Source organism: Rhizobium sp. L9 (assembly GCF_002531885.1).
Taxonomy (GTDB): domain Bacteria; phylum Pseudomonadota; class Alphaproteobacteria; order Rhizobiales; family Rhizobiaceae; genus Rhizobium.
Genome location: NZ_NWSZ01000031.1, coordinates 1 through 57,671 on the forward strand (window position 1 = coordinate 1; position 57,671 = coordinate 57,671).

The 57,671-nt window shown below is 60.6% G+C and carries 51 protein-coding genes and 1 pseudogene (1 of these 52 running past the window's edge); 25 read left to right on the plus strand and 27 right to left on the minus strand.

Translation table 11 applies throughout. From position 1 onward, the window contains the following. Positions 1-1,337, minus strand: a 1,337-nt coding sequence (locus CO660_RS26745; protein ID WP_097601296.1) for an acetate--CoA ligase, incomplete at its 3' end; no start/stop codon positions are given. A 229-nt stretch (positions 1,338-1,566) separates the two neighbouring features. Here CO660_RS26745 and CO660_RS26750 point away from each other — a divergent pair. Continuing rightward, positions 1,567-2,268, plus strand: a complete 702-nt coding sequence (locus CO660_RS26750) for a DUF1013 domain-containing protein (RefSeq protein WP_097601297.1) — start codon at positions 1,567-1,569, stop codon at positions 2,266-2,268. A 122-nt stretch (positions 2,269-2,390) separates the two neighbouring features. On the opposite strand, the gene CO660_RS26755 is transcribed toward CO660_RS26750, so the two are convergent. Together CO660_RS26755 and CO660_RS26760 are read right to left on the minus strand one after the other, a co-directional pair. After that, positions 2,391-4,301, minus strand: coding sequence for a propionyl-CoA synthetase (locus tag CO660_RS26755; RefSeq protein ID WP_097601298.1), 1,911 nt, complete (start codon positions 4,299-4,301; stop codon positions 2,391-2,393). Between the two features lie 81 nt (positions 4,302-4,382). Next, positions 4,383-5,042, minus strand: a complete 660-nt coding sequence (locus CO660_RS26760) for a YggS family pyridoxal phosphate-dependent enzyme (RefSeq protein WP_097601299.1) — start codon at positions 5,040-5,042, stop codon at positions 4,383-4,385. A gap of 200 nt (positions 5,043-5,242) precedes the next feature. Here CO660_RS26760 and leuS point away from each other — a divergent pair, with 200 nt between their 5' ends. From leuS to holA, 3 genes are read left to right on the plus strand one after another with little or no spacing between them, the layout of a single operon-like run. Then, complete coding sequence (leuS, locus tag CO660_RS26765; protein ID WP_097601300.1) at positions 5,243-7,873, plus strand: leucine--tRNA ligase; 2,631 nt, start codon at positions 5,243-5,245, stop codon at positions 7,871-7,873. Beyond that, positions 7,863-8,372 carry an LPS assembly lipoprotein LptE gene (gene lptE / locus CO660_RS26770; protein ID WP_176536394.1) on the plus strand — a complete coding sequence of 170 codons (510 nt, stop codon included), beginning with the start codon at positions 7,863-7,865 and terminating at the stop codon, positions 8,370-8,372. Before leuS ends, lptE begins: the two co-directional genes overlap by 11 nt. 11 nt (positions 8,373-8,383) lie before the next feature. After that, on the plus strand, positions 8,384-9,424 hold the full coding sequence (gene holA / locus CO660_RS26775; protein WP_097601301.1) for a DNA polymerase III subunit delta: 1,041 nt from the start codon (positions 8,384-8,386) through the stop codon (positions 9,422-9,424). Here the strand turns inward: holA and CO660_RS26780 are convergent, their stop codons facing one another. The 8 genes from CO660_RS26780 to hemE all read right to left on the minus strand — a co-directional run bounded on the left by CO660_RS26780 (position 9,425) and on the right by hemE (position 18,213). Next, on the minus strand, positions 9,425-10,306 hold the full coding sequence (locus tag CO660_RS26780; protein ID WP_097601302.1) for a ParB/RepB/Spo0J family partition protein: 882 nt from the start codon (positions 10,304-10,306) through the stop codon (positions 9,425-9,427). Positions 10,307-10,338: 32 nt separating this feature from the next. Continuing rightward, positions 10,339-11,133, minus strand: a complete 795-nt coding sequence (locus tag CO660_RS26785) for a ParA family protein (RefSeq protein WP_097601303.1) — start codon at positions 11,131-11,133, stop codon at positions 10,339-10,341. Between the two features lie 19 nt (positions 11,134-11,152). Beyond that, positions 11,153-11,770, minus strand: a complete 618-nt coding sequence (gene rsmG / locus CO660_RS26790; protein WP_097601304.1) for a 16S rRNA (guanine(527)-N(7))-methyltransferase RsmG — start codon at positions 11,768-11,770, stop codon at positions 11,153-11,155. Between the two features lie 24 nt (positions 11,771-11,794). After that, positions 11,795-13,672 carry a tRNA uridine-5-carboxymethylaminomethyl(34) synthesis enzyme MnmG gene (gene mnmG / locus CO660_RS26795; protein WP_097601305.1) on the minus strand — a complete coding sequence of 626 codons (1,878 nt, stop codon included), beginning with the start codon at positions 13,670-13,672 and terminating at the stop codon, positions 11,795-11,797. Between the two features lie 70 nt (positions 13,673-13,742). Then, a complete protein-coding gene (mnmE, locus tag CO660_RS26800) occupies positions 13,743-15,062 on the minus strand; it encodes a tRNA uridine-5-carboxymethylaminomethyl(34) synthesis GTPase MnmE (RefSeq protein WP_097601306.1) in 1,320 nt (439 codons plus the stop codon). 102 nt (positions 15,063-15,164) lie between these two features. After that, positions 15,165-16,430 carry a transcription termination factor Rho gene (gene rho, locus CO660_RS26805; RefSeq protein WP_003589536.1) on the minus strand — a complete coding sequence of 422 codons (1,266 nt, stop codon included), beginning with the start codon at positions 16,428-16,430 and terminating at the stop codon, positions 15,165-15,167. Between the two features lie 200 nt (positions 16,431-16,630). Beyond that, positions 16,631-17,167 carry a protoporphyrinogen oxidase HemJ gene (hemJ, locus tag CO660_RS26810; RefSeq protein WP_097601307.1) on the minus strand — a complete coding sequence of 179 codons (537 nt, stop codon included), beginning with the start codon at positions 17,165-17,167 and terminating at the stop codon, positions 16,631-16,633. Between the two features lie 2 nt (positions 17,168-17,169). Continuing rightward, the gene (gene hemE, locus CO660_RS26815; protein WP_097601308.1) at positions 17,170-18,213 is read right to left on the minus strand and encodes a uroporphyrinogen decarboxylase; all 1,044 of its coding nucleotides are present in this window, start codon (positions 18,211-18,213) and stop codon (positions 17,170-17,172) included. A 399-nt stretch (positions 18,214-18,612) separates the two neighbouring features. Between hemE and CO660_RS26820 the strand changes: the two genes are divergently transcribed. Genes CO660_RS26820 through dnaQ form a run of 5 tightly spaced genes read left to right on the plus strand, consistent with a single transcriptional unit; the run spans position 18,613 to position 22,242 of the window. Next, on the plus strand, positions 18,613-19,434 hold the full coding sequence (locus tag CO660_RS26820) for a pyruvate, water dikinase regulatory protein (protein WP_085776422.1): 822 nt from the start codon (positions 18,613-18,615) through the stop codon (positions 19,432-19,434). A 32-nt stretch (positions 19,435-19,466) separates the two neighbouring features. Continuing rightward, a complete protein-coding gene (locus tag CO660_RS26825) occupies positions 19,467-20,066 on the plus strand; it encodes a Maf-like protein (protein WP_097601309.1) in 600 nt (199 codons plus the stop codon). After that, positions 20,059-20,916 (plus strand): shikimate dehydrogenase, encoded by an 858-nt coding sequence (locus CO660_RS26830; RefSeq protein WP_097601310.1) that lies wholly within the window; start codon positions 20,059-20,061, stop codon positions 20,914-20,916. The genes CO660_RS26825 and CO660_RS26830 overlap by 8 nt, the downstream gene beginning before the upstream one ends. Continuing rightward, positions 20,916-21,527, plus strand: coding sequence for a dephospho-CoA kinase (gene coaE, locus CO660_RS26835; RefSeq protein ID WP_097601311.1), 612 nt, complete (start codon positions 20,916-20,918; stop codon positions 21,525-21,527). Before CO660_RS26830 ends, coaE begins: the two co-directional genes overlap by 1 nt. Beyond that, positions 21,520-22,242 (plus strand): DNA polymerase III subunit epsilon, encoded by a 723-nt coding sequence (gene dnaQ, locus CO660_RS26840; protein ID WP_097601312.1) that lies wholly within the window; start codon positions 21,520-21,522, stop codon positions 22,240-22,242. Before coaE ends, dnaQ begins: the two co-directional genes overlap by 8 nt. Positions 22,243-22,293: 51 nt before the next feature. Here the strand turns inward: dnaQ and secB are convergent, their stop codons facing one another. Further along, positions 22,294-22,776, minus strand: a complete 483-nt coding sequence (gene secB / locus CO660_RS26845; protein ID WP_011423412.1) for a protein-export chaperone SecB — start codon at positions 22,774-22,776, stop codon at positions 22,294-22,296. Between the two features lie 100 nt (positions 22,777-22,876). Beyond that, on the minus strand, positions 22,877-23,383 hold the full coding sequence (locus CO660_RS26850; RefSeq protein ID WP_097601346.1) for an FxsA family protein: 507 nt from the start codon (positions 23,381-23,383) through the stop codon (positions 22,877-22,879). 132 nt (positions 23,384-23,515) lie between these two features. Between CO660_RS26850 and CO660_RS26855 the strand changes: the two genes are divergently transcribed. From CO660_RS26855 to gyrB, 5 genes are all read left to right on the plus strand, one after another. Continuing rightward, positions 23,516-24,220: a Tim44/TimA family putative adaptor protein gene (locus CO660_RS26855; RefSeq protein WP_097601313.1), complete on the plus strand. Its 705-nt coding sequence runs from the start codon at positions 23,516-23,518 to the stop codon at positions 24,218-24,220. Beyond that, positions 24,213-25,334, plus strand: coding sequence for a murein transglycosylase A (locus CO660_RS26860; protein WP_097601314.1), 1,122 nt, complete (start codon positions 24,213-24,215; stop codon positions 25,332-25,334). The genes CO660_RS26855 and CO660_RS26860 overlap by 8 nt, the downstream gene beginning before the upstream one ends. Beyond that, a complete protein-coding gene (locus CO660_RS26865) occupies positions 25,334-25,903 on the plus strand; it encodes a Smr/MutS family protein (protein WP_097601315.1) in 570 nt (189 codons plus the stop codon). Before CO660_RS26860 ends, CO660_RS26865 begins: the two co-directional genes overlap by 1 nt. Further along, on the plus strand, positions 25,900-26,277 hold the full coding sequence (locus CO660_RS26870) for a helix-turn-helix domain-containing protein (RefSeq protein ID WP_085776430.1): 378 nt from the start codon (positions 25,900-25,902) through the stop codon (positions 26,275-26,277). The genes CO660_RS26865 and CO660_RS26870 overlap by 4 nt, the downstream gene beginning before the upstream one ends. A gap of 135 nt (positions 26,278-26,412) precedes the next feature. Then, positions 26,413-28,848 (plus strand): DNA topoisomerase (ATP-hydrolyzing) subunit B, encoded by a 2,436-nt coding sequence (gene gyrB / locus CO660_RS26875; RefSeq protein WP_097601347.1) that lies wholly within the window; start codon positions 26,413-26,415, stop codon positions 28,846-28,848. A gap of 63 nt (positions 28,849-28,911) precedes the next feature. Here gyrB and CO660_RS26880 read toward each other — a convergent pair whose 3' ends face one another. Together CO660_RS26880 and CO660_RS26885 are read right to left on the minus strand one after the other, a co-directional pair. Further along, complete coding sequence (locus CO660_RS26880) at positions 28,912-29,511, minus strand: nitroreductase family protein (protein ID WP_097601316.1); 600 nt, start codon at positions 29,509-29,511, stop codon at positions 28,912-28,914. A 36-nt stretch (positions 29,512-29,547) separates the two neighbouring features. Further along, entirely contained in the window at positions 29,548-29,832 is a 285-nt protein-coding gene (locus CO660_RS26885; protein WP_097601348.1) for a DUF2218 domain-containing protein, read from the minus strand. A gap of 131 nt (positions 29,833-29,963) precedes the next feature. Between CO660_RS26885 and CO660_RS26890 the strand changes: the two are divergent. The 10 genes and pseudogenes from CO660_RS26890 to CO660_RS26935 all read left to right on the plus strand — a co-directional run. After that, positions 29,964-30,337 (plus strand): annotated as a pseudogene (locus CO660_RS26890) (glutathione S-transferase family protein); the annotation flags it as partial. 95 nt (positions 30,338-30,432) lie between these two features. Next, positions 30,433-31,275, plus strand: a complete 843-nt coding sequence (locus CO660_RS26895) for a fumarylacetoacetate hydrolase family protein (protein ID WP_097601317.1) — start codon at positions 30,433-30,435, stop codon at positions 31,273-31,275. 204 nt (positions 31,276-31,479) lie between these two features. After that, on the plus strand, positions 31,480-32,757 hold the full coding sequence (gene phaZ, locus CO660_RS26900; protein WP_097601318.1) for a polyhydroxyalkanoate depolymerase: 1,278 nt from the start codon (positions 31,480-31,482) through the stop codon (positions 32,755-32,757). A gap of 144 nt (positions 32,758-32,901) precedes the next feature. Next, complete coding sequence (locus tag CO660_RS26905; protein ID WP_064800136.1) at positions 32,902-33,336, plus strand: DUF2852 domain-containing protein; 435 nt, start codon at positions 32,902-32,904, stop codon at positions 33,334-33,336. A 212-nt stretch (positions 33,337-33,548) separates the two neighbouring features. Then, a complete protein-coding gene (locus CO660_RS26910; protein ID WP_085776434.1) occupies positions 33,549-34,307 on the plus strand; it encodes a SprT family zinc-dependent metalloprotease in 759 nt (252 codons plus the stop codon). A gap of 75 nt (positions 34,308-34,382) precedes the next feature. Then, entirely contained in the window at positions 34,383-35,051 is a 669-nt protein-coding gene (locus tag CO660_RS26915; RefSeq protein ID WP_097601319.1) for a phosphoribosylanthranilate isomerase, read from the plus strand. A gap of 2 nt (positions 35,052-35,053) precedes the next feature. Further along, positions 35,054-36,274 carry a tryptophan synthase subunit beta gene (trpB, locus tag CO660_RS26920; protein ID WP_097601320.1) on the plus strand — a complete coding sequence of 407 codons (1,221 nt, stop codon included), beginning with the start codon at positions 35,054-35,056 and terminating at the stop codon, positions 36,272-36,274. Between the two features lie 3 nt (positions 36,275-36,277). Then, the gene (gene trpA, locus CO660_RS26925; RefSeq protein ID WP_085776437.1) at positions 36,278-37,117 is read left to right on the plus strand and encodes a tryptophan synthase subunit alpha; all 840 of its coding nucleotides are present in this window, start codon (positions 36,278-36,280) and stop codon (positions 37,115-37,117) included. A 39-nt stretch (positions 37,118-37,156) separates the two neighbouring features. Then, a complete protein-coding gene (gene accD, locus CO660_RS26930) occupies positions 37,157-38,062 on the plus strand; it encodes an acetyl-CoA carboxylase, carboxyltransferase subunit beta (protein WP_097601321.1) in 906 nt (301 codons plus the stop codon). 85 nt (positions 38,063-38,147) lie between these two features. After that, a complete protein-coding gene (locus CO660_RS26935) occupies positions 38,148-39,443 on the plus strand; it encodes a folylpolyglutamate synthase/dihydrofolate synthase family protein (RefSeq protein WP_097601322.1) in 1,296 nt (431 codons plus the stop codon). Positions 39,444-39,505: 62 nt separating this feature from the next. Here CO660_RS26935 and trxA read toward each other — a convergent pair whose 3' ends face one another. The 12 genes from trxA to CO660_RS26995 form a co-directional block, all read right to left on the minus strand. Continuing rightward, positions 39,506-39,826: a thioredoxin gene (gene trxA / locus CO660_RS26940; RefSeq protein WP_004672616.1), complete on the minus strand. Its 321-nt coding sequence runs from the start codon at positions 39,824-39,826 to the stop codon at positions 39,506-39,508. 75 nt (positions 39,827-39,901) lie between these two features. After that, entirely contained in the window at positions 39,902-43,453 is a 3,552-nt protein-coding gene (addA, locus tag CO660_RS26945; protein WP_097601323.1) for a double-strand break repair helicase AddA, read from the minus strand. Continuing rightward, positions 43,446-46,640, minus strand: coding sequence for a double-strand break repair protein AddB (addB, locus tag CO660_RS26950; RefSeq protein ID WP_097601324.1), 3,195 nt, complete (start codon positions 46,638-46,640; stop codon positions 43,446-43,448). The genes addA and addB overlap by 8 nt, the downstream gene beginning before the upstream one ends. A 4-nt stretch (positions 46,641-46,644) precedes the next feature. Beyond that, positions 46,645-47,376 (minus strand): nucleotidyltransferase family protein, encoded by a 732-nt coding sequence (locus tag CO660_RS26955; RefSeq protein ID WP_097601325.1) that lies wholly within the window; start codon positions 47,374-47,376, stop codon positions 46,645-46,647. Between the two features lie 13 nt (positions 47,377-47,389). Continuing rightward, the gene (gene tsaE / locus CO660_RS26960) at positions 47,390-48,904 is read right to left on the minus strand and encodes a tRNA (adenosine(37)-N6)-threonylcarbamoyltransferase complex ATPase subunit type 1 TsaE (RefSeq protein WP_097601326.1); all 1,515 of its coding nucleotides are present in this window, start codon (positions 48,902-48,904) and stop codon (positions 47,390-47,392) included. Continuing rightward, positions 48,901-51,486, minus strand: coding sequence for a PAS domain-containing sensor histidine kinase (locus CO660_RS26965; protein WP_097601327.1), 2,586 nt, complete (start codon positions 51,484-51,486; stop codon positions 48,901-48,903). The genes tsaE and CO660_RS26965 overlap by 4 nt, the downstream gene beginning before the upstream one ends. Positions 51,487-51,689: 203 nt before the next feature. Next, complete coding sequence (ahcY, locus tag CO660_RS26970) at positions 51,690-53,090, minus strand: adenosylhomocysteinase (RefSeq protein WP_011423435.1); 1,401 nt, start codon at positions 53,088-53,090, stop codon at positions 51,690-51,692. A gap of 144 nt (positions 53,091-53,234) precedes the next feature. Next, a complete protein-coding gene (locus CO660_RS26975; RefSeq protein WP_011423436.1) occupies positions 53,235-53,510 on the minus strand; it encodes an HPr family phosphocarrier protein in 276 nt (91 codons plus the stop codon). Positions 53,511-53,519: 9 nt separating this feature from the next. After that, on the minus strand, positions 53,520-53,921 hold the full coding sequence (locus CO660_RS26980; protein ID WP_011423437.1) for a PTS sugar transporter subunit IIA: 402 nt from the start codon (positions 53,919-53,921) through the stop codon (positions 53,520-53,522). A 150-nt stretch (positions 53,922-54,071) separates the two neighbouring features. Next, a complete protein-coding gene (locus CO660_RS26985) occupies positions 54,072-54,521 on the minus strand; it encodes a serine/threonine protein kinase (protein WP_097601328.1) in 450 nt (149 codons plus the stop codon). Continuing rightward, complete coding sequence (locus CO660_RS26990; protein WP_097601329.1) at positions 54,518-56,308, minus strand: sensor histidine kinase; 1,791 nt, start codon at positions 56,306-56,308, stop codon at positions 54,518-54,520. The genes CO660_RS26985 and CO660_RS26990 overlap by 4 nt, the downstream gene beginning before the upstream one ends. A 76-nt stretch (positions 56,309-56,384) precedes the next feature. Then, positions 56,385-57,122 carry a response regulator transcription factor gene (locus CO660_RS26995; RefSeq protein WP_210421955.1) on the minus strand — a complete coding sequence of 246 codons (738 nt, stop codon included), beginning with the start codon at positions 57,120-57,122 and terminating at the stop codon, positions 56,385-56,387. Positions 57,123-57,461: 339 nt separating this feature from the next. On the opposite strand from CO660_RS26995, the gene CO660_RS27000 reads away from it, so the two are divergent. Then, positions 57,462-57,671, plus strand: the start of a protein-coding gene (locus CO660_RS27000; RefSeq protein WP_097601331.1) for a phosphoenolpyruvate carboxykinase. Its footprint extends 1,401 nt past the window's final position; the window shows 210 of its 1,611 coding nt (coding positions 1-210); its start codon is at positions 57,462-57,464; its stop codon lies off the right edge, out of view.

Below are 57,671 nucleotides of genomic sequence, written 5' to 3' on the forward strand. Positions count from 1 at the left end.
GGCTTGACGCCGAAGAACGGCGTCGTCGCCGAACCCGGCTTCAGGTCGGTCGCGCCCGGCAGCGGCGTGATCATGTGACCGCCGGTTTCCGTCTGCCACCACGTATCGATGACAGGGCAGCGCTTGTCGCCGACGACATTGTAATACCATTCCCAGGCTTCCGGATTGATCGGTTCGCCGACCGTGCCGAGCAGGCGCAGCGAAGAACGGGAGGAGCGCGTGACGAATTCGTCGCCGGCGCCCATCAGCGAGCGGATCGCCGTCGGCGCCGTGTAGAAGATGTTGACCTTGTGCTTGTCGATCACTTCCCAGAAACGGCCCTGATCCGGGAAATTCGGCACGCCCTCGAACATCAGCGTCGTCGCGCAGTTGGCGAGCGGCCCATAGACGATATAGGAGTGACCGGTGACCCAGCCGACATCGGCCGTGCACCAGTAGACATCGCCGTGATGATAGTCGAAGACATATTCATGCGTCATCGATGCATAGACGAGGTAACCGCCGGTCGTGTGCAGCACGCCCTTCGGCTTGCCGGTCGAACCTGAGGTGTAGAGGATGAACAGCGGATCTTCCGCCTTCATCTTCACCGGCGGGCATTCCGGCTTCACCGTAGCGATCTCCTGGTGATACCAGAGGTCGCGGCCGGGCGCCCAGCCGGTCTTGCCGCCGGTGCGGCGCACGACCAGCACCTTGCTGACGGTGACGTGCTGGCGGGCGGCGATATGGATCGCCGTATCGGTATTGTCCTTCAACGGTACCGGCTTGCCGCCGCGCACGCCTTCGTCGCAGGTGATGACGAAGGTGGATTCGCAATCGACGATGCGCCCTGCCAGCGCCTCTGGCGAGAAGCCGCCGAAGACGACGGAATGCACCGCGCCGATGCGGGCGCAGGCGAGCATCGCATAGGCTGCTTCGGGGATCATCGGCATGTAGATGGTGACGCGATCGCCCTTCTTGACACCATGCTTCTTCAACACATTCGCTGTCCGGCAAACATGCTCGTAGAGTTCGTTATAGGTGACCTTCTTGTCGATATAGGGATTGTCCCCTTCCCAGATGATCGCCACCTGGTCGCCATTCGTCTTCAAATGGCGGTCGATACAATTGTAGGAGACGTTCGTCTGGCCGTCTTCGAACCATTTGATCGAGACCTTGCCGGTGAAGGAGGTGTTCTTGACCTTGGTATAAGGTTTGAACCAGTCGATCCGCTTGCCGTGCTTGCCCCAGAACTTATCTGGATTTTCGATGCTTTCCTCGTACCATTTCAGGTACTTATCCTTATCGATCAGGGCGCGCGCCTTCACCGGCTTCGTGACCGGATAGATCTTCTCCGACATGGTACTCCTCCTCATGGGACATGCGACGGACCGCGAGCTATCTGGGCCCGAACTTCAAATCACGGCGATTCATAGCAGTTCGCATCGCCACGGCAATTAGACAAAGGTCATTTGATTTCGGAAGAATTGCAATTCTGCGACAGTCCGGTTATATAGCGCCATATTTCCCGGACATTGTGGTGACAATCCACGGACCGCGACCGGCGCGGACGATAGAAGGACTATATCCATGGCTCAAACATTGCTCATGCCGAAGGCGACTGCCATCTGGCTTGTCGACAACACGGCGCTGTCTTTCGATCAGATCGCGCAGTTCTGCAAACTGCACCCGCTCGAAGTCAAAGCCATTGCCGACGGCGAAGCCGCGCAGGGCATCAAGGGTCTCGACCCGATCTCGACGGGACAGCTTTCCCGCGATGAGATTGCTCGTGCCGAAGCCAACCCGAACCACAAGCTGAAGCTTTCCGAACCGAAGGTGCGCGTGCCGGAATCCAAGCGCCGCGGCCCGCGTTACACGCCGGTCTCCAAGCGTCAAGACCGCCCGAACGCCATTCTCTGGCTCGTCCGCAACCATCCGGAGCTGAAGGACGCGCAGATTTCGCGCCTCGTCGGCACGACGAAATCGACGATCGAGCAGATCCGCGAGCGCACCCACTGGAACTCCGCCAACCTGGCGCCGATGGATCCGGTCACGCTCGGCCTCTGCAGCCAGATCGACCTCGACATGGAAGTGGAAAAGGCCGCCAAGGGTCGTCCCCTGCCGACCGCCGCCGAGCTGGGCGCAACGCTGCAATCGGCGCAGGAGACCGAGCGCCTGACCCCGAGCTACGAGCGCGAAGAGGAAAAGGAAATCGACGCCGACGCCGTTTTCCGCAAGCTGAGCTCGCTGCGCTCGGCCCCGAAGGACGAAGACGAGGACGAGCAGTACTGAGATATCAGCCTTCTCATGCAAAAACCCCGCCGAAAAGGCGGGGTTTTTCATTGGCGTTGCTGTAGAGCATCTCACACAAGGCCGAGCAATATGCTGACCTTCCGGCAGCCTTCCCTCTGATTTCACATCGGCAGGGAGCCAAAACCACGCTTTCGCAGTGCCTCTGCGATCTCTTCCAATATCGCCGGATCATCGATGGTTGCCGGCATTTTCCAGGGTATGCCGTCAGCGATCTTCTGCATGGTTCCGCGCAGGATTTTGCCGGAGCGCGTTTTCGGCAATCGGTTAACGGTGATGGCCGTTTTGAAGGCCGCGACTGGGCCGATCGACTGGCGGATCATCGCCACGACCTCCGATTCGATCGCCGGCGTTTCACGGGAAACATCGCGTTTCAGCACCAGGAAACCACAGGGAACCTGACCCTTCACCGCATCGGTCATACCGATGACCGCGCACTCGGCGACATCGGGATGGCGCGCGCAGACCTCCTCCATCGCCCCGGTGGAAAGCCGGTGACCAGCGCAATTGATGATGTCATCAGTGCGCGACATGACGAAAAGATAACCGTCCTCGTCGACACAGCCGGCATCGGCGGTCTTGTAGTAGCCAGGAAATTCATCGAGGTAAGCCGACCGGAAGCGATCGTCGGCCTTCCAGAGGGTCGGCAGGCAACCCGGCGGCAAGGGCAGCTTTATGACGATATTGCCGAGCGTTCCCGCCTTGACCGGGTGACCGGCATCGTCGAGCACCGCGATGTCATAACCGGGCATCGGCAATGTCGGTGAGCCATGCTTGACGGGGAGGGCGCCAAGACCAAGCGGATTGGCGGCGATCGGCCAGCCGGTCTCCGTCTGCCACCAGTGATCGATGACCGGCACGCCGAACATGCGCTCCGCCCATTTCAGCGTTTCAGGGTCCGCCCTCTCGCCGGCCAGAAACAGCGCCCGGAAATCCGGCATCGGATATTTGCGCAGCAGTTCGCCCTCGCCATCCTCCCGCCGGATGGCGCGGAATGCGGTCGGCGCCGTAAAAAGCACACGCACCCTGTATTCCGAGACGATCCGCCAGAAGACGCCGGCATCCGGGGTGCCGACCGGCTTTCCCTCGTAGATCAGCGTGGTCACGCCCGCGATCAGCGGTGCATAGACGATATAGGAATGGCCGACGACCCAGCCGATATCGGACGCCGTCCAAAACACCTCGCCCGGCTTCAGGCCGTAGACATTCCGCATCGACCAGTTAAGCGCGACCATATGGCCGCCATTGTCGCGGACTACGCCCTTCGGTTGGCCGGTGGTGCCCGAGGTGTAGAGGATGTAGAGCGGATCGGTCGACTTGACGGGAACACAGGCCACCGCCGCGCCGCGATGGCGCGCCACCGCCACCTCGAAATCCTGGTCGCGGCCACCGGCGAGTTCTGCCTGAAGCTGCGGCCGCTGCAGCACCAGGCAGCGCTCCGGCTTCATCCGCGCAAGCTCGATCGCCTGATCGACCAGCGGCTTATAGGCGACGGTGCGGCCGGGCTCGAGGCCGCAGCTCGCGGTGATCACCAGCTTGGCGCCGCTGTCGTCGATGCGCGCGGCAAGTTCGCTGGCGGCAAAGCCGCCGAAAACGACGGAATGAACCGCACCGATGCGAGCGCAGGCGAGCATGGAAAACACCGCCTCCGGCACCATCGGCATATAAAGGATCACCCGGTCGCCTTTCCCGATGCCGATCTCGAGCAGTGTTGCTGCGATCGCCTTCACCTCGCCGAGCGCCTCGTCATAGGTGAAACGGCGCTTCTCGCCGGTCATGGCGCTGTCGAAGAGGATCGCCGTCTCGCCGCCGCGTCCGGCCGCGGCATGCCGATCCAGGCAATTGTAGCAAGTATTGGTCTCTGCCTCTGAAAACCAGCGGCCATAGACGCCTTCATCGGGTGAAAAGATCCGCTCCGGAGGTTTGAACCAGTCGATATCGGCGGCGGCTTCGCGCCAGAAGCCTTCGGGATCCTTTTTCCAGGCCGCATAGACCTGATGATAGCCGTTTTGCATCTGCTCCTCCCCAGGACATGCAAGCCTCGATATCAATTTAGGCTGGGCCGAGGATGACGGAAAGCCCGACGAAAGCAGGTATCAGCGCGCGCCGAAAATCGCCGATCCGACGCGCACACTGGTGGCGCCGAAAGCAATCGCGGTCTCGTAATCACCCGACATGCCCATGGAAAGTTTTTCGACGCTGCATTTGGCGGCGAGCTTTGCCAGCAGGGCGAAATGCGGCCCGGGATTTTCCTCAGCCGGCGGGATGCACATCAACCCCTCGATGGACAGGCCGAGTTGATCGCGGCAGAGGGCGACGAAATCAGGCGTATCCTGGGGAGGGATGCCGGCCTTCTGCGGTTCCAGCCCGGTATTGACCTGGACGTAGAGCCGCGGCGTCCTGCCCTGCCGCTTCATCTCCTCGGCGAGGGCGCGGGCGATCTTTTCGCGGTCCACCGTCTCGATGACATCGAAGAGCGCCACCGCATCCGCCGTCTTATTCGATTGCAGCGGCCCGATCAGATGCAGTTCGATCTCAGGATAATCGGCCTTCAGATCGGGCCATTTGCCTTGGCTTTCCTGTACCCGGTTCTCGCCGAACACCCGCTGCCCGGCGTCGATAGCCGGACGGATCGCATCCGCCTCGAACGTCTTCGATACGGCGATGAGCTGAACGGAACCGGCCGGACGACCTGCCTGGCGTTCCGCCGCCGCGATCCGCGAGCGCACGTCGTTCAACCGCTCTTGAAGTTCCATCGTTCTGCCTCGACATATCAACGTGAAAAGAATTGGCATGAACTAGCCAGCCATTCCGTGCTTGCCAAGACCCGCACCGGCGAAATCGCTTCGGCGGCATGAAGATCGGACGCTTGCAGCGCCCGCAAAACTTGACGCTATCGTGGTTTCATGGTGAAGGTCTCGGCCAACTCCCCTGATTTTCCGGAATTTTGAATACCATGGCCACCGAACGTTATAATCCGCGCGACGCCGAGCCCCGCTGGCAGCAGAAATGGAACGAAGACAAGGTCTTCGAGACAGACAATTCGGATCCGCGCGAAAAATATTATGTCCTCGAAATGTTTCCCTATCCCTCGGGACGCATTCATATGGGCCATGTCCGCAATTACGCCATGGGCGACGTGGTTGCCCGTTACAAGCGCGCCCGCGGTTATAACGTTCTGCATCCGATGGGCTGGGACGCCTTCGGCATGCCGGCGGAAAACGCCGCCATGGAGCGCGGTGTCCACCCCGCATCCTGGACCTACCAGAACATCGCTTCGATGAAATCGCAGCTGAAGGCGATGGGGCTGTCGCTGGATTGGAGCCGCGAATTCGCCACCTGCGACGTCGACTATTACCAGCACCAGCAGCACCTGTTCCTGGACTTCCTGGAAAAGGGCCTGGTCTACCGCAAGCAGTCGAAGGTAAACTGGGACCCGGTGGATAATACCGTTCTTGCCAACGAACAGGTGATCGACGGCCGCGGCTGGCGCTCCGGTGCGCTGGTCGAGCAGCGCGAACTGACGCAATGGTTCTTCAAGATCACCGATTTCAGCCAGGATCTGCTGGACGCGCTGGATACGCTCGACCAGTGGCCGGAAAAAGTGCGCCTGATGCAAAAGAACTGGATCGGCCGTTCCGAGGGCCTGACGGTCCGCTGGGAGATCGTGCCGGAAACGGCGCCTGCCGGCGAGACCGAAATCACGGTCTATACGACACGCCCAGACACGTTGTTCGGCGCCTCCTTCCTGGCGATCTCAGCCGATCATCCGCTGGCCAAGGATGCGGCCGCGAAGAATGTTGAGATCGAAGCCTTCTGTGAGGAGTGCCGCCGCGCCGGCACCTCACTTGCCGCGCTCGAGACCGCCGAAAAGAAGGGCATGGATACCGGCATCCGCGTCAGGCATCCGCTCGATCCCTCCTGGGAACTGCCTGTCTACATCGCCAATTTCGTTTTGATGGATTACGGCACGGGTGCGATCTTCGGCTGCCCGTCGGGGGACCAGCGCGACCTCGACTTTGCCCGGAAATATGGCTTGCCGGTTGTGCCGGTCGTCATGCCGAGGGATGGTGACGCCGCAAGCTTTTCCGTCGGCGACACCGCCTATGACGGCGACGGAGTGATGATCAATTCGCGTTTCCTCGACGGCAAGACGACGGAGGAAGCCTTCAATATCGTTGCCGACCGGCTGTCGGCGGCTTCCCTCGGCAATGCGCCGCAGGGCGAACGGAAGATCAATTTTCGCCTGCGCGACTGGGGCATTTCGCGCCAGCGCTATTGGGGCTGCCCGATCCCGGTCATCCATTGCGACGCCTGCGGCGTTGTGCCGGTGCCGAAGAAGGACCTGCCGGTCAAGCTGCCGGAGGATGTAACCTTCGACCAGCCCGGCAATCCGCTCGATCGTCATCCGACCTGGCGGCATGTCGCCTGCCCGAACTGCGGCAAGGACGCACGCCGCGAGACGGATACGATGGACACCTTCGTCGATTCAAGCTGGTATTTCACCCGCTTTACCGCGCCTTGGGAAGCCAAGCCCGCCGATCCTGAGGCGGCTAATCGCTGGCTGCCGGTCGATCAATATATCGGCGGCATCGAGCACGCGATTTTGCATCTGCTTTATTCCCGTTTTTTCACCCGCGCCATGCGCGAGACCGGCCATGTCGCCGCCACCGAACCCTTCAAGGGTCTTTTTACCCAGGGCATGGTGGTCCATGAAACCTACAGCCGCGGTTCCGGCGCCGGCCGCGAGTGGGTGGCTCCCGCCGATATCCGGATCGAAGAGATCGACGGTAAACGCCGTGCCTTCTTGCTGGCGTCAGATGAAGAAATCGCCATCGGCTCGATCGAGAAGATGTCGAAATCAAAGAAGAACGTTGTCGATCCCGACGATATTATCGCCTCCTATGGCGCCGATACCGCGCGTTTCTTCGTTCTCTCCGATTCCCCGCCGGAGCGTGACGTCATCTGGTCGGAAGCCGGCGTCGAAGGTGCCCATCGTTTCACTCAGCGCCTATGGCGGCTGATTTCCGAAGCGGCCGGCGGCCTGTCGACCGTTGCCCCCGCACCGGCAAGCGAAGGGGAGGCTCTGGCAATCTCGCAGGCGGCGCACAAGACGCTGAAGGCCGTTCAGAACGACTACGACAAGCTGTGGTTCAACAAGGCCGTAGCCCGCATCTACGAGCTCGTCAATGCCCTCGCCGCGCCGCTGACGAGGGTTGCGGCGGGTGAAGGCGACATCGCCTATCGTGCCGCCGTGCGTGACGCTGCCGAGATCCTGATCCAGCTCGTCGCACCGATGACACCGCATCTTGCCGAGGAGTGCTGGGCTACGCTCGGCAATGCCGGGCTGCTCGCCCGCACGGACTGGCCGCGTTACGTGGAAGCGCTGGTCATGGAGAATGACGTCGTTCTGCCCGTGCAGGTCAACGGCAAGAAGCGCGCCGAATTGACAATTTCTCGCGATGCAGATCAGAATGCCGTCACCAACGCCGTGCTGGAACTGGATGCGGTGAAGAACGTGTTGAACGGTCAGGCGCCGAAGAAGATCATCGTGGTTCCCCAAAGGATTGTGAACATTGTCGTCTGATATCATCCGCAATGCCGGCATCGCCATGATCCTTGCCGCCTCGGCATTTCTTTCGGCCTGCCAGGTTCGGCCGCTTTATTCCGAGAGTTCCGGCGTCGTCGAAAAGTTGTCCTCGGTCGGCTTTTCCGATGCATCAGGCCGCGTCGAACAGCAGGTGCGCAATCGCCTGATCTTCTTGGCATCGCGCGGCGCCGGCGAAGCGATAAATCCACAATATCACGTCCAAATGCGCGCTACCTCGAGCGTCGCCGATACGCTGCTGCGTCAATCCGGCGATACATCGCGCGCTGGGCGTGTCACCGTCACCGTTACCTATACGCTGAGTGCTATTGCCGACGGACACGTGATCAAGGCCGGTAGCCGGCAAGCGACTGCTCTGGTGGATTTCTCCGAGCAGGAATTTGCCAAGCAAAGGGCGATCCGCGATGCCGAAAACCGCGCGGCGGATCAGGCGGCAGAATTCGTAGGAGCCGATCTCGCCGCTGCCCTCAGCCGCTGAGGGCCGGGGAGGTGGCCGAAATCAAGTCCCATGAATTCGAGACTTTCCTGCAGAAATCGGCGGGGAACTACCGGATTTTCGTCATTTACGGGCCGGATCGGGGTCTGGTTTCCGAACGGGCCGGCCAGATCGCCGGCAAGACCGGCGTCGCGCTCGACGATCCTTTCTCCCTAACCAAACTCGATATCGGGGATCTGCAGAAGGATCCCGGACGCTTGGTTGACGAGGCTCAGTCTATCGGGTTGTTCGGCGGCGAGAAACTCATCTGGATCCGCGGTGCAGCCAACGAAAAATACCTCGTCGATTCCCTGGCGGTGCTGGCCGAAAAACCGCTCGAAGCCGCCTACCTGATCGTCGAGGCCGGCGATCTGAAAAAAGGATCCCTGCTTCGCAAGACCGCGGAAGCCGCACGATCCGTCATGACGATCCCCTCCTACGCCGACGACAGCCGCGCTCTGAACGGCTTGATCGATGCTGAACTCGGCGCGCAGAAGCTTGGCATTACCCCGGCGGCCCGTCAGGCGCTGATCTCACTGATCGGCGGTGATCGCATCGCTTCCCGTAACGAAGTGCGCAAGCTCGCCCTTTATTGTGCCGGACTCAATACGGTTGAGGAACATCACGTTGCCGAAATAATTGGCGACGCCAGCGCGATCTCCGTCGATGACGCCGTCGATGCCATCCTCAGCGGTGACCTCAACGGTTTCTTGCATGCCATGCAAAAGATCAGCAGTTCAAAAACAGCTATATTTCTGGTGCTGCAGGCCTGCCTGAAGCAATTCCAGCTTCTGGACATGATGCGCGCTGAAATGGAAGAAAAAAGGGTGCAGGCGCCTCAGATCATGCAGACGATGGGTCGGCATCTGCATTTTCGCCGCAAGCCGATCATCGAGCAGGCGCTCCGCCACTGGTCGGCGGACAGCATCGCGCGTGAATCCAATCGTCTGCAGGCAGCGATCCTCCAGAGCCGGCGACGGCAGGTGCTGGAAGACAGCGTTGCGATGCAAACACTTCTCTCCACCACTCTACAATCCGGCCGCAAATCCGGCTGATCATCGCCTTTCCAGCAAGCGGCAGATTTCCTCGAGCTGTTCCAGCGACTTATACGATATTTTGATCTGGCCGCCGCCGTTCTTGTGATTGATTGAAACATCAAGACCGAGGGCATCGGAAAGCGTGCGCTCCAGCGCCAGCGTATCGGAATCCTTCTGATCGCGACGCAAGGCCGGCTGCTGCGGCTCCGATTGCGCCTTGATATTGTTCTGCGCCAACTTCTCGGCATCACGCACCGACATGCCCTTGGCGACGATGGTGCGGGCAAGGCTTGCCGGATCGGGCGTCGAAACAAGTGCGCGTGCATGGCCGGCGGAAAGACTGCCGGCGGCAAGAAGATCGCGAACCGGATCGGGCAATTTCAGCAAACGCAGTGAGTTGGCGACATGACTGCGGCTTTTACCGATGATCTCGCCAAGATCATTTTGCGTGTAGCCATATTCGGCGATCAGCTGCTCATAGCCCAACGCCTCTTCGAGAGGATTAAGATCCGCTCGCTGCACGTTTTCGACGATCGCAATCTCAAGCGCGGTCTTGTCGTCAACGTCACGAATAATGACCGGGATTTCGATCAGGCCAGCGAGTTGCGCCGCCCGCCACCGCCGCTCCCCGGCGATGATTTCATATCTGTCTTGTGACATCGTCCGCACCACGATCGGCTGAACGATACCGTGCTGACGGATGGAACTCGCAAGATCGTGCAGTTCGGTGTCATCGAAGAAACGGCGCGGATTGCGCGGGTTACGGCTGACGAATTCGATCGGAATCATCCGGTCGGCGCTGACAGTGCGTTCAGCTTCAACCGGAACAGGCTGATCCATTTCACCAATCAATGCTGCAAGGCCGCGACCCAGTCGTCTTTTCGATACATCGTCATTCATAATCTACACTCACCTACACCCCGGAAATGATCTTACGCGGCCAATCTCTGCCGCTCACGCTGAATGACCTCGGAGGCCAGTTGCAGATAGGCCTGGCTACCCGCGCACTTCAGATCATAGAGAATAGCGGGCTTGCCGTAGGACGGCGCCTCGGACACCCGGACGTTTCGGGGGATTAACGTATGATAAACCTTTTCCCCGAGATGCGTCCGCACATCATTCACCACCTGCTGGGCCAAATTGTTGCGCGCATCGAACATCGTCAGGACGATGCCTTGGATATCCAGCCGCGGATTTACTGTCCGACGAACCTGGCTGACGGTTTCGAGCAACTGGCTCAGCCCCTCCAACGCGAAGAATTCGCATTGCAGCGGCACCAGCACCGAATGGGCGGCAGCCATGGCATTCATCGTCAGCAGATTGAAAGAGGGCGGGCAATCGAGAAGAATATAGGAGAATGCCATAGCCTCGGGAGAGGACAGGGCCTTCCGCAGTTTAAATACCCGATCGCTCTGCTGCGAGATTTCCATCTCGATACCCAGCAGATCCATGGTCGAAGGAACGATGAAGAGGTTGGGAACGGCTGTTTCCAGCGTCACGTCGCTGATCCCTCGCTCACCGACCATCATATCGTAGGAGGAGAGCTTCCGATCGCGGCGGTCGATACCGAGGCCGGTGCTGGCGTTGCCCTGAGGATCCAGATCGACGATCAGAACCCGCTCGCCAATAGCGGCCAGCGCCGTTGCCAGATTGATTGCCGTGGTCGTCTTACCAACGCCACCTTTCTGATTTGCGATGGTTATTATCCGATGTCGTTCGCCAGCCATTGCTGCAATATCCGATCTGTTAAACCAAGCGCCGGAGATTCGATATTTCCAAAATCACAGATTCTTGCTCAACGGCGCTCTTGTGTTCTACCAGATCGAATTGCCACCGGCCACGGGCTTCGGCTATTTCCCTCAGGTAATCCCGGCCTTTGTGAAAAAAGCTCCGACAATTTTCTTTGTCGAGCATCCAAGGGGCCGAATAGCCGATCAGCCCATCAAGATCGGCAAGAGCTCGCGCCGAAATCGCGTCGCAATCGCCGATCTCGCTATAAGCGTCTTCGATTCGACTGGCGTGAACGCTCCCTCGGGCATTTGTTTCCCGCAGGACCGTTCGCAAAAACGCAGCCTTCTTATGATTGCTCTCGACAAGATGTACCCATCCCGCTTGCAGTTCTGCCAGAAAGATGGCGGTGATAACGCCGGGAAAGCCGCCACCACTGCCGAGGTCCACCCAAGTGACGGGCTGCGGGTTGATCTGAAAGATCTGACTGCTGTCGGCAATGTGGCGGCGCCACAGCGCATCGAGTGTCGATGGCGCCACCAGATTGATCGTTTTTGCCCATTTCTGAAACAGCGTCGCGAAATGTTGAAGTCGTTCCTGTGTTTCACGTGAAACACGCAAACCGTTCAGTTCCATTCTCAGGGACTTTCAAATCTTGGGTCAGGCGCTCTGCCGCGCGATTCCGTGTTGCCGACGCAGGTGCACCAACAGCAGCGCGATGGCGGCGGGGGTCATACCCTCGACAATTGCTGCCTGGGCAACGTTGAACGGACGAGCAGCGCTGAGCTTCGCCTTAAGTTCATTCGAAAGGCCCGAGAGCGCACCATAATTAAAATTCGCTGGTATTAGCCGCTCCTCGTCGCGCTTCTGATCGCCAATCGCCGCCGCCTGCCGATCGAGGTAAACCGAGTAGCCCGCCTCAATCTCGAGCGCTTCCGCGACTTTTGCACGGAGCCTACCTAGTTCCTCCGGCCAGACCTGTCGAAGCGCAGCGAAATCATAGGCCGGATAGGACAAGAGATCGTAGGCAGTTCGGCGCTGTCCATCGAGGTTGATGTTCAAGCCGGCCCGTCGCGCCTCATTGGGCGTCAGCGTCAACGCCATCAGCTGGGCGCGGCCAGCGTCAATCTCGGACTGATAGGCCGTGAAGCGCTCGGCGCGCTCGGCGCCCACACATCCAAGCTCCATAGCTAGTGGTGTCAGCCGCATATCGGCGTTGTCGGCACGCAAGGTCAGGCGATATTCTGCACGCGACGTAAACATTCGATACGGTTCCGTAACACCACGCGACGTCAGATCGTCGATCATCACGCCGATATAGGAGCTTGTGCGGCTAAAATGGAACGGTTCCGAATCGGAACTCCGCAAGGCGGCATTCAATCCGGCTGCCAATCCCTGGGCCGCTGCCTCTTCATAACCGGTGGTGCCATTGATCTGTCCCGCGAGGAACAGGCCTCGCAGTCGCTTGACCTCAAGGGACGGAGTAAGCTCTCTTGGATCGACGTGATCATACTCGATGGCATAACCTGGCTGCAGTATCCTAGCCGTTTCGAGGCCCGGAATGGTCTTGATAAAAGCGCCTTGAACTTCGGCCGGCAGCGACGTCGAAATGCCGTTCGGATAAACCGTGTCGTCATCCAGGCCTTCCGGTTCAAGAAAGATCTGATGCCCGTCGCGCTCTCCGAACTTCACAAGCTTGTCTTCGATTGACGGACAGTAACGTGGACCGACGCCTTCAATCTGCCCGGAATACATCGCCGAGCGCTTGATATTTTCGACAATGATGCGGTGTGTCGCCTCGGTGGTCCTGGTGACTCCGCATTCAACCTGCCGTGTGGTGATCGTATCGGTCATGAAGGAAAAAGGCACAAGTTCCTCATCCGCACCCTGTCGGCCGACGGATTGCCAGTCGATCGTCTTGCCATCCAGCCGGGCCGGCGTTCCGGTTTTCAGCCGTCCGAGCCGGAGCCCCAACCGCGCCAGGGTGGCAGACAGGCCGATCGACGGCGCTTCGCCGACACGACCAGCGGGCGTCTTTTCAGGGCCGATATGAATAAGGCCGCGCAGGAAGGTGCCGGTTGTCAAGACCACGGCCGGCGCCTGCAGCCGTCGGCCGTCTTTCATGATGACCCCAGCAACACGGCCATCGAGCACATCGAGATCAAATGCGTCGCCCTCGATAATGTCCAAGCCTGCCGTCGCTTCGATTGCGGCGAGCATCGCCAGCCGGTAAAGCTTTCGATCTGCTTGGGTCCGTGGACCCCTCACGGCCGCACCCTTTTTGCGGTTCAGCATTCTGAACTGGATGCCAGCAACATCGGCAACCCGGCCCATCAGGCCATCCATCGCGTCGATCTCACGAACCAGATGTCCCTTTCCCAGCCCGCCGATCGCCGGATTGCAGGACATGACCCCAATTGTGTCTCGCCTATGGGTAACGAGTGCGGTTTTCGCACCGAGGCGCGCAGCCGCACTGGCCGCCTCGGTTCCTGCATGGCCGCCGCCGATGACGATCACATCATAGCCACTGTCGGTCATATCAAAACTCCAAAACAGCAAGACTTCATGTGAACCTGAGGGCGCGCCGCCGGTAAAGGTTTCACGTGAATCACTTGCCGATGCAAAACTCCGAGAAGATCACGTCGAGCAGCTGTTCGACGTCCACCCGCCCGGTAATTCGTCCCAGGTATTCAGCCGCAAGCCGAAGCTGTTCGGTGCGCAGTTCAAGGTCTGCGTCAATCTCCGAGATTGCCGCGTCGAGTGCTGCCAAACATTTCGTCAGCGAATCCTTATGCCGCTGCCGGCTGGGGATGGCCAGAGACAGACCACTGAAACGCTCGGCGACAATGCGGCCAATCAGCTGGCGCAACTCCGACAGACCGTCACCGGTCAACGTCGAAATCTGCAGGTCATAGCGATCCGAGCCAGTCTCAACGAGATCCTTCTTCGTTCCGACAGTAACATGGGGCAAAGTCTGCTCCAAGTCGCCGGGAATCGTCGGATTGCTCATGTCGACCAACAGCAGCGCAAGATCGGCATCACGAAGCGCAACACGCGCGCGCCGCACGCCCTCCATTTCCACCCGGTCGTCCGCCTGGCGCAGACCGGCGGTGTCATAGAGTTTGACAAGATAGCCGTCAATATCGAGATCGACCTGCAGCACATCGCGGGTCGTTCCGGCAATGTCGGTAACGATCGCAACGTCACGCCGGGCCAAGGCGTTCAACAGGCTTGATTTTCCGGCATTCGGAGCGCCCGCGATTACCACTTTAAAGCCGTCCCTGATGATTTCGCCCGCCGAGGCCGATTTGAGATGAAGGCCGATATCGTCGCGAAGCACCTTCATATCGGCCCACACCATGTCCGAGACGGAGCCTGGAACGTCGTCTTCGTCGGGAAAATCGAGCTCCGCCTCGATCAGGGCCCGAGCCCGGGTTAATCGTTCCGCCCACGAATCGTAAATCGCCGAGACGCCGCCGGCGCTCTGCTCCACGGCAAGACGGCGCTGCATCTCGGTTTCGGCGCCGATCAGATCGGCGAGACCCTCAACCTCGACAAGATCAAGCTTGCCGTTTTCGAAGGCCCGCCGCGAAAACTCGCCTTCATGGGCCATGCGAACACCTGGAATACCGCCAAGTTCGGAGAACAATGCCGCCAACACGGCCTTACTGCCGTGGATCTGCAATTCGGCCACATCGTCGCCGGTGAAAGAATGCGGGGCGGGAAAAAACAGCACTAGGCCATTGTCGATCGGTTCGTTGTTACGAGTCCGAATCGTTCGGTAGGACGCCGCTCGGCCAGCCGGTACGGGTCCAGCCAGCCGGATCAATATATCTCTGGTCAGCGGACCGCTGATGCGGACGACCGAAACACCCGAGGGCGGAGGACCGCTCGAAAGCGCATAGATTGTATCATTCAACATGGCCATGCGTCCGGTTTTTCTGTTCGAGTCCGAATCGAGTCCCTTAAACAAAAAGCTGGCGACATCGAGACGATGCGCCAGCTCTCATCAGCGGAATCCGGCTAAGGATCAGGTGTTCATCGAGTCGAAGAAGTCCGAATTGTTCTTCGTCTGTTTGAGTTTGTCGATCAGGAATTCGATCGCGTCGGTAGTGCCCATCGGCGCGAGAATACGACGCAGAACGAAGATCTTCTGCAGATCCTGGCGCGGAACCAGAAGGTCTTCCTTACGCGTGCCGGACTTCAGAATATCCATCGCCGGGAAGATGCGCTTGTCGGCAACCTTGCGGTCAAGAACGATTTCGGAGTTGCCGGTACCCTTGAACTCTTCAAAGATGACTTCGTCCATGCGGCTGCCGGTATCGATCAACGCAGTCGCGATGATCGTCAGCGAACCGCCTTCCTCGATATTGCGCGCGGCGCCGAAGAAGCGCTTCGGCCGCTGCAGCGCGTTGGCGTCCACGCCGCCCGTCAGAACCTTGCCGGAGGAGGGAACGACCGTGTTATAGGCGCGGCCAAGGCGTGTAATCGAATCGAGCAGGATGACGACGTCGCGCCCGTGCTCGACCAGACGCTTTGCTTTTTCGATGACCATTTCGGCCACCTGGACGTGACGCACTGCCGGCTCGTCGAAGGTCGAGGAGATAACCTCGCCGCGGACCGAGCGCTGCATGTCGGTCACTTCCTCGGGACGCTCGTCGATCAGAAGAACGATGAGATAACATTCCGGATGGTTGGCCGTGATCGAATGGGCGATGTTCTGGAGAAGCACGGTCTTACCGGTGCGCGGAGGCGCGACGATCAGTCCGCGCTGGCCCTTGCCGAGCGGCGCCACCAAGTCGATCACGCGCGGCGACAGATCCTTGGAGGTCGGGATCTCGAGCTCCATCTTGAAGCGCTCGTTCGGGTAGAGCGGCGTCAGGTTGTCGAAATGAACCTTATGACGAATCTTTTCCGGATCGTCGAAATTTATGGTGTTGACCTTGAGCAGCGCGAAATAACGCTCGCCTTCCTTTGGCCCGCGGATCGGTCCCTCGACCGTGTCGCCGGTTTTCAGCGAGAAACGGCGGATCTGTGACGGCGAGATGTAGATGTCGTCGGGACCGGGCAGGTAGTTTGCATTCGCCGAACGCAGGAAGCCGAAGCCATCCTGCAGCACCTCGACGACCCCTTCGCCGATGATTTCCACATCCTGGCTGGCAAGCATTTTGAGGATCGCAAACATCAGCTCCTGCTTGCGCATCGTGCTTGCATTCTCGACCTCGAGCGATTCGGCGAAAGCCAGAAGATCCGTCGGGGATTTGCTCTTAAGTTCCTGAAGCTTCATTTCAGCCATGAAGTGACCAATACTCTTTTCAATTTCGAAGGGGAAAGGCGATGTTGGGTCGTATTCGGTACTGCGAAAGGGGCTCGCAGACGACTGAAATCTACACACATGCCACGTAGATGAGATGCGCGGAAAATAGCGACTCGTTATCGCCGCCGCAAGGGGGCTGCTTAAAATGAAGCAAATTTAACCTGAGGGAGGATTTCTCGTCAGAACGGCTTCACCACGACGAGGATCACGATCGCGATCATCAGCAAAGTCGGCGCCTCGTTCATGAACCTCCAGTAGCGCGCGGAACGGTGATTTTCGTCCCGCTCGAAGGCGCGCACGGCGCTGCTGAAGAACATATGGATCCCGGTCAGCAGCACGACAAGCCCGATTTTTGCATGCAGCCAGCCGCCCTGGAACCCGTAGACCGACCAGGCGAGATATAGACCGAAGATCCAGGTCAGCATCATCGCCGGCGTCATGATGATGCGAAGCAGCCGGCGCTCCATTACCTTGAAGGTTTCCGACTGCACCGAGCCTGGTTCGGCGTCGGTATGGTAGATGAACAACCGCGGCATATAGAACAGTCCTGCCATCCAGGAGATGACCGCGATGATATGAAGCGCCTTGATCCAGAGATAGAGATTGTCGGGATTCCAGGCGAACAGCCCAACCGCGATCAGCGCGAAGAAGACCAGCGCAAAATGCGCGCGGCGCCGCGCGTAAGCGCCGGCTCTACGGTCCGTCTGTTTTTCCATTGTCACGTCTGGGCCATCCGTGAACCCCGCACGCGTTCAACCAGCAAACGCACATGTTCAGGGTCGGCCTGCGGCGTGATGCCATGGCCGAGATTGAAGATAAGCGGCCCATTGCCGAGATGATTCAGAATATCGTCGATACCCTCTTCCAGCGCCCGGCCGCCGGCAACGACGCGCATCGGGTCGAGATTGCCCTGAACCGGACCATCCTTCTGAAGTTCGGCCGCAAAGGCCAATGGGATCGACCAGTCGAGACCGATCGCATCCGCTCCGGTCTTCTGACGATAGGTTTTCAACTGGTAGCCCGCACCCTTGGCGAAGGCGATGATGCGCGCCTGCGGCCGCCGCGCCTTGATCGAGGCAATCATCCGTGCAACCGGCTTGACAGCGAAGGCGTCGAACTCTTTCTCACCGAGAACACCCGCCCAGGAATCGAAAATCTGCACGGCATCGGCGCCGGCATCGATCTGCGCCACGAGATAATCGGCCGAAACGTCGGCAAGCAGCATCAGCAGCTGCTCGAAGGCGCGGGGATGTTTATAGGCGAAGAGACGGGCAGGGGCCTGATCCGGGGTGCCATGGCCGGCGATCATATAGGTCGCAACCGTCCAAGGCGCGCCACAGAAACCGAGCAGAGTCGTCTCTTCAGGCAATTCCTCCCGCAACCGCCGTACCGTTTCCAGCACCGGTCTGAGGTAATCGACAACCTCGTCGCCATTCAATCTGCCGATGCCTGCTTCATCGATCGGATCCATTTCCGGTCCATGGCCTTCAGTGAAACGAACATTCCGCTTCATCGCGTCGGGAATGACGAGGATGTCGGAAAACAGGATCGCTGCATCAAAGCCATAGCGGCGGATCGGCTGCAATGTCACTTCGACGGCGTGATCGGGCGTGTAGCAGAGATCGAGGAAGCTTCCGGCCTTTGCCCGGGTCTCCCTATATTCCGGCAGATAGCGTCCTGCCTGTCTCATCAGCCAGAGAGGAGGAGGAAAAACGCTTTCGCCGTCGAGAACCCTCATGATCTTTCGCCGCCTATCGCTCAAGCGCGTCTTCCCTATAAAAAATCAAAGATATTTTAAAAGGTTTCTATTTCTTAGAGTCGGTGTCTATCAAGGATTAAAATCCATCCACCGCCGATGCCATTTGTCGCGCGTTCGACGAGGAACTCGAAAGAATTTCTCCATTCCTGTAAAATTCTGGGGAGAATCGGAATCCGAAAGCGATTCCAAATCCTTGCCAGAGGACGATTTTTTCGTGCCTGTGGATAGATTGTGGGCCGCTGGACGACAAGTCGATTTCATCCCCAGCCTCCACAGAAGCGGCCGAAACCGGTCCGGAAAATTCGAAATGTGGATAAGCAGGCATGTTTTCCCTTGCCCGAGACAGCCTCGCCGCCTTAGCTCTCCATCATCCAGTCTTTTCAACAGGCAGCGGAAAATAACGTGGAGAACAGAACGAACTTCTTTCATCTGCACCTGATTTCTGACTCGACCGGAGAGACTCTCATCTCCGCCGGTCGCGCCGCTTCGGCGCAGTTCAGATCCGCCCAGCCGATCGAACATGTCTATCCGCTGATCCGCAATCGCAAACAGCTGCTGCCGGTTCTGCAGGCGATCGATGATGCGCCGGGGATCGTGCTCTACACCATTGTCGACCGCGATCTGGCGAACCTGATCGACGAACGCTGCGTCGAGATGGGTGTCGCCTCGGTCAATGTGCTGGAGCCGGTCATGAATGCGTTCCAGATCTATCTGGGCGCCCCGTCTCGCCGCCGGGTCGGGGCCCAGCATGTGATGAATGCTGGCTACTTCGCCCGCATCGAGGCGTTGAACTTCACCATGGATCATGACGACGGCCAGATGCCGGATGATTACAACGACGCGGATGTTGTCATCATCGGCATCAGCCGGACATCGAAGACGCCGACCAGCATCTATCTCGCCAATCGCGGCATCAAGACGGCGAACATCCCGATCGTCTATGGCGTGCCCTTGCCGGAGAGCCTGCTCGTGGCGACAAAACCGCTGATCGTCTGCCTGATCGCCACCACCGACCGCATTTCCCAGGTCCGGGAAAATCGGGTGCTCGGGACGACGCAAGGTTTCGACCGCGAGCACTACACCGATCGAGCCACGATCTCGGAAGAGCTGAAATATGCCCGCTCCCTCTGCGCCCGCCACGGATGGCCGCTGATCGACGTTACGCGCCGCTCAATCGAGGAAACGGCGGCCGCCATTGTTGCCCTCCGCCCGAAGCTGCGTTAAGCGCTGACAAAAAGCCGGGAGTGGGAGAAACCATGACACCGAAACTCATCCTTGCATCGTCGAGCCCTTTTCGGCGGATGCTGATGGAAAATGCCGGTCTCTCCTTTGAGGCACATCCCGCGGAGATCGACGAAAGGGCGGTTGAGGCGCCGCTCGAAAAAGCCGGTGCGAAGCCGGACACCGTCGCCTGCATCCTGGCCAAGGCTAAAGCCGAAGATGTCAGCGCCCGTTTCCCCGAGGCTCTCGTCATCGGTTCGGATCAGACGATGTCGCTCGGCGACCGCGTTTTTCACAAACCGAAGGACATGGCCGACGCCGCGAACCACCTTCGCGCTCTGTCGGCCACCACCCACCGGCTGAACAGCGCCATCGCGATCGTCCGCGACGGCGCCGTCTTGTGGGAGCATATCGGCCATGCCGAACTGACAATGCGATCCTTGACGGAAGATTTCATCGCCAGGCACCTGGCGCGGGTGGGCAAACGGGCGCTTTCCAGCGTCGGCGCCTATCAGCTGGAAGGTGAGGGCGTTCAACTCTTCGAGAAGATCGAGGGTGACTATTTCACCATACTCGGGCTGCCGATGCTTCCGCTCCTGGGAAAATTGCGAGAATTCGGGGCGATCGATGGATGATTCACGTGAAACACTGGGGCCGAATGCATTTGTCACGGGCTTTCCCATCAAGCATTCGCGCTCACCGCTGATACATGGATACTGGCTGAAGACGCTTGGCCTCCCGGGCAGCTACCGCGCCCACGAGGTGACACCCGATGCCTTTCCCGATTTTATTGCCTCGCTGAAGGACGGCAGCTCCGGCTTTATTGGAGGCAATGTCACCATCCCCCACAAGGAACTTGCCTTCCGGCTCGCCGACAAGCCGGACGATCTGGCGCATGAACTCGGCGCCTCGAATACGCTCTGGTTGGAGGATGGTCTCCTGCATGCCACCAATACCGACGGCAGCGGCTTCACCGCCAATCTCGACGAACGCCATTCCGGCTGGGACCGTCATGATACGGCCGTGGTCTTCGGTGCCGGCGGCGCGAGTCGGGCGATCATCCAAGCCGTCCGCGACCGTGGCTTCAGGGAAATCCACGTCGTCAACCGCACCGTCGAACGTGCGCGAGAGCTGGCCGATCGCTTCGGTCCGAGAGTTCGAGCCCATCCGGTGGGCGCGCTTGCCGAAGTCATGCATGGCGCTGGCCTCTTCATCAACACGACCTCGCTCGGCATGGATGGCGAAGCGGCGCCGTCGATCGATTTTGCGCCGCTCGCAACGGATGCCGTCGTCACCGATATCGTCTACATCCCCTTGAAGACACCGATCCTGAGACAGGCAGAAGAGCAGGGACTGTCGGTCGTCGACGGTCTCGGCATGCTGCTGCACCAGGCTGTTCCCGGTTTCGAAAAATGGTTCGGCAAGCGTCCGGTCGTCGACGCGGCGTTGCGCGCTTTGATTATCGCCGACATGGAAGTCCATTGATGCTGAAGATCGGACTCACCGGCTCAATCGGAATGGGAAAATCGACGGTCGGCAAACTCTTCGCCGAGGCCGGAATCCCCTTGAATGACTCCGACGCCGTGGTCCATGATCTCTACGCCGGCGAGGCAGCACCGCTTGTGGATGCCGCTTTCCCCGGCACGATGAAGGATGGAGCGGTTGACCGGCAGGAGCTGGGCCGCCAGCTCGCGCTCGATCCCGAAGGCTTCAAGCGCCTCGAAGCGATCGTCCATCCGCTGGTGCGCAAACGGGAAACGGAATTTCTGGAGCGACAGCAGGCAGCCGGCGCCGAAATGGTCCTGCTCGATATTCCGCTGCTCTTCGAAACCGGCGCCTGGGAGAGAGTGGACGTCATCGTTGTCGTCAGCACCGATCCACAGATTCAGCGTCAGAGGGTGCTTGCGCGCGATGACATGACGGAAGAAAAATTCGATATGATTCTCTCTCGCCAAACGCCTGATGCGGAAAAACGGCGCCGCGCCGATTATCTGGTCGACACCAGCCACAGCATTGCGGAGACCAGGGCGCGGGTACTTGAGATCGTCGCCGAGCTGAAAATGCGGATTGCCAATGGAGATTTCCGGAATGCGTGAGATCATCTTCGATACGGAAACCACCGGCCTCGACAACCGCGCCGACCGTATCATCGAAATCGGCGGCATCGAGCTCTTCAACCATTTTCCGACCGGCAACACGCTGCATATCTACATCAATCCGGGAGACCAGAAGGTTCATCCGGATGCACTTGCGGTGCACGGCATCACCGATGAATTCCTGAAGGACAAGAAGCCTTTCGCCGAGGTGGCCGAGGAAATCCTCGCCTTCTTCGGCGACGGCAAATGGATCGCCCATAACGCCACTTTCGATATGGGCTTCATCAACGCTGAATTCGCGCGGCTCGGTTTGCCGCCGATCTTGCCCGACAAAGTGGTCGATACGCTGTCGATGGCGCGGCGCAAGCACCCGATGGGACCGAATTCGCTCGACGCGCTCTGCCGGCGTTACGGCATCGACAACTCGCACCGTACCAAACACGGCGCGCTGCTCGACTCCGAACTATTGGCCGAAGTCTATATCGAGATGATCGGCGGCAGACAGGCTGCGTTCGGCCTGAGCATATCGGGTCAACCCGGCCAGGCGGCCCGCGGTGAAATGGCGACGGAAGATGATATGGCGTTTGCCGCGGCGCTCGAACGCCCTCGTCCGCTTGGCTCCCGGCTCAGCCAGTCCGAAGCGCAGGCGCATGAGGCGCTGGTCGCCAAGCTCGGCGAAAAGGGCATCTGGGCGAAATACGCCCGCCCGAATTGAAAATGCCCGGGACCGGCCCGGGCATCCGCATGTCAGAATCCAAAGATTCGATCAGTTCGGAACGGCCTGAACCTTGGCGCGGGCCTGTTCTTCGGCAACGCGCTGAGCGAACATCTGCGTGAAGTCGATCGGATCGATCATCAGCGGCGGGAAACCGCCGTTACGGGTCACGTCGGCGATGATCTGCCGGGCGAAGGGGAAGAGCATGCGCGGGCACTCGATGAAGAGCACCGGCAGCATGTGCTCCTGCGGGAAACCGGCAACGCGGAAGACGCCACCATAGACGAGCTCCGTATGGAACACCGTCTTGTCGCCATCCTTGGCTTCGGCATTCAGCGACAGCACGACATCGAAATCCGTGTCGGAAAGCGGATTGGCGTTGACGTTCACATTGATGTTGATCGTTGGCGCCTTGTCGCGGGCCTGCAGCGAACGCGGCGCACCCGGATTTTCGAATGAGAGGTCCTTGGTATATTGCGCAAGGATCGAAAGGGTCGGGTTGGTCGCACCGTTGCTGTTGTTATCGTCTGCCATTGGCTTTTCCTCGAAGGGCATGGGAATGGTGCCGCCATCTAACATTTCGGGGAGGGGCTTACAACCCTGGGCGCAAGCCGCATCCGACACCGGCGAAGCCTCAGTCCCCGAGATGTTTGCCGGACCATGGCGAGTTGCGATCCGGCTCCCTATGATAGTCCTCCTCGTCGAGATCGACCACCTTCGAATTTGAATTGCGATCGCGGAAGTCGGGTTTCGCGCCAGCGGAAAAGCCGCTTGTGGCGTTGACGACGACGAAGCGTTTGGCGATCGACCGCCAGAGGAGATCGCGCACCGGCGAAATGAGAATGAGGATGGCGATGATATCCGTGAGGAAACCGGGAATGATCAGCAGCAGCGCGGCAATCACCGTCATTGCCGGCTTCAGCAGATCACGTCCGGGCATCACGCCGTTCCGCCCTTCGCTCGACATCCGGCGCAGGATGCCGATTCCCTGCCGGCGCAGCAGGACCACGCCGAAGATGAAGCTCGCCACGACGAGCGCAAGCGTCAGCGCCAGGCCGATTGCGCGACCGACAATGACGAAGCCGGCAATTTCGCCAAGCGGCAGCAACAGAATGAAAGCCGGCAGAATTGAAAAACGCATGGTCGTCATGTCCCGGCCTTTGCCGGTCTCCTCGTGGCGCCGGCGAAGATGCCAGCCATCATTTGAATCATCTGTATAGGCGGACTATATGGGAGTACAAATCAGAGATGTTAACGGCGGTTGCGACTGGATATGAGTTCGAACGACTTCATCACATTATTCTTCCTGGTGGCGGCGGTGCTGATCTTCTTTCAGCTCCGCTCCGTGCTCGGGCGCCGCACAGGAAATGAGAAGCCGCCCCGCGATCTCTATAGGCCAAGGGATGCTGCTCCGGCTGAGGCTGCCGACGCCGGCAAGGTCGTGACGCTGCCGCGCCGTGATGCGACGGCCGAGGACGATGAGCGCTTCTCTGCCATCGACGCCTTTGCCGCGCCGGGGACCCCGCTCAACGAATCGCTGCGCGCCCTGAATAAGGCCGATTCCTCCTTCAGCCCGAAGGAGTTTCTGAACGGTGCCCGCATGGCCTACGAAATGATCGTCATGGCCTATGCCGATGGCGATCGCAAAACCCTTAAGAACCTTTTGTCCCGTGAGGTTTATGACGGATTCGAGGTGGCGATTGCCGAGCGCGAAGCCCGCGGCGAAAAGGTCAAGTCCACCTTCGTCGGCATCGACAAGGCCGAAATCACCCATGCCGAGACGAAGGGCAGCGAAGCGCAGATCACCGTGCGCATCGTCAGCCAGCTGATCTCGGCGACTTACGACAAGGCTGACGTCCTGATCGAGGGCGACGCCGAAAACGTCGCCGAGGTCAACGATCTCTGGACCTTCGCCCGCGACACCCGCTCGCGTGATCCGAACTGGAAACTTGTGGCGACCGAATCGGAACATGAGTGATCAGGCATCGGACTTCGTCCTGCAGGCCATCAGCTTCGATAATTTGGAAGGCTGGAAGGATGATGATCCCTCCGGCCTTTTTGAAGTGATGGGGCGCTGCCGCCGGCAGATCACCGACGTAAAGCCCTACCGTACTGGCTCGCTCGGCCTGAGCGCCGAGGACCTGCTTCTCCTTCTGCTGGACGCTGAAAATTTTACGCCGTCGTCGCCGGCAGCGGCGCGCGCCTTTTTCGAGACGCGTTGCCGGCCATTTCTGATCCGCCGCAAGGACGGCAAGTCCGGTTTCGTCACCGCCTTTTACGAGCCTGAGGTCGAGGTATCGGATCGGCAAAACGAGCTCTTCCGTTTTCCCTTCTACAGCCGCCCGAACGATCTGGTCGATCTCGATGACGGCAATCGCCCGGCCGAACTGGATGGATCCTATGTTTTCGGCCGCTTGCATGATGATGGCCGCATTGGCGCTTATCCGGATCGCCGCGAGATCGATCAGGGCTTTCTCGCCGGTCGCGGCCTTGAAATCGCCTGGGCGAAATCGAAGGTTGATGTCTTCTTCGTGCATGTGCAGGGCGCTGCGCGCCTGCGTTATCGCGACGGGCGTATCGGCCGCATCACTTACGCGGCAAAGGCAGGGCATCCCTTCTCGGCGATCGGCAAGCTCTTGATCGACCGCGGTGAGATCGACCGCGCCGAGATTTCCATGCAGTCGATCCGCGCCTGGCTGGCCCGCAATCCCGAGCGGGTGGACGAGGTGCTATGGCACAACCGCTCCTATATTTTCTTCCGGGAAGCGGCGGTTGCCGATCCTGAGGCGGGTCCGATTGCCGCCGCCAAGGTGCCGCTTCTCGCCGGGCGCTCGCTCGCGGTCGACCGGCTGATCCATACCTTCGGTTTCACCATTTTCATCCGCGCCGACAGCCTCACCCATCTTAATCACGGCCGCCCGTTCCGTCGGCTGATGCTGGCGCTCGACACCGGCTCGGCGATCGTCGGGCCGGCGCGCGGCGATATCTTCACCGGTTCGGGGGACTTGGCCGGAGAGCGCGCCGGCACCGTCCGCAACGACGCCGATTTCGTCATCCTCATTCCCAAAGCCGCCGCCGGACGTTTCGACTGATGGCCAGGGATCGCAAGCTCAGCGCCGATGAGAGGATCCTGTGGGGCAAGGTGGCCCGCAGCACGCGGCCGATGCCCGGAAAAGCGAACGAGTTGACCGAGCTTGACGCCTTTCTGGCCGAAGCGGAAGCGGCGGCAGAACGGCAGACAGCCGAAAAGCAGACCTCCGTTGCGCCGACGGCAGCACAGCCGGCCCCACCGTCGACGCCGCGACAGCCGGCGAAGGCGCACCATCCGCTGGAAAGACCGGTCAAGCGCAAAATCGCCAAAGGCCGGCTGGCGCTCGAGGCGCGCATCGACCTGCATGGCCTGGTGCAGAGCGAGGCCCATGTCATCCTGCTCGATTTTTTAATCCGCGCCCATGAACGCGGCATGCGCCATGTGCTTGTCATCACCGGCAAGGGCAGCTCGCTGGGCAGCGAAGGTGCGTTGAAAAGAGCGGTTCCCCTGTGGTTCTCGAAGCCGGAATTCCGCTACCTGATCTCCTCCTATGAGCCAGCCGCACAGCATCATGGCGGTGAGGGAGCGCTCTATATCCGGCTGTCGCGGCGGCATGGGGAAAAGCCATGACACCCTTTGGAGAGGCGGTTCGCAGGCTGAGGGCGCGAAAGGGCGTCTCGCAGAAGGAGATGGCGCAAGCACTGAACGTCTCCCCCGCCTATCTCTCGGCGCTCGAACATGGCAAGCGCGGCCTGCCGACATTCGACCTGCTGCAGCGCATCGCAGGCTACTTCAACATCATCTGGGACGAGGCCGAGGAACTGTTCCTGCTTGCCCGCTCCTCCGACCCTCGCGTCGTCATCGACACCTCGGGCCTGCCGCCGGAATATACCGAACTCGCCAACCGGCTGGCCCGGCGGATCCGCGACCTTGACAGCGCCGAGATCGCCCGGTTATCGGCTGTTCTCGAAAATGGCGGCAAAGGTGACGGAAAAGCGTCATAATCCCCTGTTTTATGGCTTGTTCAGGGGACTTGCCATTGGGAACCGGGCTCAAAAAACCTATATACAAGAGTGAAGAAAGCCGGTGATTCGCAGGGCGCGCCGCCGCTTTACGGCAACAGGGAAAATCTCGACAGAATGAGCGATACATCCGCGACGGAAAACGGCGTAAGCACCGAATATGGCGCAGATTCCATCAAGGTCCTGAAGGGCCTCGATGCCGTGCGCAAGCGCCCCGGCATGTATATCGGCGATACCGACGACGGCTCCGGCCTGCATCACATGGTCTATGAGGTCGTCGACAACGCGATCGACGAAGCGCTGGCCGGCCATGCCGACATCGTTACCGTCACCCTCAACCCGGATGGTTCTGTTACGGTCACCGATAACGGCCGCGGCATCCCGACCGACATCCATAGCGGCGAAGGCGTGTCAGCAGCCGAAGTCATCATGACGCAGCTGCATGCCGGCGGCAAATTCGACCAGAATTCCTACAAGGTCTCAGGCGGTCTGCATGGCGTCGGCGTTTCCGTCGTCAACGCCCTCTCTGTCTGGCTGAAGCTGAAGATCCGCCGCCATGGCAAGATCCATGAAATGAGCTTCACCCATGGCGTGGCCGACGCACCGCTGAAGGTCACCGGCGATGCCCCTGATTCGACCGGCACGGAAGTGAGCTTCATGCCGAGCAGCGAAACCTTCACCATGACTGAATTCGATTACGGTACGCTGGAGCACCGCCTGCGCGAACTCGCCTTCCTGAATTCGGGCGTGCGCATCCTTTTGAGCGACAAGCGTCATTCCGATATCAAGCAGGAAGAAATGCGCTATGACGGCGGCCTCGAAGCCTTCGTCGCCTATCTCGACCGCGCCAAGAAGCCGCTCGTCGACAAGCCCGTTGCCATCCGCGGCGAGAAGGACGGCATCACCGTCGAAGTGGCGATGTGGTGGAACGACAGCTATCACGAGAACGTGCTCTGCTTCACCAATAACATTCCCCAGCGTGACGGGGGCACCCATATGGCCGGCTTCCGCGCGGCCTTGACCCGTCAGGTGGTTTCCTATGCCGACAATTCCGGCATCACCAAAAAGGAAAAAGTGACGCTGCAGGGCGAAGACTGCCGCGAAGGCCTGACCGCGGTGCTGTCGGTCAAGGTGCCCGATCCGAAATTCTCGTCGCAGACGAAGGACAAGCTCGTTTCCTCGGAAGTCCGTCCTGTCGTCGAAAGCCTCGTTAATGAGGCGCTGAACACCTGGTTCGAGGAGCATCCGAGCGAAGCCAAGATCCTTGTCGGCAAGGTCGTCGAGGCGGCAGCCGCGCGCGAAGCGGCCCGCAAGGCCCGTGAATTGACCCGCCGCAAGGGTGCGCTCGATATTGCCTCACTACCGGGCAAGCTCGCCGACTGCTCCGAACGCGATCCGGCCAAATCCGAAGTCTTCCTGGTCGAGGGCGATTCCGCCGGCGGGTCGGCCAAGCAGGGCCGGTCGCGCGAAAACCAGGCGATCCTGCCGCTGCGCGGCAAGATCCTGAATGTGGAACGGGCCCGTTTCGACAAGATGCTGTCGAGCCAGGAAATCGGCACGCTGATCACCGCGCTCGGCACCGGCATCGGCAAGGACGAGTTCAACGCCGAAAAGCTGCGATATCACAAGATCATCATCATGACGGACGCCGATGTCGACGGCGCCCACATCCGCACCCTGCTGCTCACCTTCTTCTTCCGGCAGATGCCGGAACTGATCGAGCGCGGCCATCTCTACATCGCTCAGCCGCCGCTCTATAAGGTCGCGCGCGGCAAGTCGGTGCAGTATCTGAAGGATGAGAAGGCGCTCGAGGAGTATCTCATCGCCCAAGGTCTGGAGGATGCCGCGTTGAGACTCGGCAGCGGCGAGGTCCGCACCGGACAGGACCTGCGCGAGGTCATCCTCGATGCGCTGCGTATGCGCGCTCTGCTCGACAATCTCCATTCGCGCTACAATCGCGCCGTCGTCGAACAGGCGGCGATCGCCGGCGCGCTCAATGCCGAACTCGTCAGCGATCAGGCGAGAGCGCAGGCATTGGCGAGCGAGGTCGCAAGCCGTCTCGACATCATTGCCGAAGAGACCGAACGCGGCTGGCAGGGCGACCTGGCGAGCGATGGCGGCCTGCGCCTGGAGCGCATGGTTCGCGGCGTCAAGGAAGTGGTGGTGCTCGACATGGCGCTGATCGGCTCCTCCGATGCCCGCCACATCGACCAGCTGACCGCGCGTCTCAAGGAAATCTATCAGACGCCGCCGTCGCTGCACCGGCGCGAAGGCGACATTGAGATTTCAGGGCCGCGCGCCCTGCTCGATGCGATCTTTGCCAGCGGTCGCAAGGGTCTGACCATGCAGCGCTACAAGGGTCTCGGTGAGATGAATGCCGAACAGCTCTGGGAAACGACGCTCGATCCGAATGTCCGTTCGCTGCTGCAGGTCAAGGTTGCCGATGCCACCGATGCCGACGGCCTCTTCGCTCGGCTGATGGGGGATGAAGTCGAGCCCCGGCGCGAATTCATCCAGGACAACGCGCTCAGCGTCGCCAATCTCGACATCTGATCGAGTGCCTTCAATAAAAGCCCCGCCGTCGCAAGACGGCGGGGCTTTTGCTTGTTCTGTCGCTCAGTTGGCTAGGAAATGGCCGTTAAAGGCAAGGTCGGAGAGCGGCTTGCGCTGGCTCGGGAATTCGCGCGCCTGATTGCGTTCGGAAAGAACGCTCTTGTCGGCCAGACGGCCGACGGCAACGCCCGCTTCGATCCGGTAACCCTCGGGGATATCGAAGGTTTTTCTGATTTCCTCATGTTTGATGCCGCCCATGCCATGGGCATAGAAGCCGGAAAGGCGCGCTTGCAGGGCCAGGTATCCCCAGGCTGCACCGGCGTCGAAGGAATGGGTGTAGCTCGGCTTTTCCTCGCCGGATCCGGCAACGCCGGTGAAGCTGCGTGAGACGACGAAGATCAATGCCGATGCGTTCTTCGCCCATTCCTGATTGGCGTCGACGAGCAGTGTGACGAATTTCTCCCAGTGCTCCGAGCCCTTGAGGGCATAGGTGAAGCGCCAAGGCTGCTGGTTGGAAGAGGAGGGCGCCCAATGGGCGGCTTCGAGCAGGCTGAGCAGCTGTGCCTCATCGATGACTTCGCCGGTAAAGGCGCGAGGCGACCAGCGGTCGAGAAACATCGGATCGATCGGATATTGGGATTCGCGGTTATTGCTCTGCGTCATGCTTGTTCCAGGGTTGGGGCATAAAAATCGTTGAGGTCAATCGGTCCAGACGATGTCGAGTTCCTCGCGGAAGGCGAAACGCTTCAGATGATCGTCGATCACCCCCTGCATCCTTGCCTGTTGGTCGGGATCGGCAACGGAAAGCGTCATGGTGAGCGCCGCATCGTCGGCGGCGAATATCACCTCGGCGCTTTCGCTGAACGGCACCCGGCCCTTATGCGAATCGAAATCGACGCTGAACTTGTGGCTCCAGTGCTTGCAGAGCTGCTGCAGGTAGCGGCTCGCATGTTCGGTGCCTACGACGGCCTTGGAGAGGTGCATGTCGAACTCCATCTCATGTTGGACTGAGGCCAAAGTCATATTTCCTGCTTCGCCGTCTTGGCAAGCGCAGCGTCGTCGCAGCTGGGTGAACGGACAGTCTCTATGAGGATCGGCCCTGAGCGCGCGCCAAAGCGAAAAAACCAATCGATCTCTGTCCCGTCGACAGACGGGTTGAAAATCGATGGTTTCAACGACCGCGTCTATCCCGCCCTCAAATGGGGCCTATCGCGCCGGTTTTGCCAGCAAGCAGATCGCCGATGAGAAAGCCTTCGCCGATGTCTTCGATTGGATCGAGCCGCAATTCGAAAACTGGTCTTACCTCTTCGCGGAACACCGGCTTTCGGACTATGCCGATCTAAGCGCCTTCTGCTGGCTCACACTGCACTGGCCGGATATCGCTGAGACAATGGGTCTCGACCATATCAAGCGAGGCTACTATTCGGTTGAAAGCCTGAACTTGACGAAAATCGTTCCTGCCGGTCCAGATCTCTCCGAAATTTTCTAGGAACGCCGTACCGCTTCCGGGCAAAGCCGTAATGACACCGATGAATAATTCGTTCATAGGTGGTCGCACATTCGATTTCGATGAGGAGGCATTCCATGAAGCTGATGCGTGTTGGCGAAGCAGGTCGAGAAAAGCCGGCGCTTCTCGATGCGGATGGCAAGATCCGCGATCTTTCGGCGCATATCGCCGATATCGCTGGCGAGGCAATATCGCCGTCCGGCCTTGCAAGGATCGCGGCGCTCGATCCGAAGAGCCTTCCGGAACTTGCCCCCGGCCGTATCGGCGCCTGCGTCGCCGGCACGGGCAAATTCATCTGCATCGGCCTCAATTTCTCCGACCATGCCGCCGAAACCGGAGCCACCGTGCCGCCGGAGCCGGTCATCTTCATGAAGGCGACGTCGGCCATCGTCGGCCCGAACGACACCGTTCTGATCCCGCGCGGTTCCGAAAAAACCGACTGGGAAGTCGAGCTCGGCGTCGTCATCGGCAAGACGGCGAAATATGTCAGCGAAGCCGAGGCGCTCGACTATGTCGCCGGTTACTGTGTGTCGCACGATGTTTCCGAACGCGCCTTCCAGACCGAGCGCGCCGGCCAATGGACCAAAGGCAAGTCCTGCGACACCTTCGGCCCGATCGGCCCTTGGCTGGTCACCAAGGATGAAATCGCCGATCCGCAGAATCTCGGTATGTGGCTTAAGGTCAACGGTCAGACGATGCAGAATGGTTCCTCCAAGACCATGGTCTATGGCGTCGCGCACATCGTTTCCTATCTCAGCCAATTCATGTCGCTGCATCCTGGCGACGTCATCTCGACGGGGACGCCGCCCGGCGTCGGAATGGGCATGAAGCCGCCGCGCTTCCTCAGGAATGGCGATGTCGTCGAGCTCGGCATCGAAGGGCTCGGCAGCCAGAAGCAGAGCTTTGTTGCGGATCGTTAACGACGCTACCTCAGCTGAACCTTAAACTTTCGGTTCTATGGTGATGCCAGAGATCAACTCTCTGGCATTTCCTGTGCAGGTCTGGGACGTCCATGTTGCTGTGCAACAAAAACCTGTTAGTCTGCGTTACGTGCCAGCGTGCGGAAAGAGCTCGACGTCTATCACCCGACGTCATCTTTTCGATAGAGAAAGGCAGCGCCTTCTATGTTCTATCAGCTTTATGAATTGAATCATGCCGCCATGGCGCCGTTTCGCGCCGCGGCTGACATCATGCGGTTTGCCTATGCCAATCCGCTGAACCCGTTCGCCCAGACGCCGTTCGGCCGCACGATGGCGGCAAGCCTCGAAATGTTCGAGCGTACGACGCGCCGCTACGGGAAACCGGAGTTCGGACTGAAGCAGACGGTGATCGGCGATCAGACGGTTTCCGTTCGTGAAGAGATCGTCTGGTCGCGGTCCTTCTGCAACCTCCTTCATTTCTCGCGCAACGTCCCGCCTGGCCGCGCCAGCGATCCGCGCATCCTGATCGTTGCGCCGATGTCCGGCCACTATGCGACGCTGCTGCGCGGTACCGTCGAGGCATTGCTGCCGAGCGCCGATGTCTACATCACCGACTGGATCGACGCCCGCATGGTGCCGATGACGGAAGGCAGCTTCGATTTCGACGATTACGTCGACTACGTCATCGAGATGCTGCATTTCCTCGGTCACGACACGCATGTGATCGCCGTCTGTCAGCCGTCGGTGCCGGTGCTGGTCGCAGCCGCGGTGATGGAGGAAGCCCAGGATCCGCTGTCGCCGTCATCGATGACGCTGATGGGCGGCCCGATCGACACGCGCATCAATCCGACGGCGGTCAACAAGCTCGCCCAGGAGCGGTCGCTGCAGTGGTTTTCCGACAATGTCATCATGAACGTGCCCTGGCCGCAGCCGGGCTTCATGCGGCCTGTCTATCCCGGTTTCCTGCAGTTGTCGGGCTTCATGTCGATGAACCTCGACCGGCACCTCGTCGCCCACAAGGAGTTCTTCATGCATCTCGTGAAGAACGATGGCGAACCGGAAAAACATCGCGATTTCTATGACGAATATCTCGCCGTCATGGATCTGACCGCCGAGTTCTACCTGCAGACGGTCGAACAGGTCTTCATGAAGCATTCGCTGCCGAAGGGCGAATTGATGCACCGAGGCAAGCGGGTCGATCCGGCGGCGATCCGCAGGGTCGCGCTCCTGACCGTCGAGGGCGAGAATGACGACATTTCAGGCGTCGGCCAGACCAGGGCGGCGCAGACCATCTGCGTCAACATCCCCGAAGACATGCGCATGCATTATCTCCAGCCGGATGTCGGCCACTACGGCGTTTTCAACGGCTCGCGATTCCGTCGCGAGATCGCGCCGCGCATCGTCAATTTTGTCCGCCAGCATTCCCGCACCGCCGTCAAGCCGCAGGTGCCGCGCGTCATCAAGGGCGGTCGCACCGCCTGATTTAGCGACAGCTGAATTAGGGAAGTGGATTCAAGGCCTTGTTCGATTTGGCAGGCAATCGTCTTGAAGGCGGTTCTTGCGGTAACCACATCGATTTCCAGCGTTCGGCATCTTGCCGGCCGCGGAAAGCGAGGATACCGCACGATGAACCAGTCAGCATTGCTTCGACCGGATTGGACTCCGGCTACCATTGCCCTGATGATTCTCGGCTTCATGGTTTTCTGGCCTCTGGGTCTGGCCATGCTAGCCTACATCATTTTCGGCGATCGTCTGCGCGGCTTCAAGCGCGACGTCAATCAGGCGACCGACGGCTTCTTTGCCTCCTGCCGCCGTTCGCATGGCCGCCACCGCCCGCATTTTTCGACCGGCAACGTCGCATTCGACGACTGGCGTAAGGCCGAGCTCGACCGGATCGAGGAAGAGCGCCGCAAGCTCGACGAAATGCGCGAGGAATTCGACGAGTATCTGCGTGAACTCCGCCGCGCTAAGGACCAGGAAGAGTTCGACCGCTTCATGCGTGACCGCAAAAACGCCAAGCGCGACGATAACGGCCCGGTCGCAGAGTTCCAGACGCCGTGAAGGCTTAAAGCATGTCGCGCAGGAGTGTGAAGCGCTTTTGCGGCAACGACATGCGTAAACGAAGACCTAAAGCGCAAGGAGCGAATCTGAAAGATCGCGACGCGCTTCAGGCGATGAAATGGTGACCGGCATCTCACCGATGCCGGTTTTTCCATGTCCGCCAGCCTCGCAAATCGTTTAGGATTCACCGGCGAATCGTATAGAAAATCACCATGTTTCCGCTTCTGAAGACACGGCCAAAGGCGCGAAAGCCGGCTCCGCCCGAGACGCGGACGCTCGACGTCGCCGGCCGGCTCATGCCGCTGACCATCAAGCAGCACGATCAGGCAACCCGTATCACGCTTCGCATCGAGCCAGGTGGGCGGGCTCTGAGGATGACGGTACCAAGAGGCCTTGCGGCGCGTGAGGTCAACGCTTTCCTCGATCGGCACCAGGGATGGCTGCTCACCAAGCTCGCCAAGTTTTCGATCGATACCGGCTTAAGCGACGGCGGGAAGATCCTCCTGCGCGGCGTTTCCCATCGCATCGAGCACACAGGCAGTCTGCGCGGCTTGACGGAGGCGGTCGCTGTGGATGGCAGCCCTGTGCTGCGCGTCAGCGGCCTGCCCGAGCATGTCGGACGGCGCATTTCGGCCTTCCTCAAGAAGGAGGCGCGCGCCGATCTCGAGAGGCTGGCGACGATGCATGCGGCAACGATCCGGGCACCGATCCGCTCGATCTCGATGAAAGATACCCGCAGCCGCTGGGGCTCTTGCTCGTCGGAGGGAAATTTGAGTTTCTCCTGGCGTATCGTCATGGCGCCGCCTTCGGTGATCGATTATCTGGCCGCTCACGAAGTCGCCCATCTCAAGGAGATGAACCACGGCCCCCGCTTCTGGGCACTTTGCAAGAAGCTTTGCCCCGGCATGGAGGAAGCGAAATTGTGGCTGAAGCGGCACGGCAGCCAGCTGCACGCCATCGATTTCGATTAGACCCAAGCCCCGCTAAATACAGCTTTCCATGCAAATTGGCTCGACTCTTGCAGCATTTCGTGTCACTTCGCTGCCATGAAACCCGATATCAAGATCTGTGGCTTGAAGACGCCCGAAGCGATTGATCGCGCGTTGAAACGCGGCGCGACCCATATCGGTTTTATCTTCTTCGAAAAGAGCCCGCGTTACATCGAGCCGGATGTGGCGGCAAAGCTTGCCGAACCGGCGCGTGGCAGGGCGAAGATCGTCGCCGTCGTCGTCGATCCCACAAATGACGATCTGGACGAAATCGTGTCGCTGCTGAAGCCTGACATGCTGCAGCTCCATGGCAACGAGAGTCCCGAACATGTGCTGACCATCAAGGCGCTCTATGGTCTGCCTGTGATGAAAGTCTTTTCCGTGCGTACGGCCGACGATCTCAAGCGCGTCGAAGCCTATATCGGCATCGCCGACCGTTTCCTCTTCGATGCGAAAGCGCCGAAGGGTTCGGAACTGCCTGGCGGCAACGGGATTTCCTTCGACTGGAGCCTTCTCGGCTGGCTCGACGGCAGCATCGACTACATGCTGTCCGGCGGGCTGAACAAGGACAATGTCGCGGATGCGCTTGTGAAGACAAAGGCACATGGTATCGACGTTTCCTCGGGTGTCGAAACCGAGCCCGGCGTCAAGAGCGTCGCGTTGATCGATGAATTTTTCGATGCGGTCGAAGAGGCGGATAAGTCCGTCGTGGCCTCAGGGAGTTGAGAGTGAACGAAACGCCTAAACCGAATTCCTTCCGTTCCGGGCCCGATGAAGATGGCCGCTTCGGCATCTATGGCGGTCGTTTCGTTGCCGAAACGTTGATGCCTTTGATCCTCGATCTGCAGGATGAATGGAACAAGGCGAAGAACGATCCCGCCTTTCAGGCGGAACTGAAGCATCTTGGCGCCCATTATATCGGCCGCCCGAGCCCGCTTTATTTCGCTGAACGGCTGACGGCCGAACTCGGCGGCGCGAAGATCTATTTTAAACGCGAGGAGCTGAACCACACCGGTTCGCACAAGATCAACAACTGCATCGGCCAGATCCTGCTCGCCAAGCGCATGGGCAAGACGCGGATCATCGCCGAAACCGGCGCCGGCCAGCATGGCGTCGCTTCGGCGACCGTTGCTGCCCGCTTCGGCCTCCCCTGCGTCGTCTACATGGGCGCCACCGACGTCGAGCGCCAGGCGCCGAACGTTTTCCGCATGAAGCTGCTCGGCGCCGAAGTGAAGCCGGTTACGGCAGGCAGCGGCACCCTTAAGGATGCGATGAACGAGGCGCTGCGCGACTGGGTCACCAATGTCGAGGATACCTACTACCTGATCGGCACGGCGGCCGGCCCGCATCCTTATCCGGAGATGGTCCGCGACTTCCAGTCGGTGATCGGCGCCGAAGCGAAAGAGCAGATGCTGGCAGCCGAAGGCCGTCTGCCGGATCTCGTCATTGCTGCCGTCGGCGGCGGCTCGAACGCCATCGGCATCTTCCATCCCTTCCTGGATGATTCCTCCGTGAAGATCGTCGGCGTCGAAGCCGGCGGCAAGGGCCTGCAGGGCGACGAACATTGCGCCTCCATCACCGCCGGAACGCCCGGCGTGCTGCACGGCAACCGCACCTACCTGCTGCAGGATGGCGATGGCCAGATCAAGGAAGGTCACTCGATTTCGGCCGGTCTCGACTATCCCGGTATCGGTCCCGAACATTCCTGGCTGAGCGATATCGGCCGCGTGGACTATGTGCCGATCATGGACCACGAAGCGCTCGAGGCCTTCCAGACCCTGACCCGCCTCGAAGGCATCATCCCGGCGCTCGAGGCCGCGCATGCGATTGCCGAGGTCATCAAGCGCGCGCCGAAGATGGGCAAGGATGAGATCATCCTGATGAATCTCTCCGGCCGCGGCGACAAGGATATCTTCACTGTCGGCAAGATTCTGGGAATGGGACTGTAAGACATGACCGCACGCATGGACAAACGCTTTGCCGCGCTGAAGGCCGAGGGCCGTCCGGCGCTTGTGACCTATTTCATGGGCGGCGATCCTGACTACGACACCTCTCTCGGCATCATGAAGGCGCTGCCGGAAGCGGGTTCCGACATTATCGAGCTCGGCATGCCTTTCTCCGATCCGATGGCCGACGGCCCGGCGATCCAGCTGGCCGGTCAGCGGGCGCTGAAAGGCGGCCAGACGCTGAAGAAGACGCTGCAGCTGGCGGCCGACTTCCGCAAGACCAACGATGCGACGCCGATCGTCATGATGGGCTATTACAATCCGATCTACATCTACGGCGTCGAGACGTTCCTGGATGATGCGCTTGCTGCCGGTATCGACGGCCTGATCGTCGTCGACCTGCCGCCCGAGATGGATGACGAACTCTGCATTCCGGCGATCCGCAAGGGCATCAACTTCATCCGCCTGGCGACGCCGACCACGGACGAGAAGCGCCTGCCCGCGGTGCTGAAAAACACCTCCGGCTTCGTCTATTACGTCTCGATGAACGGCATCACCGGCTCGGCGCTGCCCGATCCGTCGCTGGTTTCGGGCGCCGTCCAGCGCATCAAGCAGCATACGGAGCTGCCCGTCTGCGTCGGCTTCGGCGTCAAGACGGCGGAACATGCCAAGGTCATCGGCGGCTCGGCCGATGGCGTTGTCGTCGGCACCGCCATTGTCAATCAGGTCGCAACCAGTTTGACGAAAGACGGAAAGGCGACGGCCGACACCGTTCAGGCGGTCGCAACGCTGGTGCGCGGCCTTTCCTCGGGAACACGTTCGGCGCGCCTTGTTGCTGCCGAATAGTTTTCCCACATTGGCACCAATCAGTTAGGAGATTTCGAGTTGAACTGGATCACCAACTACGTTCGCCCGCGGATCAATTCCATGCTGGGCCGCCGCGAAGTTCCCGAGAACCTGTGGATCAAGTGCCCGGAAACGGGCGAAATGGTCTTCCACAAGGATCTGGAATCCAACAAATGGGTCATTCCCGCATCCGGTTATCACATGAAGATGCCGGCCAAGGCGCGCCTTGCCGACCTTTTCGACAATGGCGAATATGAATCGCTTCCGCAGCCGAAGGTCGCCCAGGACCCGTTGAAGTTCCGCGATTCAAAAAAATATATCGATCGCCTCCGCGACAGCCGTGTGAAGACCGAACAGGAGGATACCATCCTTGCCGGCCTCGGAAAGGTGCGCGGTCTGAAACTCGTTGCCGTTGTGCATGAATTCAACTTCATTGGCGGTTCGCTCGGCATTGCCGCCGGCGAGGCGATCGTCAAGGCTTTCGAACGCGCGACGTCCGAGAAGTGCCCGCTGGTGATGTTTCCCGCCTCCGGCGGCGCGCGCATGCAGGAAGGCATTCTGTCGCTGATGCAGCTGCCGCGCACAACCGTTGCCGTCGACCTGCTGAAGGAATCCGGCCAGCCCTATATCGTTGTGCTGACCAACCCGACCACAGGCGGTGTGACGGCCTCCTACGCCATGCTCGGCGATATTCATCTGGCAGAGCCCGGCGCCGAAATAGGCTTTGCCGGTAAGCGCGTGATCGAGCAGACGCTGCGCGAGAAGCTGCCTGAGGGTTTCCAGACCTCCGAATATCTATTGGAACATGGTATGGTCGATATGGTCGTCAAACGTCACGATATTCCGGAGACACTGGCGCGTCTGCTGAAGATCCTGACGAAGAAGCCCGTTTCGGCGGCCAACGACATGAATGGCGGCGCGATCGCTCTGGCGGCGAGCGCCTGATAACCGACACACAGGCGGGGGTGCCGAATTGATACCAAGAGGCCAAACCGCGGTGAGTGAGGCAGCGCAAGAGATAGAAAAACTCATGGGATTGCATCCCAAGGGGTTCGATCTGTCTCTCGATCGCATCACCCGTCTTCTTGATCAACTCGGCAACCCGCACCGGAAACTGCCACCTGTGATCCATGTCGCCGGCACCAACGGCAAGGGCTCGGTCACCGCCTTCTGCCGCGCCTTGCTCGAGGCCGGCGGCTACAGCGCCCATGTCCATACCTCGCCCCATCTCGTCAATTGGCACGAGCGCTATCGCATCGGTGTCAAGGGCGGGCGCGGGCAGCTCGTCGATGACGCCGTCTTCGCCGATGCCGTGCGACGCGTGGCGGATGCCAATGCCGGGCAGCATATCACCGTCTTCGAAATCCTGACGGCGGTCACCTTCATTCTGTTTTCCGAACATCCGGCCGATGCCGCGATCATCGAAGTCGGTCTCGGCGGCCGTTTCGACGCGACCAATGTCATTTCCGATCCGGCCGTCTCGGTGATTATGCCAATCTCGCTGGATCACCAGCCCTATCTCGGCGACAGGGTTGAGCTGATCGCGGCCGAAAAAGCCGGCATCATGAAGCCGGGACTGCCTGTCGTCATCGGCCACCAGGAATATGATGCGGCACTCGACGTGCTGATGTCGACGGCGGAGCGGCTGCATTGCCCGAGCGCCGTCTTCGGTCAGGATTTCATGGCGCATGAGGAATATGGGCGGCTCGTCTATCAGGACGAGTTCGGCCTTGCCGACCTGCCGCTGCCGCGCCTTCCCGGCCGCCATCAGTATGCCAACGCCGCCGCGGCCATCCGCGCCGTCAAGGCCGCGGGTTTCATTGTCACCGAGACGATGATGGAAAAGGCGATGAATTTCGTGGAGTGGCCGGGCCGGCTGCAGCGCCTCAGCGAAGGCCGGCTGATGCAATATGCGCCGGCCGGTGCCGAGATCTGGGTCGATGGCGGGCATAATCCCGGCGCCGGCGAAGTGATCGCCGAAGCCATGGCCAATTTCGAGGAGCGCCAGCCGCGGCCGCTTTTCCTGATCATCGGCATGATCAACACCAAGGACCCGATCGGTTATTTCAAGGCTTTCACAGGCCTGGTCGAGAAGGTGTTCTGCGTGCCGATCCGCGGCAGCGACGCGATGATCGACCCTGTGATATTGTCGAACGCCGCCTATGATGCGGGTTTGATCGCCGAACCGATGTCGACGGTCGGCGAGGCGCTGGAAGCGATAAAATCGGCCCTCGACCCAGCGGCACTGCCGCCCCGCATCCTCATCGGCGGCTCTCTCTATCTCGTCGGAGATGTGCTTGCCGACAACGGCACGCCCCCGAAATAAGCAGACGAAAAAAGCCCGGCCGAAGCCGGGCTTTTCCATGCGATATATGAAGACGATATCGATTAGGCGGCGTTCGAAATCCAGTTCGAAAGCGCTGTCTTCGGCTTGGCGCCGACGGAGATATCAGCGACTTCGCCGCCCTTGAAGATCGCGAGCGTCGGAATGGAGCGCACGCCGAACTGGGCGGCGAGTTCCGGGTTTTCATCGATATTGAGCTTGGCGACCTTGACCTTGCCTTCCATCTCGACGGAGATTTCCTCGAGGCTCGGAGCAATCATCTTGCACGGACCGCACCATTCAGCCCAGAAATCGACGACGACGGGTTCTGCGGATTCCAGAACTTCCGACTGGAAGTTATTGATATCGACTTTCACGGTAGCCATAGGCTGCTCCTTTGACCGAAGAAGATGTTGAACCACATGTGATGGTGCGGCGCCAAATTTTCAATGTCCGGTATTTCACTTTGTCTTGAGTCCTGCAAGCGCCAAACCGAGTGCCTCTTCGCTCAAAGTGTAGAGCGACGCATTCTCGGTGTAGACGAGCATGCAGTCGATGCGTTTGCCGGGATAGAGCGGTGCCAGGATCTCACGATAAATCGCGAGCTGAGCCTTATGTGCGAAAGGGATCGCCTCCTCGGTCGAAGGTGGCACCCGATTTGTCTTGTAATCAAGAATGACGACGCGATCGGCAAGCACGGCGAGCCGATCGATACGGCCGGAGACCGCATAGCGCCTGTCTGCGAGCGTCAATGTTCCCATGATCGAAACTTCCGGCTGGGCCTCTACTCCGAGAACCGGCTGCAGACCTTCTTCGTCCATTAGTCTCAGAACCGAATCGACGAGCCGGCGGCGTTCCGCTTCAGGCCAGAACCGCGCCGCCCGCTCGGCATAGCGGCTTGCGGCATCCGGCCGTTTGACCGGGGGAATGTCGGGAAGCGCCTGCAGCATGCGATGGATCAACCTGCCCTTCTCCAGGGAACGATCGCTGCGCTCCTTCTCGCCGAACAGCGGCGAAGCGACAAACAAGCTGCCCTCGTCTTCGTCGACGATCGTCCCGGCGCCGGATGGGCTGAGGGGGCGGGGCAGCTCAGCCTGCGGCGGCAGTGGCCGCAATAGGCCTTCCGGCAACGCCTCCTGGCTGTCGCGCGCCTCATGGCGGTCGATACGCTCGAAGCGCCGCTCCACCCGCGGCACCCGCCATCGGATGCCCGGCCATTCGCCGTCTGGGCCGGAGAAGGTGGCCGCCTCCACATGCGGATGGCCTTCGCTGAGCGCGGCTGAGATCATCATGTGCCAGGTATCGTTGTTGACACGAACGCCACGGTAGCCGCAAACAACAAGCCGGTCGGCAGCCCGTGTCATGGCGACGTAAAGCAGCCGGCGATACTCCTCTTCCGCCAGCATCTGGATCCGTGCTGCATCGTTTTGCGTCAGCGAATTGGCGAGGTCGGAGACGGGAACCCAGGCCGGCAGCGGCGGCTCGTCGGCGTCCGTTTCGATCAGGCGAAGCTTCGGCAGATGTGTATGCGTGAACGGCTTGGAGCCGCCGTCGACGAGGAAGACGATCGGTGCTTCAAGACCCTTGGAGGCATGCACGGTCATGATCCTGACCTCGTTGCGCCCCTTGTCCTGCTCACGCTTCACCTCCGGCGCTTCGAGCTCCAGCGTTGAGATGAAGGATTGCAGCCCGGGAAGGCCGGAACTCTCGTGGTCGAGCGTAAAGGTCAGGAACTCGTCGAGAATATCGCTGACCTCGGTGCCGAGACGGGCAAGGAATTGCCGCCGCCCGCCATGGCTGCCCAGCACGCGCGCATAGAAATCATGGACCGACAGAAGCCGCGACTGCCGCAGAAACAGCTCCAGCCTTTCGACGGCAGCACGGAAACGTTCAGTACCATCGGCCGCAAACCTCTTGAGATGGCTCCAGAGGCTCTCGTTGTCGCCCCGAAGGCCGGCGATTGCAAAGATATCGTCCTCCGAAAAATCGAAAAGCGGGCTCTTCAGCACGGCAGCGAGCGAAAGGTCGTCCTCTGGCAGAAGCAGGAAACGGCCGAGCGCCAGCAGATCCTGCACCGCGATATGGCTGGTCAGCGTCAGTCGGTCGGCGCCGGCGACGGGAATGTCGCCACGGCGCTTCAAGGCGCGGGTCAAGGCATTGACGAAGGCGTCGCGCTTGCGCACCAGAACGAGGATATCGCCGGCTTCGATCAGCCGCTCCGTGCCTTTGTCGACGATCGTTTCACGGCCGACGAGCGTGCCGATCGCATGGGCGATCCGCCGCGCGAGGATTGCGGCCGGCGCGCTTTCCGGCGTCGCATCGAAGGGCGCCGTCCAATCCTCTTCCTTCACCACCGCCTCAGGCGCGACCATCTCCCAGAGGTCGACGGCGCCGGGATGTCCGATGCGGCTGGATCGATGTACGACCGGTTCGCCGACAGCGCTGAGACCCCGCGCATTGTCCGCCGTCCGGAAGATCTGGTCGACGGCTTCGAGCACGTCGGCGGTCGAGCGGAAGGAGAGCGGCAGCCGCACGGAGGAAAATCTCTGCCCGCTGTCGGCGACCCGCCGCCGTGTCCGGTCGCTCTCTTCGGAAAAACGCTCGGGTCGCGCTCCTTGGAAGGAGTAGATCGACTGTTTCTCGTCGCCGACGGCAAAGAGCGTGCGCACGACCGGCCGGGCGCTCTCGCCGGAAAAGAAATCCTCGGCGAGCGACTGGATGACGCTCCATTGGATCGGGCTGGTATCCTGTGCCTCGTCGACGAGGATATGATCGATACCCCGGTCCAGCTTGTAATGGACCCAGGGACCGACGCCACTCTTCGTCAGCAGGTCGGCGGTGCGTGTGATCAGGTCTTCGAAATCGAGTTGGCTGCGCTGCTTCTTCAGTTCCTCGTAATCGTGGTTCAGCCGACCGGCGAGCACCAGCGCCGCCCTCGTGGCGCCGAACATCCGCATCAGCTTCAACCGGTCACGGTTTGCGGCGACATGCGCGCGGGCGGCGGCTATGGCGCTCGTCAATTCCGGCGCTTCCGCAAGCATGGCTTTGACCAGGAACTGCGAGTCCGTTTTCGGCTCGCCTTTTGCCGTCAAAAAGATCTTCTCCAGCATCTCGGCGCGCTTGGCATCATCGCGCTCCCGACCGGCGAGCCTGAGGCCATAAGCAACCTCCTGCGCCTTGGCGCCGCCCTTCTGGTCGGCAAGCGCCAAATAAAGCTCCAGCATGCCGCCCGAAAGCTCCGGCAACGGCCAATATTGCGCCGCGATCCGGCTTTCAGTATCGCCCACGGCAAGGCCGAGCCTGTCGCGCAGAACCGTCTCCACGCCGCCCTGTCGCTCGGCAGCCGCCGTGAAGCGGCGAATGGCATTGCGGTTGGCGATGATGTCGGCGAGCAGGTTCTCCAGCCCGGATTCATCGCCGAGATTGAGCACATAGGCGAATGCCTCGGCAAGAGCGCTGCCTTCCTCCGGCGCCGTTGCCGTCAGCAGCGCCCGGCGTACATCGGAAAGCAGTGCCGCCGCCGCGCGATCGTCGAGGACCGAGAAGTGCCCGGCAACATTGGCCTCCAGCGGGAATTGGTGCAGCAGCGCTTCGCAAAAGGCATGGATTGTCTGGATCTTCAATCCGCCCGGTGTTTCCAGCGCCTTCGCAAACAGCCGGCGCGCCTCGGCAAGCTTTAAGGCATCCGGCGCCGTACCCTCGATCTGCGTGATGCGCCGGCTGAGATTTTCGTCGTCAAGCACCACCCAGCCTGCCAGCCGTTCGAAGACGCGGTTCGACATTTCGGAGGCCGCGGCCTTGGTATAAGTCAGGCAGAGAATGGCGGAAGGCCGTGCGCCGGCGAGCAGGAGACGAATGACACGCTGGGTCAGGACATGCGTCTTGCCGGAACCGGCATTGGCCGAGACCCAGGCCGAGCGCTCGGGATCGGAGGCGATTGCCTGTTGAATCGTGGTCCAGCCGATCCAGGCGCCGGGATCGTCGTCAATCGGAAGTGCAGTCTGGTCACTCATCGCCGCCGCCTTCCTCGGTCTCGGCAGTCGACCATTCGGAGACGCGGGCGAGATGATCATAGTCGCCGCCGAAATCAAACTGCTGCGCCGGAATGAGCCGCGAGGTAAAGCCTTTTTCGCCGGACTGCAGCAAACTGACGAACTTGATCAGCTGGTCGACCGAGTCCGCGGCAAGGTCCATCGCCGATTTTGCCTTGTCGCTGCGGGCCGAGTTTTCGTTGTTCACCGTATCGACCTGGAACCGGCGTCCAGGACGCAGACGGACATAGAGCAGATCCTGCGGGATGAGACTGCCGGCATCGCGGAAGGCGCCGGCGCTCAACGCGGCCGCTTCGAGCGCGAGCTGCGGATCGAGAAGCGCGCGTGCCTGTGCCGGTGAGGGGTTATAGCCGGTCTTGTAGTCAATGATATCGGCCGCCCCCGGCCCCGTAATATCGATCCGGTCGGCAACGCCGTTCAGCCGGACATCGATCGCCTCCAGCTCCACGCCGCCGCGCACTTCCGTCAGTGTCCTGCGGATGGCGGGACGTCGTCCGGCCTCCCATTCGAGGAAGGCGCCGGCCACGTCGCGAAAGCGCGGCCGCCACACGGCATCGATATGTGGCGGCAGCTTCTCCATGTCGAAAAGCTCGGTAAGAATCTGCTCCATCGCCGCTGCCGCCTCCGGCGTGCCGGCGACATGGGCTTCGCGGATGAACCGGTCGATGATCTTGTGGTAGAGCGTTCCGCGTTCGGCCGCTCCCGGATCCCGGTTGAACGCGTCGACCGGATCGAGCCGCAGGATGCGGCGGGCATAGATCGCATAGGGATCGCGGCGCAGCCGGCCGACCTCGCTGAAGGAATAGGACTTCGGCTGCAGCGCCAGAGGCGGTTTCGGCGAGGGTCGCTGCGCCGGTGCCTGAACTTCTCCCCGATCGATGAGGCCGGCCCATTGCAGATACCGGTTACCGCGCCCTCTCAACGCCGCTTCGAATGTCTCTCCGCCGAGCGCCAGCAGCCGCTGCAGCCAGCGCGAGGCGACGGTCGGCGTCGAACCTTGGCGCAGCGCTCTCGAATAGATCAGGTGGCGAGTGCCGTTCGCCATCTCGAAATCATGCGCCAGTTGGCCGATGCGCCGCTCCGGCGGTTCGAGCCCGATCTCCGTCTTCATCATGCGCGCAATGAAGGGATTGTTGGCGCTCTGCCCTGGCCAGGAGCCTTCGTTCAAGCCGCCGAGGATCAGCGTGTCGACGCTCTGTAGGCGGGCTTCGAGCGTGCCGAAGATGAAGAGGCGGGGATGGCTGAGTGCCCGGGGTTTCACCGCATGGCCGGCGGCAAGTGCGGCCATGATGTCGATCCATTGCGGCCCGTCGGCCTCCATCTGGCCATCCGTGTCGATCACTTCGCTGAGAAGCGAGGCAAGGGCGTCTCCTGCCTCGTGCGACCAGAGATCGGCAAGATTGCCGTGCGGATCTGCCGCGACCGCTTCGAGCGAACGGCCGGTCCGCTCCGCCCATTCGGACAGCGTGAAACGCGCCGTCTTGCCGCGTTCTTCCGGCCGGTGCCGGACCAGCGCGGAAGCCAGAGGTTCGGTTGCGCGGGCAACCCGGCGGGCAAGCTCGGATGCGGCATTGGCCGCCTCGGCTGGCAGCGTTTTTCGCCATTGCGGCGTGTGTCGGTCCAGAGCCTGCTCGCCGAGCTGATGGGCCAGGAGCGACTCGAGCGCACTGATATCCACCTCCGCCACGCCGCCGCGCAGTGCCAGCAGCTCAAGCGCCTCGGTCGCAGAAATCAGGGCCCCACGTTCGAGGCCGAAGCGGGCCAGCGGATGTTTGAGCAGCGAGACGATCGCCACCGGATCGCCCGGGCGCAGCGCCGCTTCCAGCAGTAATTGCAGCAGGGTGCCCTGCGGCGTGGCCGAAAGCGGCGTACCGGCCGAATCGTCGGCGAGGATGCCGAAGCGGGAAAGTTCGGCCATCACCCGACGGGCGAGATTGCGGTCGGGCGTAATCAGCGCTGCCCGGCTTTCGCCGTCCTGGCCCGGCCTTTCCAGTGCGAGCCTGAGCGCGATGGCAATTGCGGTTGCTTCCTCGCGTTCATTGGCGGCTTCGATCAGCGAAACATCGGCGAAGGCCGAAGTCAGCGCTCCCTCGGGCAACGCGCTCTTCCAGGCCCCCCAGTCGCTGGTCGCCTCTGCCGGCGAGAGCGCGCGCGATAGGATTTCGGCGCGCCGATCGAGATCGGTCTCCGGCCTCTCAAGCAGGCTGATGTCGGCTCGTGTCAGCCTCAGCCTCTTCAGCAGCGAGGACAGGCCATATTGCGGATGGCTCCGGCTGGCCGGATTGGCATGCTGGCCCGGTGCCGGTTCCGGCGCGACCATTTGCCAATGCCTATCGGGCATGGAGAGATCGAGGCCGGGAAGGACGATCACGCCTTCGGGGAGATTGGCAACGGCGGCGATGAGATCGGCCGTGGCAGGGACCGAACCCGTCGAACCGGCGATGATAATCGGCCCGGCCGGCTTCGCCGCAGAAATCCTGGCTGCCTCGGCCCGCAGAATGGCGTTCCTGTGCCGTGCCGGCGAGGACCTGCCGAGCTCGGAAAGCCGCTCCGGCCAGAAGGCGCTGGCGATCTGCAGGAACTCCGCCGTCAGCTGCCACCAGGCGGCGTAGTCACCGGTGTCGAGTTTCGACAGTTCCGACCAGTCAAGATCCTCGGTTTCGATGGAATCGATCAGCTCCGCAAGGTTGCGGGCGAGCCAGATAGCATCCGCCGGGCTGGCCGGCGCAACCAAAGGCGAGTCCGAATGGATATGACGGACGATTTCCGGCAGTTTGTTTCGCCAGGCAAGGATCAGGCGCGCCAGTTCCAGCAGCCGGGCGGTATTCGACAGCGGCTGGGCGAGATCGATCGTTGCCGGCAGCGCCTCTTCGAAATATCCGCTGTCGTCATCGGTTTCGCCGAGCGGACGAATGACCGGCAGGATTGCCGAGCGGCCGCCGAGCAGGTCGACGAATTCCGAACGGAGCACACGCACGGCGCGCCGGGTCGGCAGGTAGATCGTCACCCTGGCGAGCGACAGCGGATCACCGGGCTCATGCCGAAAGAGCGGCGTCAGGCGTCCGTCGCAAAGCGTCGTTGCCAGCGTTTTCAGGAAGGGGAGGCCCGCCGGGATCGTCAGGATGGGTGGCTGGTGCCGGTCCGCCATGAGCTCACGCGAACGCCCGCAGTCGGCGGATCGTTTCCTCCGCTTCGCCGATCGCCTCTGGCGTTCCCACTGTCAGCCAATGGCCTTCGAGCATAATGCCGAACAGCCGGCGGCGCGCGATCGCCTTGTCGAAATAGATGTTGAGGTTGAAGGCATCCTTCGGCGCATCGTCAAATAGCGCCGGATTCATGGCGATCGCCCCGGCGTAGACGACCGGATTGGACGGATCGTCGCGATACCGCGTCAGCCGGCCATCTGCAGCGAGGCTGAAATCGTTCTTGCCGTTGTGACCCGTCGTATCCTCGATCCCAACGCAAAGGAGCGCCATGTCCATGTGTTCGGCATCGAAGAATCCGGCTAAGCGCTGCAGGTTCGTCGGCCGTCCCGGCTGTTCGCCGATCCAAAAGAGATCGGCATTCATGACGAAAAGATCGTCACGGTCCAGCAGCGTCAGGCCCTTCGCCAGCCCGCCACCGGAATTCATCAGTCTGTCCCGCTCGTCCGATATGACGATGTCGAGGCCGCGATACTTGCCGAGATGTTCGAGCATCTGCTCGGCATGATGATGAACGTTGACGGCGGCTCGCTCGACACCGGCCGAAACCAGCGCGTCCAGCGCATAGTCGATCATCGGCTTGCCGTCGATCTTCACCAGCGGCTTCGGAATCGTATCGGTGATCGGGCGCATGCGGGTCCCGAGACCCGCGGCCAGTACCATGGCTTGTCGGATGGTCATCTTGATCCGGAACTTATGATTCGCTCTGGCCTATTCCAGCCCTTGCACACCAATCGCGCAAGGGGGTAAGCGCCTCGTGCTCGAGCGCGACATCCAGATAAGCGAGTGTGCGCGGCATATGTTTGAGATAGCCGGGCTTGCCGTCCCGCTGCAGCAGCCGCACCCAGAGACCGGCAAGCTTGCAATTGCGCTGCGCCGACATGATCGCCCATGCTTTCAGAAATCCGACTTCGTCAAAGCCGCCCTGTCTGCGGCGAAGCGCCATATAATCATCCATCAGCTGCCGGAAAAGCTGCGGCTCGATCGTGACGCGGGCGTCCTGGACAATGGAGGCAAGGTCATAGGCGGTGGGCCCGATCATGGCGTCCTGGAAGTCGATGAGGCCGATCTTTCTGATGCCCGGCTCCTGCGGCCGCCAAATGATGTTCGGTGAGTGGAAATCGCGCAGCAGCAGGTTCTTTTCGACCGTGGCAAGTTCATCGATCAGGGCGTCCCAGATCGCCAGATATTCCTTGCGCTCTGCCTCCGAGGGGGCGGTGCCGCGCTTCCAGGCAATGTGCCAGTCGAGCAGAAGCTGCACCTCCATTTTCATCGCCGTGCGATCGAAGTCCGGTATGTGATGCCCATGGGTGGCGGAAACCGGTATATCCTGCGGAAATTGCATGGAATGAAGATGGGCAAGACAGGCGACGCTTTGCCGGTAACGCTCGACGATCGGCCGCCCCTCGTCATCGAGCACACCTTCGGTGCCGAGATCCTCGATCAAGAGGATGCCCTTGTCATAATCGACCTTATAAATCTCCGGCGCCGCAAATCCCCGTTCGCGCAGCGCATCGGCAATCGCAACGAAGGGATAGGCGTTCTGTGCCAGATGTGCGACCTTGGGATAGGGCTTGCCGTCGTGGACCGGCGGTCCCTCGGGATGCGGCTGCCAGTCCATCAGGATGAGACGGCCCTTGATGCTCTCACGATAGATCGCCTCGTAGGCACGCAGCGATGCATCGCCAGTCAGGAAGCGACGTTTGGCATCGGAACAGCCTGCGTCTTCGAGGAAATTGCGGATCGCCAGGACGCGCCGGATGCGCAAAGCCTGTGCGCCGGCGGCGCTGATCGTCGCTCGGCGGCCGTTGCCTTCATGGGTCAGCGTCAACGTGATGCATTCCTCAGGCAACTCGCTCGCTGCCATCTCCGGCCATTCGACGAGGCATATGCCGTTCTGCAGGGCCTCGTCGAATCCGAGCTCCGTCAATTCACCGGGATCGCCGAGCCGGTAGAGATCGAAGTGCGAAACCGGGATACGCAGGTCGTAGGATTGCACCAGTGTGAAGGTCGGGCTCGGGACTTCGAGCCCATCGTCATCGGCAATGGCACGCAGGATCGCACGGGCAAGCGAGGATTTGCCGGCGCCGAGATCGCCCGACAGGGCAAGACAATCGCCGGCCTTCAAGGCCAATGCCAGGTCTTCGCCGAGGCGAACCGTGGCCGCTTCGTCCTTCAGAAACAGCGAGATCGTATCGTCGGTCGTCATTCGGCGGCGGCGGAATGCGGTATGTTGACCGAGGGGATACGGCAGACGACCGTCGTGCCCTTGCCCGGCTCGCTGTCGATCGTCACGTCGCCATGATGCAGGCTGACGAAGCTGTCGACGATCGACAGGCCGAGGCCGGCGCCGCCGCGTTTGCCGCTTTTAGCCCCGGTCGCGAACCGGTCGAAGACCGTCGCGATCATATCGGGCGAAATACCGGGGCCGCGATCGCGGACGGAGAACACGAAATCCGTGCCTTCGCGATGGCATTCCAGCGAGATCGAGGTACCCTCTGGCGAGAAATTCGCCGCATTGGCAAGAAGTTTCAGAAGGATCTGCTTCAGCCGCTGCGGATCGGCGATGATCGAGCCGAGATACGCAGGCGCGGTGATTTCGAGGGCGACGCCGCTTTCGTGCAGCCGGTCGGCGATCTGCATCGAGACGTCGTCCAGCAGGTCGTTGAGATCGATCTCGGCATAGTTCAGACGCATGATGCCGGCATCGACCGTCGCAAGATCGAGAATGTCGTTGACGAGGGTCAGCAGAACCGAGGACGAAGTCGAGATGTGGTCGATATATTCGGCCTGCCGTTCATTCAGCGGCCCAACGCCCTGCGTGCGCAGCAGATCGGTAAAGCCGATGATATTGGTCAGCGGTGAGCGAAGTTCATAGGAAACATGCTGGACGAAGTCGTTTTTCAATTCGTCGGCTTTGCGGAGCGCCTCGTTCTTCTCGGTCAACGCGCGCTCGGCCCGCACGCTGTCCGTCATGTTGACGAAGGTCAGCATGGTCTGCGCGTTCGGCAGCGGGATGACGGCGTAATCGAGCACGAGGCCGGAGAAGAGTTCCAGCGTCCCCTGGCTCGAGCGACGTTCGTCATCGAAGCTGGTGATCAGTTCCGCAAAGGTCTTCCAGCCGTCCGGCCGGTCATAGGACGGTGCGCACGCCTCGCCCAGCGCGCGGATATGGGTTCCGGGCTTGGCTTCGGTTTCGGTAATTCCCCAGAGCGCCCGGAAGGCCGGATTCGACAGGCGGATACGTCCATCGGGCCCGAATACCGCGACACCTTCGGAAAGGTGATCGATCGTTTCACCCTGTACCTTGACCAGCGTGTTATAGCGGGTTTCGAGATCGACCTGTTCGGTCAGATTTTCGAAAACCCAGGTGGCGCCGCCCTGGGGATGGGCGGTCGCAAAGACGCGCAGCGTCTGGCCGTTCGGCAGGTGCCAGAGATCCGATTGCGTATCGAGCGTGCGATAGACCGAAAGGGCCGCTTCCTTCCAGCTTTTCCAGTTGAGCTGGTCCGGCAGTTTCTTGGCCGCCCGCAGCCGCTCGAGCAGCTCGCTATTGTCGGGCCGGCTTTCAAGGAAGGCGATATCCAGTTCCCAGAGGGCGACGAAGGCCTGGTTGTAGAACTGCAGCCTCCGCTCGCCGTCGAAGATGGCGACGGGTGTCGCGAGATGATCGAGCGTTTCGGCGTGGCTCTTCAGGGTCCGCTCCAGCTCGGCGCGGACCGCTTCGATGTCGGATACGTCGACAGCAATGCCGGCCGAGCCGCCGGGAACCTTGACGTCGACGACGTCGAAGAAGGTTCGGTTGCCGCGCACGACCGTCGAGATCGTGTCATGGAAAGGTGATTCCGGCGTCGCCGTCGCGCGAATGCGTTCGCGTGCCACGGTCGTCAGCATCTCGCGGCCTTCGTTGATCGCCTGCTGCGGCGAGCGCGCCTCGACCGCATCGCCATAAGCCTGATTGACCCAGGTCAGGCGGCCCGCCGGGTCGCGCTGCCAGGCCGGCATGTCGATCGCGTCGAGCATGGTCTGGAAGGCCGAGATCGAGGTCATCAACCGGTCGCGCTCGATCCTGAGTTCGGCAAGCTCGGCGCGCAGATTGTTCAGCGCCACGAAGCGGACGAAGGCGCGTCCGCCGGAAACCCGGCCCTGCGCCTCGAGGATTTCATCGCGGATGGTCTCGACCACCATGTCGAAACTCTGCGCTCCGTCGCGCAGCCGGTCGATCGCCTTTTCCAGCTCCGAGGCGGAGTGTGACTTCAGCCAGAGGCCGAAGGCCAGGAATTCGCCATCCTGCGGTGCGCCAGTCTCGGGCGGAAGCTGCCCAAGCAGTTCCGGGCGCGCATTGCCGTCCCAGATGACGATGCGCCGGTTCTTGTCGGCGATCAGCGCCTGATATTGCGAAATGCGTTGCTGGGCATCCGAGAGCGCCGAGCGGATGTCCCGGCTCTCGTTTTCCAGATTGCCGCGCTGGCGCACGAGCCAGAGCGTTGAAAGCAGGGCCGCCGATATGACGCCGATGACGACGGAAACGCCAACGACCTGCGAGGAGGTGAAAAGGTGAGCCGAGGCCGCCGCCTGCTGCTCGCTTTGTGCCAGAACCGGCCGCGCCAGCGCGGCAAGCGCCGTGCCGGCCGCGCAAGTTTTCAAGAAGCGCGCCAATGATCCATGCTTTTGCTTTGCGGCCTCGTGTGCCGTTGCAGATTTATATCCCTGGCCTGCCATGAACGGACGGCGATGCTTACAAGCATCATCATCCGCCTGACCGGGCAGGCTGTTTTTCACTTCCGACATCCGCGGTATGTCTCCGTCCTTCAATGTGCCGCATTACGACAAGACATCCCATTTTCGGAGCGGTCGAACGGAGTCCGGCGTCCCGAATCAAGTCTTAAAACAATACTTCGGAAGGGAATCGGCGGGAAGGGAGCGGCCAAAAAATAAGCCGCGGCATTTGTCAATGCCGCGGCTTCTACATCTTGTGGATATCGACGACCCTATCAATATCTGTAGTGGTCGGACTTGAACGGGCCCTGCGGCTTCACGCCGATATAGGCAGCCTGCTCTTCGCTGAGCTGGGTCAGCTTCACGCCGAGCTTGTCGAGATGAAGGCGTGCGACCTTTTCGTCGAGATGCTTCGGCAGGATGTAGACCTTGTTCTCGTACTGGCCGGGCTTGGTGAAGAGTTCGATCTGCGCCAGCGTCTGGTTGGTGAAGGAAGCCGACATCACGAAGGACGGATGGCCGGTCGCATTGCCGAGGTTGAGCAGACGCCCTTCGGAGAGGAGGATGATGCGGTTGCCCTTGGGGAACTCGATCAGGTCGACCTGCGGCTTGACGTTGGTCCACTTGAGGTTACGCAGCGCGGCGACTTCGATTTCGTTGTCGAAATGGCCGATATTGCCGACGATCGCCATATCCTTCATCTGCCGCATGTGATCGATGCGGATGACGTCCTTGTTGCCCGTCGTGGTGATGAAGATGTCGGCAGAGGAAACGACGTCTTCCAGAAGTACGACTTCGTAACCGTCCATGGCGGCCTGCAGAGCGCAGATCGGATCGGCTTCGGTCACCTTTACACGGGCGCCGGCGCCGGAGAGCGAGGCAGCGGAACCCTTGCCGACGTCGCCGTAACCGCAGACGACGGCGACCTTGCCGGCCATCATCACGTCGGTGCCGCGGCGGATGCCGTCAACCAGCGATTCCTTGCAGCCGTATTTGTTGTCGAACTTCGACTTGGTGACGGAGTCGTTGACGTTGATCGCCGGGAAGGGCAGCAGGCCCTTCTGGCTGAGCTGGTAAAGGCGGTTGACGCCGGTCGTCGTTTCCTCGGTGACGCCCTTGATCGCGTCACGCTGCTTGGTGAACCAGCCTGGAGAAGCGGCGAGCCGCTTCTTGATCTGGGCGAAGAGGATTTCTTCTTCTTCCGAATGCGGGTTCGAGAGCACGTCCTCGCCGGCTTCGGCGCGGGCGCCGAGCAGGATGTACATGGTGGCGTCGCCGCCGTCATCGAGGATCATGTTGGAAAGGCCACCATCGGCCCACTGGAAGATCTTGTCGGTATAGACCCAATAGTCCTCGAGCGACTCGCCCTTGATAGCGAAGACCGGAACGCCGGCGGCGGCGATCGCGGCGGCAGCATGGTCCTGGGTCGAGAAGATGTTGCAGGAAGCCCAACGGACTTCGGCGCCGAGCGCAACCAGGGTTTCGATCAACACGGCTGTCTGGATGGTCATGTGCAGCGAACCGGTGATGCGCGCCCCCTTGAGCGGCTTTGCCTCACCGAACTCGGCGCGGCAGGACATCAGCCCCGGCATTTCGGTTTCGGCGATCGTAATTTCCTTGCGGCCGAAATCCGCAAGCCCGATATCGGCGACGACATAATCTTTTTCAGTGCTCATAGAGGTCTCCAGGCTGAAAAACGTCTCAAAAATTGGCGCAGGCGCAAGCAAGCGCACGGCATATCCGCCGTTTAGCAGGCTTCGCCTGGGATGGCAATAAGGATATAAAGAAGTCTTTATATGTTTATATGAGCTCGGCCGAACTCACATTTCTTCGCCGAACTTGTTCTGGATCAGCTGATCCAGGGCCTCCAGAGCTTCCTGAGCCTGGCTGCCGCTTGCCGAGACGACGACGCTGGAGCCGGGGCTTGCCGCAAGCATCATGAGACCCATGATCGAGGTGCCGCCGACCGTCATTCCATCCTTGGAAACGGTGATGGCTGCATCGAAATTCTCGACCATCTGCACGAATTTAGCGGAGGCGCGAGCGTGAAGGCCGCGCTTGTTGATGATGAGGAGTTCCCGGGAAAGCGATGTCATGAAGCGCCGTTATTTTCCGCTGAGCACGCGGCTCGCGACATTGATATATTTCCGCCCGGCTTCGGAAGCCTCCACCAGCGCCTTCTCCATGTTGTTCTCGCCGCGTACGCCGGCGAGTTTGATCAGCATCGGCAGGTTCATGCCGGCAATGACTTCGGTATGGCCGCTGCTCATGACCGAGATGGCGAGGTTGGAAGGCGTGCCGCCGAACATATCGGTCAGGATAACAACGCCATGGCCGTCATCGGCGCCGGAAACGGCTTGCAGAATGTCCTGCCGTCTCTGGTCCATGTCGTCTTCGGGGCCAATACAGACCGTCTCGATGAATTTCTGAGGACCGACGACGTGCTCGACAGCATGACGAAACTCTTCAGCCAGCTTGCCATGAGTGACAAGCACAAGTCCGATCATGATATTACTGCTCCCATATACGCAAACGGTGGCTGAGATATCGCAATGCAGCAATTTCGTCCACCGGTGGCGGCACATCTTGGCTATGAAAAGCCGAAGTGCAAGATAAAAATGCAAATATATAAGGCGGATTGATCAATCCGGAAGCCTTCAGCATCCGATGTCAGGCGCTTTCGCCATCAGGATCGCCAGCGGCGAGGCAACATTTGTGAGCAGCCGCAATGCGGGAAGCGAAAAACCCGGGGCGAGACTGACGATTTCGCCCTCCGCAGGGACGCGGTTTTCACCGGAAGCGCTGCCGGGAAGCACGGCATAGTGCATGGTTGCCGGGGACACGTGATACTGCCGGACGATTCCAGTGCCGCGAAGTTCGATCAACCCGGCGATCGACGGCGGACAGGTGGCGATCACCGTGCCGGTCTCTCCCGACAGAAGCACCTGATCATCGGCGACCAGCGCCGTGAACACCCCAAGGCGGCGCGCCTCGGTCATGCAGGTGAAAGCCAGCATCGATTTCCCCCAGCCCGAGGGACCGCTGAACAGCAGCCCCGTTCTGCCGACGACGATCGCCGTGGCATGGATGTTGGCGGCCGCCGTCATGCGGCTGGATCGAGGGGCAGGGCGAGGATAAAGCGCGCGCCGAGCACCTGCCCGGTTTCGGCGTCGGTAATGTTCTCTGCTCTGAGCGACCCGCCATGCGCCTCGGCGATCTGGCGGCTGATCGACAGGCCGAGCCCCGAATTCTGGCCGAAGCCTTCGGATTCAGGTCGGTCGGTATAGAAGCGCTCGAAGATGCGATCGATATTTTCCGCCTGGATGCCGGGACCGTTGTCTTCGATCGTGGTGACACAGCGCGACCGTGTCCGCATCAGCCGCACGATGATCTTCCCGTCCTTTTCAGGGACGAAGGAGCGGGCGTTCTCGATCAGATTGGTGACGATCTGGCCGATGCGCAGGTCGTGACCGTTGACGACGAAGCGCGTCTTGATGTTCGGCTTGCGCTCGACGACATAGTCGATCTGCACTTGCTTTTTGCTGCCCCTGATCTGGCGCGACACGTCGATCAGGTCGCGCAGCAGCACCTCCATGTCGATGGAGGCGGCGTCGACGCGTGCGAGTTCGGCATCGAGCCGCGAGGCGTCGGAAATGTCGCTGATCAGGCGATCGAGGCGGCGGACATCGTGCTGAATGACGTCAAGCAGCCGTTTCTTGGAATCCTCCGACCTGGCGAGCGGCAGAGTTTCGACGGCGCTGCGCAGCGAGGTCAGCGGGTTCTTGAGCTCGTGGCTGACATCGGCGGCAAAGCTCTCGATGGCGTCGATGCGGTCATAAAGCGCTGTCGTCATCTCGCGTAATGCGATGGAGAGGTTGCCGATTTCGTCCTGGCGAGCGGAAAAGTCGGGAATTTGCTCACGTGTCTTGGCGCCGCGGCGAACGCGGATGGCGGCTGCCGAAAGACGACGCAGGGGATTGGCGATCGTCGATGAGAGCACCAGCGACAGCAGTACGTTGACGAGCGTCGCCACGCCGAAAACGCGCATGATGGCCAGTCGTTCGGCATGGACGATATTGTCGATGTCACCGGCCTGCGTCGACAACAGCAGCACGCCGAGCACGGCGCGGAAGCGCTGGATCGGAACGGCGACGGAAACGATGAGTTCGCCTTTCTCGGTGGTGCGCACGACCGCGCCGCGCACGCCGGTCAGCGCGTTCATGACCTCCGGATAGATCGAGCCGTCGCCGCCCGGCGCTTCCTTATAGAGCGGCAGGTTGCCGGGCTGCAGCGCCTTGTTGAACAGTGTCGCGAACCAGTCGCTCCAGGTCTGTTTTTCTTCCTCAACAGGCGGCAGGTCGAAGCGCAGCACCTGACCGCGCGAATAGAGGTGACGCGAATCGAGCAGCAGATTGGCGTCGGCATCGAAGATGCGCGCGCGTGTGCGCGTAGGCGAGATCAGCCGACGCAAGACGGGAGCGACCTTCTCGGGGTCGATCGGAAATTCCAGGTCCTCGTCGTTCGGCACTGGGGTGATGCTCTGGCCGGCCTGCAGTTCGAGCAGCTTTTGCGGATCGATGGTGATCGAGTTCGTATCGACCGACGCGGAAGCCGAAACGGCGCCGGCGATGATTTCACCCTGCGTCAACAGGCTTTCGGCGCGGGCGTCGATCAAGCCTTCGCGAAACTGGTTGAGATAGAGAATGCCGCCGACGAGCACCACCAGCGCGACGAGATTGAAGAACAGGATGCGCCGCGTCAGGCTCGAAAACACCGCATTGCCGAAGATGCGGCGGATCAGCGTAAAGGGATGCGACCAACGGCGGCCTCGGACGCGACGGGTGCTCACGCCCTCCGCGTCGTCCAAATCCCTTTCCTGCACCAACTGTGCCAATGATAGGCCCTTTCGAAAGGTTGGGCCCGATAAACTGGCCGGCAACCTTCAATATTTCCAGCTGTGCCGCTCGGGCTCAAGCTGCTTCGCGGAAGCGGTATCCCACTCCGTAGAGCGTTTCAATCATATCAAAGTCGGTATCGACCATCTTGAATTTCTTGCGCAGCCGCTTGATGTGGCTGTCGATCGTCCGGTCGTCGACATAGACCTGTTCATCATAGGCCGCATCCATCAGCGCGTCGCGGCTTTTCACGACACCGGGGCGCTGCGCCAGCGAATGCAGGATCAGGAACTCCGTCACCGTCAGCGTCACGGCCTCGCCCTTCCAGGTGCAGGTATGGCGCTCCTGGTCCATGACCAGCTGTCCGCGCTCGAGCGAGCGGGCCTGCTGCACCGCTCCGGCTTTCGGCGCAGCGCCGGGGCTTGTGCCGCCGGCGGCCGCGGCTTCGCGGCTGGAGGCGCGACGCAGGACGGCGCGGACGCGCTCCACCAGCAGACGCTGCGAAAACGGCTTGGTGATGAAATCGTCCGCGCCCATCTTCAGGCCGAACAACTCGTCGATCTCCTCATCCTTAGAGGTGAGGAAGATGACCGGAATATCCGATTTCTGCCGCAGGCGGCGCAGCAGCTCCATGCCGTCCATTCGCGGCATCTTGATGTCGAAGATCGCCAGCTGCGGCGGTCGCGCCAGAATGCCGTCGAGCGCCGAAGCACCGTCCGTATAGGTCTCGACCTTATATCCTTCGGCCTCCAGTGCGATCGACACCGAGGTGAGGATGTTGCGGTCGTCGTCAACGAGCGCGATTGTCGGCATGGTGTTGGTCTCCGTCATCAGTGCGCAATCTCCCGGATTTTCGTCGTCCCCAGGCGGTCTCAATGACCGGATGCGCTTATGGAGGATAAAGGTGGAACAAATTGTGGCAAAGATAAAGGGGAAGATTGTCGCTAGATTCGGCGGCACTCGTAAGTTGTGGCCGGAAATCTTTCAACGTTGTCTCTTCAAACGATTTAAAAAGACCGAAACAAATTTAAATCGATTAATTAATTGATATTACTATATTTTCTTGATTTTGGTCTCTTGTCTTTTAAAATTTCTCCCCGTATTTTCCCGGTTAGTTTTAACGGCAACGAGCCTGAGCAAAGGGAACTAGCCATGGAAAAGTTCGGAGTTCATAACCCGGCAACGGAGCTTGCAACGGTTGGATTGGGCGGCGCAGCCAGCGTCCGCTATAACTTTTCCGCCGCAGCGCTCTATGAAGAAGCGATCCGCCGGGGTGAAGCCGAACTGACCGCTCAGGGCGCGCTTCGGGCCCTCACCGGTCAGCATACGGGCCGTTCGCCGCGCGACAAATTCATCGTTTGC

What these genes read in the sequence shown, in the direction of transcription:
- CO660_RS26785 (WP_097601303.1), bottom strand. Translation starts at nt 11,133, where the DNA reads ATGGCTGGCGAACGACATCGGATAATAACCATCGCAAATCAGAAAGGT.
- CO660_RS26760 (WP_097601299.1), bottom strand. Translation starts at nt 5,042, where the DNA reads ATGGAACTTCAAGAGCGGTTGAACGACGTGCGCTCGCGGATCGCGGCG.
- CO660_RS26910 (WP_085776434.1), top strand. Translation starts at nt 33,549, where the DNA reads ATGTTTCCGCTTCTGAAGACACGGCCAAAGGCGCGAAAGCCGGCTCCG.
- secB (WP_011423412.1), bottom strand. Translation starts at nt 22,776, where the DNA reads ATGGCAGACGATAACAACAGCAACGGTGCGACCAACCCGACCCTTTCG.
- CO660_RS26870 (WP_085776430.1), top strand. Translation starts at nt 25,900, where the DNA reads ATGACACCCTTTGGAGAGGCGGTTCGCAGGCTGAGGGCGCGAAAGGGC.
- leuS (WP_097601300.1), top strand. Translation starts at nt 5,243, where the DNA reads ATGGCCACCGAACGTTATAATCCGCGCGACGCCGAGCCCCGCTGGCAG.
- CO660_RS26905 (WP_064800136.1), top strand. Translation starts at nt 32,902, where the DNA reads ATGAACCAGTCAGCATTGCTTCGACCGGATTGGACTCCGGCTACCATT.
- CO660_RS26975 (WP_011423436.1), bottom strand. Translation starts at nt 53,510, where the DNA reads ATGACATCGCTTTCCCGGGAACTCCTCATCATCAACAAGCGCGGCCTT.
- dnaQ (WP_097601312.1), top strand. Translation starts at nt 21,520, where the DNA reads ATGCGTGAGATCATCTTCGATACGGAAACCACCGGCCTCGACAACCGC.
- gyrB (WP_097601347.1), top strand. Translation starts at nt 26,413, where the DNA reads ATGAGCGATACATCCGCGACGGAAAACGGCGTAAGCACCGAATATGGC.
- tsaE (WP_097601326.1), bottom strand. Translation starts at nt 48,904, where the DNA reads ATGACGACCGACGATACGATCTCGCTGTTTCTGAAGGACGAAGCGGCC.
- trpA (WP_085776437.1), top strand. Translation starts at nt 36,278, where the DNA reads ATGACCGCACGCATGGACAAACGCTTTGCCGCGCTGAAGGCCGAGGGC.
- CO660_RS26980 (WP_011423437.1), bottom strand. Translation starts at nt 53,921, where the DNA reads ATGATCGGACTTGTGCTTGTCACTCATGGCAAGCTGGCTGAAGAGTTT.
- rho (WP_003589536.1), bottom strand. Translation starts at nt 16,430, where the DNA reads ATGGCTGAAATGAAGCTTCAGGAACTTAAGAGCAAATCCCCGACGGAT.
- CO660_RS26895 (WP_097601317.1), top strand. Translation starts at nt 30,433, where the DNA reads ATGAAGCTGATGCGTGTTGGCGAAGCAGGTCGAGAAAAGCCGGCGCTT.
- addA (WP_097601323.1), bottom strand. Translation starts at nt 43,453, where the DNA reads ATGAGTGACCAGACTGCACTTCCGATTGACGACGATCCCGGCGCCTGG.
- CO660_RS26855 (WP_097601313.1), top strand. Translation starts at nt 23,516, where the DNA reads ATGAGTTCGAACGACTTCATCACATTATTCTTCCTGGTGGCGGCGGTG.
- addB (WP_097601324.1), bottom strand. Translation starts at nt 46,640, where the DNA reads ATGGCGGACCGGCACCAGCCACCCATCCTGACGATCCCGGCGGGCCTC.
- coaE (WP_097601311.1), top strand. Translation starts at nt 20,916, where the DNA reads ATGCTGAAGATCGGACTCACCGGCTCAATCGGAATGGGAAAATCGACG.
- rsmG (WP_097601304.1), bottom strand. Translation starts at nt 11,770, where the DNA reads ATGGAACTGAACGGTTTGCGTGTTTCACGTGAAACACAGGAACGACTT.
- CO660_RS26825 (WP_097601309.1), top strand. Translation starts at nt 19,467, where the DNA reads ATGACACCGAAACTCATCCTTGCATCGTCGAGCCCTTTTCGGCGGATG.
- mnmE (WP_097601306.1), bottom strand. Translation starts at nt 15,062, where the DNA reads ATGGCCATGTTGAATGATACAATCTATGCGCTTTCGAGCGGTCCTCCG.
- CO660_RS26965 (WP_097601327.1), bottom strand. Translation starts at nt 51,486, where the DNA reads ATGTCGGAAGTGAAAAACAGCCTGCCCGGTCAGGCGGATGATGATGCT.
- CO660_RS26830 (WP_097601310.1), top strand. Translation starts at nt 20,059, where the DNA reads ATGGATGATTCACGTGAAACACTGGGGCCGAATGCATTTGTCACGGGC.
- CO660_RS26915 (WP_097601319.1), top strand. Translation starts at nt 34,383, where the DNA reads ATGAAACCCGATATCAAGATCTGTGGCTTGAAGACGCCCGAAGCGATT.
- CO660_RS26865 (WP_097601315.1), top strand. Translation starts at nt 25,334, where the DNA reads ATGGCCAGGGATCGCAAGCTCAGCGCCGATGAGAGGATCCTGTGGGGC.
- CO660_RS26755 (WP_097601298.1), bottom strand. Translation starts at nt 4,301, where the DNA reads ATGCAAAACGGCTATCATCAGGTCTATGCGGCCTGGAAAAAGGATCCC.
- mnmG (WP_097601305.1), bottom strand. Translation starts at nt 13,672, where the DNA reads ATGACCGACAGTGGCTATGATGTGATCGTCATCGGCGGCGGCCATGCA.
- CO660_RS26885 (WP_097601348.1), bottom strand. Translation starts at nt 29,832, where the DNA reads ATGCACCTCTCCAAGGCCGTCGTAGGCACCGAACATGCGAGCCGCTAC.
- CO660_RS26750 (WP_097601297.1), top strand. Translation starts at nt 1,567, where the DNA reads ATGGCTCAAACATTGCTCATGCCGAAGGCGACTGCCATCTGGCTTGTC.
- CO660_RS26780 (WP_097601302.1), bottom strand. Translation starts at nt 10,306, where the DNA reads ATGAATGACGATGTATCGAAAAGACGACTGGGTCGCGGCCTTGCAGCA.
- CO660_RS26995 (WP_210421955.1), bottom strand. Translation starts at nt 57,122, where the DNA reads ATGCCGACAATCGCGCTCGTTGACGACGACCGCAACATCCTCACCTCG.
- CO660_RS26860 (WP_097601314.1), top strand. Translation starts at nt 24,213, where the DNA reads ATGAGTGATCAGGCATCGGACTTCGTCCTGCAGGCCATCAGCTTCGAT.
- CO660_RS26850 (WP_097601346.1), bottom strand. Translation starts at nt 23,383, where the DNA reads ATGCGTTTTTCAATTCTGCCGGCTTTCATTCTGTTGCTGCCGCTTGGC.
- phaZ (WP_097601318.1), top strand. Translation starts at nt 31,480, where the DNA reads ATGTTCTATCAGCTTTATGAATTGAATCATGCCGCCATGGCGCCGTTT.
- ahcY (WP_011423435.1), bottom strand. Translation starts at nt 53,090, where the DNA reads ATGAGCACTGAAAAAGATTATGTCGTCGCCGATATCGGGCTTGCGGAT.
- hemJ (WP_097601307.1), bottom strand. Translation starts at nt 17,167, where the DNA reads ATGGAAAAACAGACGGACCGTAGAGCCGGCGCTTACGCGCGGCGCCGC.
- trxA (WP_004672616.1), bottom strand. Translation starts at nt 39,826, where the DNA reads ATGGCTACCGTGAAAGTCGATATCAATAACTTCCAGTCGGAAGTTCTG.
- CO660_RS26955 (WP_097601325.1), bottom strand. Translation starts at nt 47,376, where the DNA reads ATGACCATCCGACAAGCCATGGTACTGGCCGCGGGTCTCGGGACCCGC.
- CO660_RS26935 (WP_097601322.1), top strand. Translation starts at nt 38,148, where the DNA reads ATGGGATTGCATCCCAAGGGGTTCGATCTGTCTCTCGATCGCATCACC.
- CO660_RS26880 (WP_097601316.1), bottom strand. Translation starts at nt 29,511, where the DNA reads ATGACGCAGAGCAATAACCGCGAATCCCAATATCCGATCGATCCGATG.
- CO660_RS26985 (WP_097601328.1), bottom strand. Translation starts at nt 54,521, where the DNA reads ATGACGGCGGCCGCCAACATCCATGCCACGGCGATCGTCGTCGGCAGA.